The organism is Alkaliphilus transvaalensis ATCC 700919 (assembly GCF_000621485.1).
Classification (GTDB): domain Bacteria; phylum Bacillota; class Clostridia; order Peptostreptococcales; family Natronincolaceae; genus Alkaliphilus; species Alkaliphilus transvaalensis.
This window is the reverse complement of sequence record NZ_JHYF01000001.1, coordinates 403,701-461,371: the sequence shown is the minus strand read 5'-3', so window position 1 is coordinate 461,371 and position 57,671 is coordinate 403,701. Positions and strand designations below refer to the sequence as shown.

Here is a 57,671-nt window from a genome sequence, read left to right as displayed (position 1 = left end):
AGCAGTATATCTTGTAATCCCTTTATCCATTGCTTCAATAGCAGCCTGTTTAATATTATCAGGTGTATTAAAGTCTGGTTCTCCAACTCCAAAACTAATTACATTAATTCCATCCGCTTGCATTTGTTTTGCCTTAGAATCGATAGCTAACGTTACTGATGGTGCAATTTTTTGATTCTTCTCTGAGAGTTTAATATTCATTTCTTTCCCTCCATGGACGTAGTTAATTAAATGTAGTTTATGTATTTCAAATTCACTCTTATTTTAACAAATATTTCTGGTTATTTCTACAGTTAATTCCCATTACTTTGGTTTTTATCATATTATTTATAAATTATTTTATAAATCCCTTCTCCTTTAACATAACTTCTATATAAGAGGTGGGGACACGAACGCTTCCTAAATCTCCATGATGACGATCTTTTGCTGGTGGAGTATGGAAATCTGAGCCTCCTGTAATGAATAGTCCATTTTTTTCAACAAGATCTAAATAATAATCATATTTGAGTTCACTATTATCGGGATGAAAAACCTCTATACCATCTATCCCAGCCTTAACAATATGTTTTAATATTTCATTAGATTTAATTAAACCAGGGTGGGCTACGACAGCATAACCACCTATTCTTTTAATCTCTTTGATGGCTTCCAGAGGTGTAATTTTGTAGCGGGGCACATAGGCAGGGCAACCTTTATTCAAATATTTTTCAAATGCTTCTTTTGTATTTGAAAGGTAACCTTTAGTGATTAAAACCTTAGCAATATGGGGCCTGCCAATATTTCCATCCCCCGTTAACCCTTCAACTTCAGAGAAGGTAATTTTAAAACCTAGTTCATTAAGCTTTTCAATTATTTTATGCGCTCTATTTTTACGTTCATTTTGTAATAAGTCTAATAACTTCAAAAACTTCTCGTCTTGATAGTCGATCATATAGCCTAGAATATGAATTTCTTCTCCAAGGTCCTCTGTACTTAGTTCGATACCTGGAATCAACAGAAAGTCATTCTTTGTCTTACAGTAGGCCATCGCCTCTTCTATTCCTCCAACAGTATCATGATCTGTAATAGCAACCCCATTAAGTTCTTTTTCTATTGCATAGTCGATTAGTTCCTTCGGGGTCAAAGTGCCATCGGAGGCTGTCGTGTGGGTATGCATATCAATATATTTCATGTTCTTCTCCTTTAGCTCTTTTACTTGAAGAAATTGCATAATACCATAACTATGAATTTATATATAGTATATGGTAATATAAAAGCTGAGTCGCCCATTGTGAAATAAACACTAATCGGCGATGTTTTCATTTTGCATTAATATGAATTTCAAAATTAATGATGCAATTTCCTCACTTAAGTTTTTTATATTATATCCTAAGAAAGTTATTACTATCAATTTAGATTTTAATAAATAAGATTTTTATAATCTACTTTTCTTATCTTAATATGTCATTAGTTTATAATCAAGTCTTCCTTCGGAAGATCTAAAGAACATTATTGCTGAAGACACTAAGAGATTAACATAAACTAATCAAATACTGTGGTTATCTCCTTATGTTGAAACTTATTTACGTAAAGTTCTCTTATAAGTTCTCTTATTTTAAAAATAATAAAGTAAAACTTTCCTATTCGTTATAAAAAAAGCCTGCTTTCTAGCAGACTTTTCTATATCATCATATATTATCTTGGCTCTACAATCAGTTTAATGGCAGTTCTTTCCTCGCCATCTATTTGAATATCAGTGAAAGCAGGGATACAAATTAAGTCTAAACCACTTGGAGCTACGAATCCTCGTGCGATTGCCACTGCTTTGACTGCTTGATTTAGAGCGCCAGCCCCAATAGCTTGGATTTCGGCTGCGCCACGTTCTCTAAGAACGCCGGCTAATGCTCCTGCAACTGAATTTGGATTTGATTTTGCTGATACTTTTAATACTTCCATAAATGTGATGCCCCCTTTTTGATATCTATTTAGTAGAATTTGGATACAATGTATATATTCTACCTAATTTCTTAAATACCTTTAATTTTTGAAAAATTCTTTCTAAAAATATAACACGTCTTCCATCAGCGGGTTTAATAGATAGTCCCTTTTACTCTCTATACATTAGTCCCACTAGTTTCATCACCTGATCTACTATTTAATAGTCTACCAATGATTTCAGAACATACTTCTTCGGGGGTTTTATCATCAGTGTTAATAACAAGATCAGCAGCACTTTTATATAAAGAATCTCTTTTTTCTAGTAGTTCCTTAATACTATTTAAAGGATTATTTATTTTTAATAAAGGTCTCGTTTCATCATCTTTAAGTCTGTGATAGATGGTCTCCTCGCTGGCCCAGAGCAATATTAACTTTCCATTTGTTCTTAAGTTATCAATGTTTTCATCCTGTAAAACAACACCGCCACCACAGGAAATTATCGTGTTGGAGTGACTACTAACCTCTTTAACTAATTCTTTTTCTAATTGGCGAAAAGCTGGCTCTCCCTTCAACTGAAAATATTCAGATATCGACAGTCCTAAACGCTCTTCTATGATAGAATCCATATCTAACAAATTCATATCTAACATACTGGCCAACTGATTGCCAACAGTTGTTTTTCCTGTACCCATAAATCCAATTAAAACAAGATTATAGGGAAACAACAACCTTGACTGCATTTTTCTACTGATTTTAATAATAGATTCAATTAATTCCCTTACTTCTTCATGATATAGGGGATTATCTGTATTTTTTATAGCCCGCTCAACCACTTCTGCCTCTCGCCCAATATCATATATAGCCAGACCGCTTTTGCGTTTATAATTAAGGATATCTCTAACAGCCTTCATTCGTTCTTCAAAGGCTGAAATGATTCTTTGATCACACTCATCAATTTTTCTTCTAATGCCCTTTATTTCTTCCAAATTTACGCCACCTTTTGTTATATAATTATTAGTCTCCAACCATCATAGCCGAAAGAACAGATGAAATTATACTCTTCTTAATACTATTTTCGAGCCAAATTTCCTGTGCCTTAACTGCCTGATAAAATAGCATTGAAAAACCATCCTCAGTCCTACAATTATATCTCTCAGCCATTTTCAACAGTTTAGTAGGACTAGGGTTATAAATTAAATCATATACCAACTCTGCTTTATTCAAAACATGTTCACCAACAGGCATTCGATCTGCCATTGCAGACATCCCTACAGGTGTTGTATTAACAATAAAGTCATATTTATCCTGAACATCTGATAGTGATATAACATTAATTTCTATTCCTGTGGCCCTTTCAATATCTCCTTTTATACACAGGGCTTTTCCTTCACTTCGGTTAGCTATGGTAACTATACACCCCTTAAGAACTAATTCGTAAGCAATAACTCTGGCTGCCCCACCAGCGCCTAAAACTAGAGCTTTTTTGTTATGATATTTTAAGTCTAAGGAATCTAAACTCTTGATAAATCCATAGCCATCTGTGTTATACCCCTTCAGTCTTCCCTTTTCAATTTTTACTGTATTTACGGCCCCATAAATTTTTGCCCGTTCATCCAACTCATCTAATAGGGGAATAATCGCTTCTTTATGGGGAATTGTTACATTAAACCCATGAAAGTTATTTCTTAGTAGCTCTACTGAAGATTTTAATTCTTCTGAAGGTATTCTTAAAGAGACATACATTCTGTCGGTCTTTAATTCTGCAAATAGTCGATTATGTATTTGTGGTGATAAACTATGGGAAATCGGATCACCTATCACTGCATACAGTTTTGTTTTACCAGTTACTATTTTACCCACTTTTATTCCCCCTCATTAGTTAATAAGACAACAGTTCCCTTGCTTCTTTGGAAGATAGTAATATTTCTTCAACAGACCCTCTACCATTTGGTAATATAAAAGAAATTCTGTTATCCCGATTCTTTTTATCTCCCTTCATGGCTCCTATTAAATCTTCTAGCTCAGTTACTTCTAAGGACGTGTTAAATCCCTTCATCAAGTCTGCTATTTCCATAAAATATTCTTCATCTATTAATGATAACCTTAAAGCCATTTTCGCTTCATGGTACATACCAATTAAAACAGCTTCTCCGTGGGTATAGGTTTTGTATTTCGTGGTTACTTCTAAAGCATGTCCTATTGTATGTCCAAAGTTTAAAATTTTTCTTAACCCTTTTTCCTTCTCATCTTTAGAGACAATTCTTCCTTTAATTTCGCAACATTTCTTAATGGTATACTTTAAAACTTTTGTATCTAACTGGATTAAGGCTTTCAAATTCTCTTTAAGATAAAGAAAAAAGTCATAATCTTCAATAAAGCCATATTTTATAACTTCGCCAATACCGCTCATAACTTCTTTTTCTGGTAGTGAGTTTAATACACCTGTATCAATCACAACCTCTTTAGGTTGATAAAAACTGCCAACAAGGTTTTTGCCTTGGGGCATATTTATCCCAGTTTTTCCTCCTACGCTACTATCTACTTGAGCTAATAAGGTTGTTGGAACCTGAATATAATCAACCCCTCGCATATAGATTGAGGAACAAAACCCAGCTATGTCTCCTACAACGCCTCCCCCAAATGCAATTACTGTGCAATTTCGACTGAGGTTATGATCCAACATATAATTTAGTATATTTGTCACTGTTTCTAGGTTTTTGCTTGTCTCTCCAGCTGAAATAACGTATTTAAAAATTTTAAAATTTCTACTAAGTTCTGTATACATTTCCTTGGCATAAAGTTCATCTACATGTTCATCTGTTATGATTAGTCCTTCTGGGGTGCTTTTAAGGGTATCTTTCAACCGATATCTTAATCCATCTTCTATATTGATGGTATAGCTTTCTTTACCTAAATTGATTTGTAGTCTTTCCATCGTTTAATAATCTCCTCTAAAGAATCTCCTCCAAATTTCCTTAGGAATTCTTCTCCTATAATTGTTATCGCCACCATCTCTGCCACAATAGAAGCTGCAGGTACTGCACAAGTATCACTTCTTTCTACAGAAGCCAGTTCTGTCTCTTTTGTAATAATGTTGACAGTTTTGAGGGGCTTGTATAATGTAGGTATGGGCTTCATGCCACATCTCAGAACCACTGTCTCACCATTAGACATACCACCTTCTATGCCACCTGCAAAATTTGTTCTTCTATAGTAACCCCTGTTGGGATCATAGAATATTTCATCATGTATTTGTGAACCCGCTTTTATAGCGTTTTCAAAACCGATTCCAACTTCAACAGCCTTAATTCCTTGTATACTCATTAACCCATAAGACAACTTTGCATCTAGTTTTCTATCCCAATGAACATAACTTCCTAAGCCAACGGGAACTCCTGTAATATGAATCTCAAAAACACCCCCAAGGGAATCCCCTTCTTTTTTAGCTAGATCTATGGCCTCCATCATGGCTTCTTCTGTTTCTTGATCCACACAACGTACCGGTGACTCATCAGCCTTGCTAATTAAAGTGATATCTTTCACTTCTTGATTAATAGCCACCGTACCGATAGATACTACATGACTTAATACTTCAATGCCAAAGTTCTTTAGAAACTGTTTTATTATGCTTCCAGCAGCTGTTCTAACAGCCGTTTCTCTAGCACTACTTCTTTCAAGTACATTTCTTATATCTTCAAATTGATATTTTAGATGACCAGATAAATCTGCATGCCCAGGCCTTGGTCTAGTTACTTGCCTATCTTTATCGTTTTCTCCAAAGGGGGCCATATGCTCATCCCAATTTGCATAATCACGATTATTGATTACAAAGGCTATGGGGCTACCTAAGGTTTTACCTCCCCTAATCCCTGACATTACTTGAATTTCATCTTTTTCGATTTTCATTCTGCCACCACGACCATATCCCAGCTGTCTTCTTGCTAGGTCTTTATTGATCTCATCAAGATCTATTTCTATATTTGAAGGTAGCCCTTCTATTATTCCTACTAATCCCTTTCCGTGGGATTCACCAGCTGTTAATACCCTCAGCATTAAATTTGTCTCCCTTCTACTACAGAACTATTTTTTTCAGGGTTTCTTCAAAGTCTGGAAAAGATACAGCAATACATTCACTATTTTGTACCTCAACGGGCTCTTCAGAAAATAAACCTGCTATTGCCAATGCCATAGCAATCCTATGGTCTCCATAGCTTTCTACTCGACCACCTTTTATTTTAGCTGGTCCATTTATTACCATCCCATCGGGTAGCTCTTTTATTTCTACCCCTAACTTATTTAATTCCTCAACAACTGCTAATATTCTATCCGATTCCTTATGTTTTAGTTCTTCTGCCCCAGTGATGATGGTTTTACCTTCTGCTAAGGCTGCTGCTACGGCTATTACGGGTATTTCGTCTATTAAACGAGGAATCATATCCTGTTCTATGGTCGTTCCTGTAAGCTTCTTACCTCTTACGATAAGATCTCCAACTTCCTCTCCACCACTGATTCTCTCATTTTCTATTTTAATGTCTGCCCCCATGCTCCTCAACACATCAATAATACCAGTACGGGTAGGATTTAACCCCACCTTTTCAATGACTAAATGACTATTCTCCATAGCTGAAGCTGCCACTAGAAAAAAGGCTGCCGATGAAATATCTCCCGGCACTTCTACCCTTTGACCATATAATTCTCCTGTTTCAATCGTAATTTTCTTCCCTTCCTTTTTCAACTTTCCTCCGAAGGCCTGTACCATTTTTTCTGTATGATCTCTTGACTCAACCGATTCTATTACAGTAGTGGTTCCATCAGCGTATAAACCAGCCAATAAAACAGCAGATTTAACTTGGGCACTAGGTACTGGCAGGGTATAGCTTATTCCTTGTAGTTTCCCGCCACGAACTGTTAAGGGTGCTAGTTCTCCATTTCGTCTGCCATCTATTTGGGCTCCCATTTCCCGTAAAGGATTAGCAATACGAGCCATTGGTCTACTTCTTAAGGAGGCATCTCCCGTTATAATAGATAGAAAATTTTGTCCTACCAATATCCCCGATAGTAACCTCATGGTAGTTCCAGAATTACCGGCATTTAAAATATCCTTAGGTTCTTGAAGCCCATACAGTCCCTTTCCTTCAACTATTATTTCTTCTCCCTCATCAAAGATTTCGATTCCTAAGCCTCTAAAGCAATCTATTGTACTTAAGCAGTCTTCTCCCCTTAAAAAGCCTGTTATAGAACTCTTTCCTTTACTAATACTTGCCAACATAATGGCTCTATGGGAAATGGATTTATCCCCTGGTATCGTTATTCTTCCTTTTATCTTGTTGGCCTTATATATGATCAAAATAAAAACTCCTTCCCCTTATGTAAAATTAATCTATTTTTTCTAATTATCTTCATATGTAATACCTCTAGTTACAATCTATTATAACTTTAGGTCTGTCAGTTTTACAAGAAAGTTCCTCTCTTTATTCTAGTTTTTTCTATTTTAGTCAATTCAACTCCTTTATTTTCCCTCGTTTATCTATTCAAAAAATAATAAAAAACTGCTTCCGCAGTTTTTTATTATTTAGCATATTCTATAGCTCTTGTTTCTCTTATTACATTTACTTTAATCTGACCAGGATACTCTAGTTCAGACTCTATTTTCTTTGTTATATTTCTAGCTAGTAATACAATTTCATCGTCACTGTAATTTTCAGGTTTAACAAGTATACGAATTTCTCTACCAGCCTGAATAGCAAAGGATTTTTCTACGCCATCAAAATCGTTGGCAATTTCTTCAAGTTTTTCGAGACGTTTGATATATGATTCTAGTGTCTCTCTTCTTGCTCCTGGCCTTGCAGCTGAAATTGCATCAGCAGCTGTAACCAGAACTGCTTCGATTGTTTGAGGCTCATAATCACCGTGATGAGTTGACATTGCATGAATTACTTCTTTAGACTCTTTGTACTTTCTAAGTAGTTCCATACCAATTTCAACATGGGTTCCCTCAACTTCGTGGTCCACGGCTTTCCCTAAATCATGAAGTAAACCTGCTCTCTTAGCGATTTTAACATCAGAACCAAGTTCTGCTGCCATAATTCCCGCTAAGTGGGATACTTCAATGGAGTGTTTTAATACATTTTGTCCGTAGCTTGTACGATATTTTAATCGTCCGAGCAGTTTTATTATTTCTGGATGTAAACCATGTACTCCAGCATCGAAGGTAGCTTGTTCCCCTTCTTCTTTTATGATATTTTCCACTTCACGTTTTGCTTTTTCAACCATTTCTTCAATTCTAGCAGGGTGGATTCTTCCATCTAAAATTAACTTTTCTAAAGCAATTCTAGCAATTTCTCTACGAATAGGATCAAATCCTGATAATATGACTGCCTCAGGTGTATCATCAATAATCAAGTCAATTCCTGTTAAGGTTTCTAGGGTTCGTATATTTCTTCCCTCTCTACCTATAATTCTACCTTTCATTTCATCATTGGGCAGTGAAACTACTGTTACTGTTGTTTCAGCGACGTGGTCAGCAGCACACTTTTGAATAGAATAAGAAATGATTTCTCTCGCCCTTTTTTCAGCTTCATCTTTAGCTTTAGATTCAACGTCTTTAATTAACATTGCGGCTTCATACTTGACTTCCTTTTCAATGTCATTTAATAGTAATTGTCTAGCTTCATCTGATGTTAAACCAGATAATTCTTCAAGTTTTTGAAGTTCTTGATCATAAAGCCCTTGAATTTCTTGTTGCTTATCTTCTACGGCTCTAATTTTCGCATTTAACTTCTCATCCTTTTGTTCTAAACTATCAGACTTTTTATCTAAAACTTCTTCTTTTTGTATTAATCGTCTTTCAATTCTCTGTAGCTCGTTACGCCTTTCTCTGCTTTCTCGTTCTAATTCATTGCGGAGTTTATGAACTTCTTCTTTAGCTTCCAATAAAACTTCCTTTTTACTAGTTTCAGCATCGCGTTCTGCGTCTTCAACTATTTTTTTTGCAAGTTCTTCGGCACCGCCAATCTTTTTTTCCGCAATATTTTTGCGAATCAAATAGCCGATAAGGCATCCTACTGCAGTTGTAACTAAAATGAGTAAAATGAGTAATATGATCTGAATAGTATTAATACGTGGACACCTCCCTTATTAAGTTTTTAGTAAAACCGATTACCATTACATACAAAGGTAGAAAAGTATGTAAACATAGTAATAATCATAATAAATTCTAATGGTTAATAATTTAAGACACACCATGATTTATTTAATTGTATATCTTTTTTTATACTGTGTCAAGTTTAATAGACAACCATCAAAAGGCTTAAAACCTATTCTAATTCTTGACATATATAGATAGATTATACCTTTATTTAATTTCTAATGATTCCCACTTATTTGAGGAAATTATATAATTAATTTTAATTTATATTCATGCAAACCTAAAAAAAATTATCAATTTATTCTTCCATTAGTTTATCTTATAATATCAAATAAGTTACTCACTTAACATTGGCGACTCAACTTTCTTGTTTGCATAAATCGTATATAAATTCATAATTATGGTATTATTAAATTCTCTCATTTAAGTAAACTATCATCTTTATCATGATCTTTAATTTTTCAATTGTAGAAATGATATACTTATTGGTCCCTTTTACTAAATAAGCCCCTAGGCCCTTCATCATTTTTTCTGACTATATAACTAGAAATCTAGACAAAAAGGAAAAAAGCTACTATAAAATAATATAGTAACTTCTTTAATATAGTCATTTCATTAATATAGTAGTAAATAGAGTAACTTTTTGAATAGAATCATGTTTTGAAATTCTATTCTTCAGAATCAGCTGCAATCTCAGTTACTACTGAAGCATTCCCTTTTACAGGGGCTAATCCATAATGTTCTCTAATTTTGTTTTCAACCTCTAAATAAAGGTCTGGATTTTCTTTAAAGAATTGTTTTGCATTCTCTCTACCTTGACCTAGTCGGTTATCACCATAACTATACCATGCACCTGATTTTTTAACAATGTCTAAATTTGCTGCCACATCCAATACGTCCCCTGTCTTAGAGATCCCTTCTCCGTACATAATATCAAATTCAGCTTGCTTAAAAGGTGGCGCAACTTTATTTTTAACGACTTTAACCCTCGTTCTATTTCCAATAACATCATTACCTTGTTTAATCATATCAATCTTTCTAACATCTAAACGAACAGATGCGTAGAACTTTAAAGCCTTACCCCCAGTAGTTACTTCTGGATTACCGAACATAATTCCAACCTTTTCTCTTAACTGGTTAATAAAAATAGCTGTCGTGTTAGATTTACTTACCGCCCCCGCTAATTTTCTTAAGGCTTGAGACATCAATCTTGCTTGAAGACCAACGTGGGAATCTCCCATTTCACCTTCAATCTCTGCCTTTGGGACCAATGCAGCAACGGAGTCAACTACAATAACATCTATGGCACCACTTCGTACAAGGGCTTCTGCAATCTCAAGGGCCTGTTCTCCAGTATCTGGCTGCGAAACGATTAAATCTTCAATATTAACCCCTAATTTCTGGGCATAGGCTGGATCTAGAGCATGCTCTGCATCTATAAATGCAGCAGTACCACCATTACGCTGTGCTTCAGCAATAATATGTAGGGTAACTGTTGTCTTACCAGAAGATTCAGGACCATAGATTTCAACAATTCTTCCCCTTGGTACGCCTCCAATTCCTAATGCAATATCTAAGTCGATAGAGCCTGTTGAAATTGATTCTAAATTTAATTTAGAATCTGCCCCAAGCTTCATTATTGAACCTTTACCAAATTGTTTTTCGATTTGGCCTAAAGCCATATCCAATGCTTTTTTCTTTTCCATCATCTCTTCCCACCAGACCTAGTCTGGTTTCACCTACCTTTCCTCGTCTCACGAACAAGTGTTCTATAAATATTATAACCTACATTTTCATGTAGGTCAAATAATAATTAAAAAAATTATTTAATTTATCTCATATCCTTTTTAATTCATCTTCTAACCTTTGCCTTAAAAGATTAAAAGCAGTTAAAACAGCCATATTTTGCACCCTTTCCCGACTCCCTCTAAAATTATACTGGTAAACTTGATAATCATCTAAGACATTTATCCCTATATATACCAGCCCCACAGGTTTATTTGGGGTGTCACCAGTAGGACCTGCTATACCAGTAATGGAAATACCACAGTGACTCTTTGTTTTATTCTTTATACCCATAATCATTGCTAAGGCCGTCTCTTCACTGACAGCCCCATAAACTTGAAGGGTCCTTTGGGGTACTCCTAAATCCTCAATTTTGGACTGATTACTATAGGTCACATATCCTCTATCAAAAAAGGCAGAAATACCAGGTAGCGAAGTTAATCTAGCCGCCACTTGTCCTCCGGTACAGGATTCAGCTACAGAAAGGGTTAATCCTAGCTTCGAAAGAAGGCCCTTGACAATGATCTCCAGTGACTCACCATCTTCACCATAAATATGTTCTCCAACCTTCTGCTTGACCTTCTCGCCATATTCCTTTAACAGACTACTGCATTCATCTTCTGTCTCGCCCCTAGCAGTAATTGTTACTGAGAGCTTCCCATTAGATGAATAGGTACCAAGGATTGGATTTTTCACATCTGTAAATATCTCCTCTAAAGCTTCATCCAAAGCTGATTCTCCAATTCCAAATAGTTCGAAGGCTTTCTTCCGATAAATGGTAGGGCTAAGTTCTTTAATTAACGGCACTACTTGTTCTTGGAACATGAGCTTCATTTCCCTTGGAGGACCTGGAAGGGCAATAATGTACTTTCCATTAAAAATAGTCATGAATCCTGGTGCAGTTCCATAGTCATTATTTAATAGTATAGAACCTTTTGGGCGATAGGCTTGTCGATAATTGTTAACAGGACAGTCTCTCCCTTGGCTGGTGATGATTTTTACAACAGTCTCTTTAACTGCTTCGTCAAGTTCTAACGGTAAGTTAACTAACTTAGCAATTGCTTCCCTCGTCATATCATCAAGGGTAGGCCCTAGCCCTCCAGTGACAAAAATGAGATCAGAAGTTTTTAAGGCCACCTCCATTAAAGAAACCATTGTTTCTAATTCATCTTCCACAATTAGTTTCTGATGGGTATACACCCCGTACTGTTTAAGTTCCTCTACAAGAAAATAAGAATTTGACTCGATTGTTTTTCCTGTTACAAGTTCTGTTCCAACACATAAAATTGATGCCTTCATGGTGATCTCCTTTTACTATAGGCTAATGCTTTAGAATATGTTGATTGATTCTAATATAGTCAACACCTGATAAAACAGTTATAATGACAGCTATATACATCATGATGCTTGCAAAGGGAAAACCGATATAACTAAAGGGAAAATTGTCTATAAGAATAAAAATGATAGCAACAATTTGAGTAATTGTCTTTGCCTTGCCCCACCAACTGGCAGCGATGACAACTCCTTCTGCAGCGGCAACTGCCCTAAGTATACTAATAGTAAATTCTCTAGCAATAATAATCATCACTACCCATGCCGATAATTTCCCCATTTGAACCAAAGAAATTAATGCAGCAGAAACCAAAAGCTTATCTGCTAATGGGTCCATAAACTTCCCAAAGTTAGTTATTTGATTTTTCTTTCTAGCAATATATCCATCTAAAGTATCGGTTATTGCTGCAAAAGTAAATATTACAGCTGCAATCGTTACCCCATAGGGAATCTTATTTAGAAGAAAAATCATAAAAATAGGTACCAGCATAATTCTTAAAATCGTTAACTTATTTGCTAAATTCATCTACCTTCTCCCCCATCAAATCATATTCTAAGGCTCCAGTAATCTTTACTGTGATCAAGTCGCCTTCTTTAAGTGGTACGTTTGATTGGACATAGACTAATCCATCTATCTCAGGGGCATCCCCTTGAGTTCTACCCATATATTCTGAATCCTTATCCAGTGATTCTTCAATCAATACTTTAACTATATTCCCTACTTTATTTTGATTTTTAGCTAAAGAAATCTTCTGCTGAAGTTCCATAATTTCATTTCTTCTCACTTCTTTAATGGACTGGTCAATTTGGTCTGGTAATTTAGCAGCAGGAGTTCCTTCCTCTATAGAATACTCAAATACACCTAGCTTATCAAATTCCATTTCCTCAACAAAGTTCTTCAGTTCTCTAAAATTCTCTTCCGTTTCTCCAGGAAAACCCACAATTAGAGAGGTTCGTAATACAATATCAGGCATATTTAACCTTAGCTTGCTAATTAATGCTACCAATGCTTCCTTCGTAGTCCTTCTATTCATTCTTTTTAAAACATCATTGCTACAGTGTTGAATTGGCATATCTAAATAATTACAGACTTTATCTAAAGAAGCCATTGTTTTAATTAGTTCATCAGAAATCATTTCTGGATAAGCATACAATAATCTAATCCACTGGATCCCTTCTATTTGATTTAACTCTTGTAATAAATGGGGTAATTTATAGTCATCATATAAATCGATTCCATAACGGGCTGTATCTTGGGCAATTAATATAACTTCCTTAACGCCTTTAGCCGCCAATTCCTTTACTTCTTTTACTATACTTTCTATTCTTCTACTTCTATATTTACCTCTAAGCTTCGGAATAATACAATAGGTACAGAAATTATCACACCCATCAGAAATTTTAACATAAGTACTATAGGAAGGGGTCGTTTGGTATCTTGGAAGATCTTCATCAAACATCTTGTCAATATTGCCAATTTGAACAATACGATTTCCCTTTAGAGACTCTTGAATAACCTCTAATATAGCATCGTAGCCGCCAGTACCAACAACTGCGTCAACTTCTGGAAGCTCAGAGATCAATTCTTGATGATATCGCTCTCCTAAACACCCAGAAACAATTAAAAGCTTTAATCTGTCTTGTTTAAGTAGGCCTAGCTCAATGATTCTATTGATCGATTCTTCCTTAGCCGACTCAATAAACCCACATGTATTAACAATAATAACGTCAGCATTTTTCTTTTGAGTAGTAAGCTTATATCCATATTTATTTAAAATTCCTAGCATTATTTCTGCGTCTATTAGGTTTTTTGAACACCCCAATGATTCTACGTAAACTGTTAAATTCATTAATTAAACTTCCCTTCTATTTGGTGATAATTTAATGCGATCTGATTTACTGCCTCTTCAATTTTATCATAATTTACCTCTAAGTCATAATTATATTTTTGTATTGATGGTTTATATAGAGGGTCATAATAGTTTAATATTAGTTCTTTAGCTACAGATGAAAAATCTTCCTCAGTTATCTTTTGAAGATAGTAATCTACCTTTTCTTTACCAATACGTTTTTTTAGCAACTGAATCCCTCGAACTAAAATCTCCTTATGATTAGGAGTGTTGTTAACATAATCTTCTACCAGTCTACCAACCCTGACTTCTATAGAAGTACTGATTAAAATATGCCTTCCTTTTTTCATCAATTCATGAACTTGTTTTGGGATAATCACTTGACCTAGTCGTTGACCCTCACTTTCAACAATGATATATTTTTCTTTAGTAAGCAACAGGGTTTGTAAAAGACAATTTTCAAAGTTCTTTTGTGTTAAGGGGTTTTCTTGAACTATTTCTCCAAAAACAGACCCTTTATTGCAGGCTAACCCTTCTAAGTCGATAACCGCAACATGTTTTTCTTTCAGTTTTTCCAATATCTCCGTTTTGCCTACACCTGTAAAACCATGTAATACAATAAAATGATGATGGCGATGAAGGTCTTCTAAATAGTTTAACAAGTAGTTTCGATAGGCTTTAAAGCCCCCTTCTAGCTGCAAAATATTTAAACCCATTCCTTTAAAGAAATGGACAAAGGTGGCGCTTCTTAAGCCACCTCTAGCACAGAATACAATCATTTCTTGATTTCCTCTATTTAGTTCCAACAACCTTTGATAATATTGGGGTAACTTAGGAGATACAATTTCTAATCCCCTTATTTTAGCCAGTTCTTGACCATCTTTTTTATAAATTTTACCGATTTCGATTCTTTCTTCATTATCTAGTAAAGGGAGATTTATTGCCCCTGGTATTGTACCTTCCATAAATTCGAAGGGAGAACGAACATCTATAAAAATACAATTGGTATACTTAAGGGCTGCATTAATTTCTACTTTTCCTACCATCTTTTCACCTTCGTTTATTTTCTAATTTCCCTCATTTTGTTCTGCAATGTCTGATTCTTTAATTAATACTTGCCTTGGTTTACTTCCTTCGTGGGGACCGATAATACCTTTGGCTTCCATCTCATCTATCAGTCTAGCAGCTCGGTTATAACCTATTCGTAATCTTCTCTGTAACATAGATATGGAGGCCTGCTGACTTTCTACAATTAGTTCAACTGCTTTATTAAATAAATCATCAGAGCCACTATTAAGATCTAGTACTTCTCCACTATCAATTTTATTAATAATGTCAGATTCATATGTAGGATTTTGAACTTGATTTTTAATAAAGGTAACAACCCTTTCAACTTCCTTTTCAGATACAAAGGCTCCCTGTACTCTAACAGGTTTATTGGCACCAATAGGATAAAAGAGCATATCTCCCTTCCCTAATAGTTTTTCTGCCCCACCCATGTCTATAATCGTTCTAGAATCGGTTTGGGAAGCCACAGAAAAGGCGATTCTTGATGGTATATTGGCTTTAATAACTCCTGTTATAACATCTACCGATGGCCTTTGGGTGGCAATAATTAAGTGTAACCCTGCTGCCCTTGCCATTTGGGCTAATCGACAAATGGCATCTTCCACATCATTGGCAGCCACCAGCATTAGGTCCGCCAATTCATCAATGATAATCACTATGAAGGGAAGCTTATCCTCGGGGAACTTGTCATTATAGGTTCCAATATCCTTTACACTATTTTCAGCAAAAAGCTGATATCTTCTGGTCATTTCTTGTACTGCCCAATTTAAAGCACCAGTCGCTTTTTTAGGGTCAGTAACAACAGGAATTAACAAATGGGGTATTCCGTTATATTGGTTTAACTCCACCACTTTAGGGTCAATCATTAATAGTTTTACGTTTTCTGGGGTAGAACTATACAAAATACTCAATATTAAAGTATTAATGCAGACACTTTTCCCAGACCCTGTTGCCCCAGCCACTAATAAATGCGGCATTTTACTGATATCAGTAATTATTGGGTTTCCTGAAATATCCTTCCCTAGGGCAAATGGAATTCTTCCTTCACTGGACTGATAATGGGTACTATCAATGACTTCCCTCAATGTAACCATTGAAACATCTTCGTTTGGTATTTCAATACCAATAGCAGCTTTTCCTGGGATAGGAGCTTCAATACGGATAGCTGGTGCCGCCATGTTTAGGGCAATATCATCACTTAAGTTAACGATTTTACTAACTTTTACCCCTACACTAGGTTGTAATTCATATCGAGTAATAACCGGTCCTTTGCTAACTTGTACAACTTTAGCTTCAACGCCAAAGTTCTTCAAAGTCTCCTCTAACACTTTAGCTTTCTTTAAAATCTTCTTTTTATCTTCTTTATTTGGCATGCTATCTACTTGGCTCAGTAGATCTATATCTGGAATCTGGTATTCAAAGTCGGGGTCTGTATTAAAACCACTAATATTGATTTCGCCAGTTTCTTCATCATTTTTAACTGTTTTATTTATATCTACGCCATTAGTCTCCGCTTTTGTTTTCTTAATTAATCCCGAGCTAGCTTCACCTTCTACCGCTTCCATTGATGATCGTGGATCTTCTTCTGAATCATCTTCATTGGTGAAATCTAAAATTTTAATTTTTTCCTCTTGTTCTACTAGATTTTCAACAGTAGTTGCAACTGAAGCTTCAAATAAATCTAATTGTTTTTCTACTGCCTTTTTATTTTTCTTTTCTTTAATAGCCTTCTCTACAGATCCTGAATCCTTAAAGGATAAGTAAATTCTTGTTAATACCTTTTTAAAGTATAATAATAAAGATAATAGGGAAACATTTGTATAGATCATAGTAGAAATAATAAATAAACAAATAACAATTATATAAGTTCCAACAGTACCAAATAAGCTTACGAATAAATAAGTAATACTGTTTCCAACTAGACCTCCTCCTTCGTTCCCTTGTCCTTGGGAGAACCCGTTACTTATGGTTTCTAAAAAGGTAGCACTTTGGATACCCTCCACATTGTTTAAAGAAAATAAGAATAAAATACATAAGAATATAACGGAAAAATAAACATAACTACTACGATTTTTCCAAAAAGAAGTATTGGTAAATATTAGTACACCGCATGCGATTGTGATATAAGGCAATATGTAGGCTGCGCCTGAAAATAAACCCATCAATAGGGCCCGTACAAGCTCTCCAACCTTTCCAGCTCCTAATGAGTGCATAGCTATTAATAGAATTAATCCTATAGCTATAAAAAATATTCCCTTAATTTCATGATTAAACTCCTTTGTTAATGATATGCTATTATCTTTTTTTGTCCTACTGTTCTTTCTCATCTCTTCACCCCAAACTTGATCTTCCTAAATAAATGTTTCTAAATAGCAGATAACTAAAATTATTTATGCAATTTCTTAATATATTTTTCCTATAAACCCTGATGAAAAAATACCCTAACCTAAAAGATAAAAACTGCTCTATAATTTATAAAAGTACATAATTTCCTATGTACTAGAAGAAAGCGCAGTATACCTGCGCTCTTAATTATACCTGCTTATTAACATTGTACACCAAATCTTGCAATTCTACAAATACTTTACTAGACTAGTTTAGAATTATTATTTGTTTAATTTGTTAATTGTTCTTCCTCTGTTTGACGAGATAATTTAATCAAATCTTTTAACTTCCTCATTGCCCGATCCAATCCCCCAACTTCATTAATTAAGCCACTATCTACAGCCTCTTTTCCTATTAATATTGTGCCAATGTCGTTGGCTAGCTCGTCTGTTGAGTTCATGAGTCTTAAGAAATGATCCTTCTGAATTGTTGAACTCCTTATCACAAATTCTACAATTCTGTCTTGCATTTTCTTAAAGTAGTTAAAAGTTTGAGGAACACCTATTACCAAACCATTCATTCTAATTGGATGAATGGTCATTGTAGCAGTTGGAGCAATAAAAGAATAGTCACCTGCTGTCGCCAATGGTACCCCTATACTATGTCCCCCGCCAAGAACTAATGTAACCTTTGGTTTTGATAGACTCTGTATTAACTCAGAAATAGCTAAGCCAGCCTCGACGTCTCCCCCAACAGTATTTAAGATAACCAGCAAGCCTTCTATATTATCATTATCTTCAATGGCTGCTAATTGGGGAATGATATGTTCATATTTTGTAGATTTATTTTGCGGAGGTGCTACCATATGGCCTTCTATGTGTCCTATAATTGTTAAAATATGAATATTTTCTCCTTTTTTAGGAACATTATTTGTCCCTAGTGCTTGTATATTTGATAAAGAATTCTCCATATTAATTGAAGGTTGCGGCATTTGATTTGGCTCATCTCTTTTCATATTTTCACCTCTATTAATTTTGATATAGTAATATTCTTACCTTTTCCCAATCATATATTCTTACCTAATGAAAAGATTACTTGCGCTACAAAAATAAAAGAAAAACCACCAGTTAAAATCTAGTGGTGGCAATCTACACTATAAAGAATATTTTCTTTTATCATTATCTTCTAATTCAATGATGATCATATCGTTACCGATTTTTTTTATGGCATTCCAAGGAATTTCTAAAATAGAATTAGTAGATAAAAAATTGAAAACATTTTTCTGATCAGGAATCAATAAAGCAACTATTTTTCCTGTTTTTTCATCAACTAACAAATCCGAATCACCAATAATCCCCAAACGACTACCATCACAAAGATTTACTATTTCTTTACCGCTCATCGAACTAAATCTCATCAGCTTTCTCCTCCTATCCTTTGTGTCAATTTTTATTAATATACTTGAGGACACTTAATAATATATATTAAATTAGGATAAGAATATGTCCAAAAGTTAAAATTAAAAAGCCAACGATTTACGTGTAGAAAAAACGTAGCATGTTGGCCTAAACTTTTTAATACAATAATTTATTTTTTTATCTTAATCCTTTGGTTAGCATCTTTTCTAGTTGGTCCTTATGACCTTGTTTACTAACGACTGCAGCAGCAAAATCATTTGATCCAAATAAACTACTAATTATTTTATCAATTTCTTCCATATTAATATCGTCTATCATTTGAATCGTCTCTTTAGGGCTATGGATCTTTCCTAAAAGAAGCTCTGACTTACCAATTGATGTCATGCGACTACTGGTACTTTCTAAACCTAGTATATAATTTCCCTTTAATTGCTCTTTAGCCTTGTTTAATTCAGCCATTGTTAAACCACGTTTAACTAAATTTTCTATTTCTTGATTAATTAAATAGGATACTTCATCTAACTGCATTGGATTTAAGCCAGCATAAATGGTAAACATACCTCCATCCTTATAGATGGAGGGGTAAGAATATACAGAATAGGCTAGACCACGATCTTCACGAATGGTTTGGAAGAGTCTAGAACTCATACTTCCTCCCAGAATGTTATTAACTACAAGTAATGGGTATACTTCTCTTTTCCCCATCTTTACGCCTTTAAAGCCAAGACATAAATGGGTTTGTTCTATATCTTTAATCTTTTCAATAATCTTGTAATTAAAATCTAATTGGCTCTCCAGTTTAGGTAAAGCTTCCTTCCCCTTCCAACCCTCAAACTTTTCCTTTATTTCTTCTAATAATGTATCTTCATTGAAGTTTCCTGCAACAGAGATAACTGCATTTGTTGGAGTATAATATTCATTCATATAAGACAATAAAGATTCTCGATCCATTGAAAGCAAAGTTTCTCTAGTCCCCAATATAGGATAGCCTAAAGCATGATCCTCAAAAATTGTTTGGGAAAGAAGGTCATGGGCCACATCTTCTGGTGAATCTTCATACATGCTTATTTCTTCTAATATTACGCTTCTTTCTTTATCTATCTCATTAGGATCAAACTTAGAATTAAATATCATATCTGCTAAAATATCAATTGCTAATTGATAGTGGGAATCTAGCACTTTTAAGTAATAACAAGTACATTCTTTAGCCGTAAAGGCATTAATTTGACCACCAATACCGTCTACAGTATCTGCTATATCCTTTGCAGATCTATTTGTTGTTCCCTTAAACAGCATATGCTCAATGAAATGAGAAACACCATTATTCATCAAATTTTCGTTTTTTGAACCTGTTTCAATCCATACCCCTATTGATAAGGATTTTACATATGGTATGTGTTCTGTAACAATTCTTAATCCATTATTCAAAGTATATTTTTTATACATTTTATCCTCCCGAGTATGTAGCTTTTCTAGACTAATCGTATAAGAACTTTATACTTTACCATTATAATTGAGTTTTAAAATATATGCAACTTTTCTATAGGGAGCTAACTAAAGCACATCGCTTACTCGCCCAATTTCTAATCCTTTAGCTCTAAGGGCATCTATTAGTTCAGGTAGGGCTTTGGCGGTTTCAGCCATTGGATGCATTAGAACAATACCACCCTTATGTTCTTCTTTATCTAATATTCTTTTAAGAATAATATCCTTAGTACTTCCAGTTCTCCAATCAATTGTGTCCATCGTCCATAAAATGGTTTGATATCCCAACTGATCTGCTGCGGTTAAGGTATATTCATTATAGGCGCCTGATGGTGGCGCAAAATATTTTGGCTTTACTTTAGTATACTCCATTATCACGTTTTCTGCTCGTTGAATTTCATCTAAGTTTTGTTGTAGGTTCATTGTACTATAATTCAAATGTTGATAACCATGGCTTCCTATTTCATGGCCTTCGTCTATAATTGTTTGAAAAATTTCTGGAAAAGTTTTTGCCCATCTACCTGTTACAAAAAAAGTTATTTTTACTTCCTTTTCCCTTAACACTTCTAACATTTCTGGTATTACTTCATTCCCCCAGTCCACATTACAAGTAAAAGCTATGTAGTTATTATCAGTATTCCCTCTGTCAATAGGTTTTACCACTTGTTCGTAAGACATTACTTGAGCAGTCCCACTAGAACGCCCAAATACAAAAGCAGTTATTGCTAATATCACCACCAATATCACTGAAATAGCTAGGACAATGGTTTTTCTATTGGTAACTATTATCATATTATTCCCCCCTTTTTTTGATATAAGGCTTCATAATATAATATTCTGCAATAATTTAATTATGCGGGTTTGGATACAAATTTTAATGTCTATAAGCTTACATAAAAATTTAATTCCTCCATCTAAAAATGGAAGAATTAACATTTAAGATAATTGTATAATTATTATTAGTTTATATTAATAAAAAATATAACTTTGCTGCTTAATCTTCAATGGGCGACTTAGCTATCTTATTCCCCTACTACATCAACCTATATGTTGTTTAAGGAGATCTTCTATTTCTTCACGATAGGCTAAATTAACTTCAATCCCCTTAGTCATTTCCCAAAAGGCAAATAATTTATTAATAGGAAAATAAATAATCTCTAATTTTCCCCCTTCTATCCATCTATATTTTATAATCTGCTTCCAATGAATCATCCCATCCCTTGAAGCAATTCCCTTTTGCCGAATTTCTCCATTACGAAACAAACGTATTATACAGGCAATAGAAAGTAAGATCATTAATATAGGTGTAAAGCTATAAAAATAAGGTCTATCGTAATACCCCTTTAGTCCATGTCCATCAAACATCAAATACACCCAAAAACCACCAAGTAAAACCCAGTAGATCAGTAATCCTTTAGTGCCAGTCCCTCGATAAGGGCTAATCAGTCTTTTACCAAAGAAATGTCTTCTAAAAATCTCTTTAACTAGTAAATACAAAGAAACTAAACTGGTTATAAGGACTAGCATATCTACAAATCTTAAATTCTCTATGTATTTCATCTGTTACCTCCAATAGCTCTAAGCTTCTCTTTTAAGCCTCTATTAAAAACCATCCTGTTCATTAACAATAAAAACCTTCATTCTATCAGTTTGATGCTGCCCCTCAATAATTACTAAATTATTGCATACTCGATCCTCCGAACGACAGTTAATACAATGATTTACCTGTACACAGGGTGGGTTTAAGCCAGCCCTTTTAGCATTCTTAGGAGAAGCTATATTTCTTACTCTATTAATGGCTTGATCTAATGTTTTTGTGATTTTATTGATTCCAACCACAATCACTACATGGTCAGGTCCGTAAAGCATCGCAGCTACCCTATTTCCACTGTGATCCATATTAACAATATGCCCTTCCATAGAAATAGCATTTGACCCAGTGATATACCAATCTGTTATTAGTGCTTTTCTTTTAAGAATTTTAGCTTCTTCCTTCGTTTTAGCATTGGTTTTGTCGTATATAGTATTCCCTCTATCTTCTAATTCCTTTGATATATTCATATTCTTTAGAGTTATAGAATTGCCTACCCCTATTGTAGCCTCTATCGGGATCATCTTTAATAATGCGCCCTTTGCTTCACTAAAACTATCAAAATAATGACCTGTTATGTTGCGTTTCTCTAAATTTTCTAGTAATAACGCTATTTTATTTTTTTCCATAAACTTCCCCCGTCTTATACTTTCAAATAACTTCATTAAATATTATTTTAGAAAAACTATACTAAAATTTCCCTTCTCAAATTCTGCTCTACCCTTCGATAATCTGACTCTGAAGATTTTAATGACTTTGATTTTTTATCTAATTCTGTTGTAATTTTTAATAAGCTCTTACGAATATCAGTACAGGCGTTATTTATTATCTGGGTTTGTTGCCTTACATAATGCTCTCTATAGTTTCTTTCTACATCATTTTTAATTTGATTTACTTCATTATGTATTCTATTTACATGATCTCCTAAGTTCTTTTCTAGTTGCTTTAATTTATTATGAAGGTCTGCTAAACGATTTAAATCAACCTGTAACTGTCTAGATGTGGATGTTCCCGTCCCTATCCCCATAAATACTTTTTTCGTAAAGTTTTGTACCTGTGTTTTCTTATCTCCTATTTTATTCAGTCCTACATTTACGTATGACTTTATATTATTTACTTTACTTCTGTACTTTTCCATTATATTTTCTGCTTGCTTTTGGGAAGTAGCAACTATATTTTTAGATATCTGATTGCCTTTGTTTAGTGCATTATTCCATAAGTTACTAATGCCTTTTCTAATGGCTCCATCTTTTTCAAACAATGCTAAAAACTTTTTAGTACCTGTTACAATGCCTTCTATACAAGCTCTAACAGTATTAGCTACTTTATTAATAAAGTTATTCATTAATGCTACTGCTTCTGTTCCTGCTGATTTAAACCCGTTACTAATATTAGTGAAGGTATCACTCATAAATGTCCCTAATTTATACCATGTATCTTTAATCTGCTCACTAAATCTTACTATCCCAGTTGCAATACTACCGCCTATATTTATAATAGCATCTTTAAAATTATCTAATCCCTTAATTACAGCGCCTACAACACTTTTAAATAGCTCTATTCCTTTAACAATTATATTTTTTACTGGTGTTATCATTAATCGCATAACTTCAGAAATGAATAAATGAGGTGCTAAAACGAAAAGTCCCATTGTAGCAACAATTTCTATTACGGGGCCAAACTCTGTCCTAATCTCTTTTAATAAATCTCGTTTTATTTCATTAATAAAATCTGGGTTGCTTTTCATGTATAGGCTAAGCATAGGAATTAGGGATAAACCAGCTGATACTCTATGAATCAAGCTTTCTTTTTTAAAGCCCTCCAATTCAGAATCTTCTTTCTTCAAGAAACCTATTACTCCATGAAATACAAAAGCTTTAAAAGGCGTTGGTACATGCTTGCCATCTAAAAACATGGAGAAGCCATTAATTAATTCTGAAATTTTACTCTGTTCCGTTTCTTCTCTCAAATATGCTCTGCCCTCTTCGTCGAAGCCAAGTACCACATAGGGAGCATGATATCTTAGGAAATTATCTTGTTTTTCTGTATCAACATAAATGATTGTTCCTGCAATAGGTTCTAACAAGCAGTTAACAAAATCTCTACCAGCAGAAATAGAAACAATCTTATGCCGATTAGCCAGTATTAGATCCCCATATTGAGCTATAAATTCTTTTGAGTAGCCTTGCCCATCAACGGAAAGGGCATAATCAACTAAGTGTCCTGCTAGCACTGTCACATATTGGGTTTTATTTCCACCCTTTGAATGACCACTTACATTTACAAAATCATATATTTTATTTCCATTTTCATCTGCTACGACACTCTTTAGATAGTCAAGTGCCTCCTCCTGTTGTTCTGTATCTGCACTGTAGCCACCAACAGCATTGTCATTCCATTCAAAGTCATTACCAGTTCCCCTAAAGACCACTGTAGCCATGTTAGTATCCGCTTCAATAAAGGTGGCGGCCCTCATCCCCTTCTCACGGGTGACTGCCTCTGTAATGGTCAAATTCATCAATCGTGAGTCCTGTTCAATTGCCTTTAATATTTGTATCCATTCCTCTTTTGTCATTTCTGCGGGGTAGTGACCTGGATTGTCTGGGTCTTCACTTAGGGATAAACCATCTTCGTATAATAATTCGTTAACAAACTCCGAAATCGGTTCCTGATCATATTCTTCCATTGTATTTAAATAAATTAGATTGTCTAATAAAATTAATTGATCATCAGTTAAATTTGACATATTTATCTCTCCCCATATAACTCAAGTTTACTGTTTATTGACAACTTCCGCTCTTCTTTAACATATTTCGGAAATTCTGTATGGTGTAATTTCAAGAAATCTAAGCTTGCTTCAGGAAATTTATCTTCATATACTATGTAGAACTTTATTCTTGCAGGCAATCTATCCTCTATCAACCTATTGGCTACTGCCCTTAATATTTCTGATGCTTCTACCTCTTGAGTTACATCTTCTTTAACAAAGATATCTATCGCTGGTCGATAATTAGGATCTATATCATATACCTCGCTTAATTTAGTGGACTTGTTTAGTCTATCATCATATACCCCAGAACCGGATATACGTGTGAATATCTTAATATCATCATAATACTCCGATACATATTCTCTTATCTGGGCTTCATAGGCATCTTTTATAATATACTTAAAATACCCATCCCTCATTCGATAGGTTCCATCATCTCTTCTACTGCCTGTAACTTCAAAAAAATCTTCTCTGTTGCCATTTTTAGGGTATACCCTTAAGGAGTCATATTTATATGCCCAGTTTTCCATTGTTAGCGAAATTGGTACAAATTCTTCATCATATTTTTCCTCTAAATAAGCCAACATCATTTCTTTTATTCCCTCTGGGGTATATCTGTTTTTCTTTTTCATACAGCCACTCACTCCTATTACTATTAATATTGTTAATCCTACTAATATAATTCTTTTAGTATAATCCATTGTGTTCCCCCTCTAGCTAATATATTTTTATAATATATAATCTCTATAATTTATTATCATCTATCTTTGGTTAAGGATCTATTTCTTTATCTATTTAACAAAATCTTCCTTCGAAAGATACAAAGGATGCCTTTAGGTAAAGAAATTAAAGGACTTACACAATTTAATTCATTAAATTGGTTATCTGCTTATGTTGAAACTTATTGCGTAAAGTTCTTTTATAATAATTAGATTAAAAGTAGAACTGTCCTCTATTGGTTATAAAGTTCTATGGAAAAGGTTGGATTCCTCTTTTTAACTTAAGAAATCTCATGATATATAGTCTCAACCCTCATCCCCTTCTCACGGGTGACTGCTTCTGTAATGGTCAAATTCATCAATCGTGGGTCCTGTTCAATTGCCTTTAATATTTGTATCCATTCCCCTTTTATCATTTCAGCTGGGTAGTGACTTAGATTGTCTGGGTCTTCACTTAGGGCTAAACCTTCTTCGTATAATAATTCGTTAACAAACTCCGAAATCGGTTCCAGATCATATTCTTCCATCGTATTTAAATAAATTAAACTGTCGAGTAAGATTAATTGATCATCAGTTAAATTTGACATATTTATCTCTCCTCAAATATCTCTAATTTTCTACCAATTGTTAACATCCTCTCTTCTATAACGTATTTCGGAAATTCTGTGTGGTGTAATTTTAAGAAACTTAAGTCTGCTTCTGGAAATTTATCTTCGTACACTATATATAAAACTAGCATTGCAGGTAACTTATCCTCTATCAACCTATTGCCTACGTCCCTTAATATTTCTGACGCTTCTATTTCTTGAGTTGTATCTTCTTTAACAAAGATATCTATCGCTGGTAGATAACTAGGGTCTATATCATATACCTCACTTAATTTAGTGGACTTATTTAGTCTATCATCATATACCCCAGAACCAGAAATACGGGTAAATATCTTAATATCATCATAATACTCTGATACATATTCTCTTATCTGTACTTCATAGGCATCTTTTATAATATACTTAAAATAGCCATCCATCATTTCATAAGTCCCATCATCCATTCTAAAACCTTGTACTTCAAAAAAATCTTCCCTATTCCCATTTTTAGGGTAAACCCTTAAGGAGTCATATTTATATGCCCAGTTTTCCATTGTTAGTGAAATTGGTACAAATTCTTCATCATATTTTTCTTCTAAATAAGCCAACATCATTTCTTTTATTCCCTCTGGGGTATATCTGTTTTTCTTTTTCGTACAGCCACTCACCCCTATTAGTATCACTAGGGTTAATCCGATTAAAATCATTCTCTTGGTGTAGTTCATTTTGTCTCTCCTCTAATTTCATAATCTCATTATTGATTAAATAATTCAGCCTCAAATTTAATTTCTGAAATTCCCAGATAAATATCCAGCAGTCTATTTTGTTCTTCTTCAATTTTTTCAGATATTTTACTACTTTCTACATCCATTAACGCTTCTATCTTCTTTGAGAGTCTAATCATAAAATCATCCAATATAGGATAGACTTCTGAAGCTACTAAGAGATGAGTCCCAACTAAAATCGTCTCAACACTATTATAAATTTCTTCTATTATTTGATGAACACCACAACTTAAAGTCTCTGCCAGTTGAGTTACTTCTCCTTCAATATCTACCTCTTCGATGGTGTTTATGCTTTCTATTTTTATTGTTGTTTGTTTTCTATTTTGTTCTAATCTTGAATTTATCAAAACAGTTAATTTTTCTAATGTAGTTTCCATTTCTTCTTCTATAGAACCTTCATCAGCAAGAAATATGAAATTTTCTTCAAAAGAAGTTACCTCTGCATTAGACTTTAAAAAACATATGAATAACGCTTGATCAATTTCTTCTGATTTATCATAAAAGTTATTTATTAATTTAGATAATTCTTCATCCTCTAAGAAAAAACTTTGATTATTATTATTCAATTCTAAATTTTCGAAGGATGATTCTTTCACTTCTATTTCTTCCATATCTATTTCTCTTTTTAGACTGTTTGCCGATGTATCTTTCTCTTTATCTTTATCCGTATTCATATGTATCCCCCTACCAGTTTAATAATTATAATAGACATTGTATATTCATTATTCAGAAACCCTTATAATTTTTATCATCTAATAATATTATTTTACCATTAATCACTTATTTTCCCAATCAAGATTTATATATTAATTTTCCTTTCTAACTTTTAGTACTTTTGACCTATGTCAAAACAAAGGGTATGGTTCTGGTATTCTGCCATTATTCTAGTTTATACAGCTCTATTACAGTTAATCACTGTCTTAACAATCTTATATGATAGCATACCTCAATTACTACTGATATCATAAAAATACAAAATCCCATATACCTAACAAAGGAATGGGATTTTGTATAATTACTTAATAGTGTCAGTTTATAAATTTTTCCTATGACATAACTATGAGATAACTATGACATAAAATAGTAAAAAACAAGTAAACTCAAGCCTAAAATGCCAACCTGGATACTCTCCTTTGTCGACACTTTTCTGCCATCTAGTTCAGTAAGTATAGGCAAGAGTTCTTCTCTAACCTTCATGATTCCCTTTATACTTAACTTAGAAGTAATGGTCACTGTGGCATTCTTTTTTCCTGAAAGGCTGACCTTAGCCCCCTCTGGAAGTATATATTCTTTTTTGTATTTACCAATCTTTATATCAGCATTTTTAAAAAAATCTTGGCTACTTAAAGCTTCATCTACTTTATCAGCTTCAACAGCTAAACCAATTGATAACCCAGCAATCAAATATAGCAATAATACAAATAAGTTAGTTATAATTATTGCAGCAATGAATGTCGACAGATCAATATAGTAAATAGAAGATATGATATTGATATTACCGAATAATACAATAAAGAGAGGAAAATAAAGGGTCTCTATCTTGTACTTGCCTTTGTAGAGGCAGTACCCGACAACTGAGTTAATGATTAAAGCAATACTTGCATATAATAGTTGATTCATATGTCCTCCTTAACTTTAAATTTGATTTAACACTACAAATCTCATTATATCAATATACATATTTTAACAAATATTTTGCTATTAACCAATAGGTTATCACTAAAAAATAAAAAAATAAAAAACATAAACCTTTTTTGGTTTATGCTTTTTCAGAATTGTTGTTATTAGTTGTTGGCTCTGGTTTTGGTAAAACCGCTTTACGAGATAAATTAATTTTTCCTTGTTGGTCTATTTCCATTAGCTTAACTTCAATAATGTCACCTTGAGAAACAACATCTTCTACCTTGTTTACTCTTTCATGGGCTAAATTAGAAATATGAACTAACCCTTCTTTACCAGGTAAAATCTCAACAAAAGCACCAAAATTCATGATTTTCACTACTTTACCTTGATACACTTGTCCAATTTCAGGTTCACGCACAATGTTTTCAATCATTTCAATTGCTTTTTTACCTGACTCTTGGTCTGGAGCAGCAATGAATATTGTACCATCATTTTCGATGTCAATTTTTACACCAGTTTCATCAATAATCTTGTTTATTACCTTACCACCTGTTCCAATAACATCTCTAATTTTATCTGGATTAATTGTCATTTTTACTATTTTAGGTGCATATGGTGATAACTCAGGTCTTGGCTCAGTAATAGCTTCTCTCATCTTACCAAGAATATGAAGTCTTCCTAACCTAGCTTGTTCTAAAGCTGTTTGTAGAATCTCTCGATCGATACCACCGATTTTTATATCCATTTGAATAGCTGTTATTCCGTCATCTGTACCAGCTACTTTAAAGTCCATATCACCTAAGAAGTCTTCCATCCCCTGAATGTCTGATAAAACAGCTACTTTATCTTCTTCTTTAACAAGACCCATAGCAATACCTGCTACCATTTTCTTTAAAGGTACTCCAGCATCTAATAAGGATAAAGTACTACCACATACACTACCCATCGAACTTGAACCGTTGGAGCTTAGAACCTCCGAAACAAGACGAATAGCATAGGGGAAATCTTCTTTAGTTGGGATCATCGGCTCTAAGGCCCTCTCTGCTAAAGAACCATGTCCAATTTCTCTTCTTCCTGGTCCCCTTAAAAATCTAGTCTCACCTGTACTGTAGGGAGGGAAGTTATAGTGATGCATATATCTTTTCTCTTCTTCTTCACCAAGACCATCAAGAATTTGAACATCACCTAGGGCGCCTAAAGTAGCTACAGTTAATACTTGAGTTTGTCCTCTAGTAAATAATCCAGACCCGTGGGTTCTTGGCAATAAACCAACTTCACAATTAATTGGTCGAATCTCGTTTAACTTACGATCATCTGGACGAATGCCTTCATTTACAATCATGCTACGGATTTCTTCTTTAATAATTTTGCTTAAAACTTCGCTAACTTCTTTTAAGTTATCTTCATATTTTTCAGCAAAATATTCAAGGGTCTCTTCCTTAACCTTATCCATATTTTCAATTCTTTCTTGTTTGTCAAAGGTTTTAATGGCATTAATCATTTTCTCAGTAGCATAAGCCCTTACCTCTTGAGTAAGTTCTTCATTGGTCACCTTAGGCACAATTTCTTCCTTTGGTTTCCCAATTTCAGCTTGAATTTCTTCAATAAAAGCAACAATCTTCTTAATTTCATCATGTCCATACATAATTGCATCTGTAATTTGCTCTTCTGATAATTCATTAGCACCTGCTTCAATCATCATGATAGCATCTTTTGTACCAGAAACGATTAAGTTAAGATCATTATTTTCCCTTTGTTCTGTTGTGGGGTTAATAATAAACTGTCCGTTTTGCATTCCTACACAAACAGAGCCAGTTGGCCCTTGGAATGGGATATGAGAAATTGATAGGGCAACGGAAGATCCGATCATAGCAGTAATATCTGGTGTACAATTTTGATCAACTGATAGTACAGTAGCAATAACTTGTACATCATTATAGTAACCCTTAGGGAAAAGTGGTCTTATTGGTCTATCTATTAGTCTTGAAGTCAAAACTGCCTTTTCACTTGGCCTACCTTCTCTTTTAATAAATCCTCCTGGGATTTTACCTACTGCATAGGATTTTTCTTCATAATCACAACTTAATGGGAAGAAATCAATCCCTTCCCTTGGAGCTTTAGATGCGGTTGCTGAAACAAGTACAACCGTTTCTCCATATTTAATTAGACAAGCTCCGTGGGATTGCTCTGCTACTTTACCCACTTCTACCACTAATGGTCTGCCAGCTAATTCCATTTGAAACGTCTTTACCATAGAATAAATCCTCCTTTCATGTTATAGATATAATTCTATGTAATCACTATTATTTCCTTTATTTATAGATTAAATTCCTCTACAAAATCGAAAAAAGTCAATGGTAAAAAACTACCATCCAACATTTACCACAAAAAGGCTAAATAATAGAGCGGGTTATACCCGCTCTTCATTATTTTCTTAAGCCTAATTTTTCGATGATCTCTCTGTAACGATTGATATCTTTGTTCTTTACGTAGTTAAGAAGATTTCTTCTTTGACCAACCATCTTTAATAGACCTCTTCTTGAATGATAATCCTTCTTGTGGGTCTTTAAGTGGTCATTTAAATGATTGATTCTGCTAGTTAAAAGGGCGATTTGCACCTCTGGAGAACCAGTATCATTTTCATGAGTCTTATGTGCTTCGATTACGTCTTTTTTGTTCATTGGTTTCACCTCCTCAATTTATATCCCCATACTCTAAGTAACCGTCGGTGACTCAAATTACTGAGAATAGGTTCATTCAACCTATTTATCTTATCATATTATGGAAAGGTTGTAAATATGTTTTTGCTATTTCTACATCCTTCATCATTTGATCTATTAAGGCATCTATTCCATCAAATCGAATATTATCCCTTAATCTTTTCATAAACTGTACCTCTATAAACTGATCATATAAACTTCCTTCATAATCTAGTATGAAGGTTTCAACAGAAATACTTTTACCGTCAAAGGTTGGGTTTGTTCCTATACAAGTAGCCCCCATATAGCTTTCATTGTTAATCGTTACTAAAGTAGCGTAAACACCATCCAATGGAATTAACTGATGGGATTCTACAAGGATATTAGCAGTAGGATATCCTAAATGCTTCCCTCTACCCATTCCATGGATTACTTTGCTAGTGATGGAGAAGGGTCTACCTAAAAATGCTTTAGCCTTTTCCATATTACCCTCGCTAATATACTTTCGTACATTGGTACTACTTACCTTTTCATCATCCAAAGTGACTGGATCAATCACAGCAACAGAAAAACCATATTTCTTACCAAACTCTACTAAAGCCACAGCATCCCCCTGAGCTTTTTTACCAAAACGATAATCAAATCCAACAACAGCAAATTTACAATTTAACGAATCTACTAGGATATTTTTGACAAATTCTTCAGGACTTAAACCCATAATTGCTTCATTAAATTCTGCTAAAACTAACGAATCGATTTCAAGGGCTTTAAATAGCTCAATCTTTACATTTTGATGGGTAATTTGTGGCGGCAGTTCACGATGCTTAATGAGACTATTGGTATGATTTTTAAAGGTATAGACACATGATTCCAGTTCTAGTTCCTTTGATTTATTTAAGAGCATGTGAATAAGTTCTTGATGTCCAATATGAAGCCCATCAAAATTACCTAGAGCAACGCCTCTAGGAACCTTTATATCTAATTGTTTCACTTCATTTACTATTATCATATAGACTCCCCTTTTAAACAAAAAGCCTTAAAAATTTTAGATATCTAAAATGGCCTTCTACTTTTATTAAGGCTAAACCGATAAATCGATCCTCTACATAAACCCTTACCTGCATCGCTTCCTCTAGTTGAAGACCTTCCTTCCAGTCCTTCGAATATACTCGATTGCCGTTTAAGGCTGCCTTCGCACCAGTTGACTTAACCACTACCTTCGGGATTTCATCTAAGGGATAGTCAACAGGATATAGGGCTTCTTCAAGACGATCATGGTCCTTTAATTCATCTATTGTAATAGCTGTAGATAAATGAAAATTGCCTGTTGCAGTCCTTAAAAGAAAGGACATCATTCCTCCACAGCCCAATTGATCTCCAATATCTTTACAAAGGGTTCTTATATAAGTTCCCTTCGAACAAGTCACATCAAAAAGTACCTTATTTCCCTCAATCTTTAAAATATTTATATCATGTATTTTAATTCTTCGTGGTTCTCTTTCTATTTCAATGCCTTCTCTGGCAAGTTCATAAAGTTTCTTACCATCCCGTTTAAGGGCAGAATACATTGGAGGAATTTGATCATACTCTCCAACAAAGCCCATAATGACTTGTGCTATTTCTTCCCTAGAGCTACTCACTGCTTTCTCACAAAGAATTGTCCCATAACGATCCTGTGTGTCAGTTTCTATCCCTAAAGTTAGTTCTGCACGATATTTCTTATTACTATCAAGTAAAAATTGTGACACTTTTGTTCCTTGGCCTAAGCATATTGGTAACACCCCAGCAGCGTTGGGATCTAACGTACCGGTATGACCTACCTTTTTCATGTTTGCTTTTCTTCTCACCAGTGAAACCACATCATGGGAGGTCATTCCTGGTGGTTTTAAGATGTTAATAATACCATTCAAGTTATCACCGTCTTATATCATCTTTTCTAGCTTATTTAATAGTGATTCTTTCACATCAGTTAGTGTTCCTTTTGTCGTTGCTCCAGAAGCCCTTTTATGACCGCCGCCGCCGAACCCTTTAGCTAGTTCATTTACATCATAATTCTTTTTAGATCTAAAGCTAATTTTAATTTCTCCATCAGTGGTGGCTTCCTTAATGATCACTGCTACTTCCACACCTTCAATATCTCTAGCATAGTTGATAATACCCTCTACTTCTTCGTACTTAACGTCAAATTCCTTAAGTAAGTCTTGATCAATTGTAATGATGGCAACCTTACCATTGAAATAAATCTCCATTTGATTTAATACATGTCCAAGAAATTTAGTGCTATTTAAACTGTTATTTTGATAAAGATTAAAAGTTATTTCTTGAATATTCACACCGAAATCTAATAATTCCGCTACAACTTTATGGGTATAGGAAGTTGTACTTTCGTATCTAAAGTTTCCTGTATCCGTAACAATTCCTGTATATAGACATGTGGCTATCTTTTCATCTAATTGAATTTCTAATTCTTCTGTAATGATTGAATATACAATTTCACATGTTGAAGAAGCATCAGTTCTAACAAAGTTAATATCTCCAAACCCGTTATTACTAACATGATGGTCTATATTAATGACCTCTTTACTTTTGACTAAAAGATCTATATCACCAAAGCGACGATCATCCCCACAGTCCAAAACAAAGCAAAGGTCAAAATCATCAAATTCATTAGATTGATATTTTTTAAGTAGATGAACCTCCGGTAGAAAAGAATATCTACCTGGAAGTTCATCATTTAAGAATATATTAACCTGATTTGATCTTTTCATTAAAGCTAGACCTAAAGCCATTATGGAACCTAAACTATCTCCGTCTGGATTAACATGGGCGATAATGGCAATTCTAGTATCAGAATTAATAGATGGGATCAATTTATTCATTGTCTTCTTCCTCTGATTTAGCTTCTGGGTTAGCAGTAGGTTCTGTAACCTTGGCAATTGTTTTATGCATTTCAATTCCTCTTTCAATGGAATTATCCAGCTTAAAAATGATCTCTGGTGTTACTCTTGCTTTAATTCTTCTACCAATTTCTCTTCTTACATAGCCTTTAGAACTAACTAAAGCTTCAAGGGTAGCTTGTTTTTCTTCTTCTGTTCCTAAGACACTAATGTAAACTGTTGCATAACTTAAGTCCCTTGTCACATCTACTTCTATTATGCTTGTCATTGGTGCAATACGAGGGTCCCGTAAATCATTTCTAATAATATCGCTGATTTCTTTTCTTATTTCTTCATTTAATCGACTAACTCTAGGATATGCCAACGACCTCATCCTTTCTAATCTCTATTCTTATCTATCATTTGATCTATCATTTAAATATTTACATAGAAACCTACTAATCTCTTGAAATTTCCTCCATTACGTAGGCTTCAATAACATCCCCTTCTCTTACGTCTTGGAAGTTATCAATACCTATACCACATTCATATCCAGTTGCTACTTCTTTTACATCATCTTTAAAACGTCTTAAAGATCCAATAGCACCTTCATGAATAACAATACCATCTCTAACTAATCTCATTTGAGCATTACGTTTCATTTTACCTTCTGTTACATAACAACCAGCAATTAAACCAAGGTTAGGAATCTTAATCGTTTGTCGAATTTGAGCCTTTCCAAGTTCTACTTCCTTAAACTCTGGGTCTAACATTCCCTTCATGGCAGCTTCAATATCTTCAATTGCCTTATAGATGATTCTGTAGCTACGAAGATCAACATTTTCCTTCTTAGCTTCGGCTGTAGCACCAGAAGTTGGTCTTACGTTAAATCCGATAATAATAGCATTAGATGCAGATGCTAACATAACATCGGATTCTGTAATGGCTCCTACGCCACCATGTATAGGCTTTATAACAACTTTATCATTAGAAAGTTTAGATAGTGATTGTTTAACAGCCTCTACAGAACCTTGTACATCGGCCTTAACAATAATATTTAGTTCTTTAATTTCTCCCGTTTGCATTTGACTAAATAAAGCATCAAGAGAAACTTTTTGAGAAGTTCTTAATTGCTGTTCTTTAATTTTATTAATTCTTTTCTCTACGATTGATCTTGCAATCTTATCATCTGCCACAGCAATTAATTGATCCCCAGCAGCTGGAACATCATTTAAACCAGTAATTTCAACAGCTGTAGAAGGAGTCGCTTGTTTAACCCTTTTACCTGTATCATTAACCATAGCTCTAACACGACCATAGGATGTACCAATTACAATTGAGTCGCCTACCCTTAAGGTTCCATTTTGTACTAAAACAGTAGCAACTGGACCTCTACCCTTGTCTAACTGTGCTTCTACTACTGTACCTACAGCTTCACGGTTAGGGTTAGCCTTTAATTCTTCAACCTCTGCAACTAGCAGTACCATTTCTAATAGGTCGTCAATATTTGTTCCTTGAAGGGCCGATACCTCTACTGAAATGACTTCCCCGCCCCACTCTTCAATAATAACACCATGTTCAGAGAGTTCTTGTTTAACTCGGTCTGAGTTTGCACCAGGTTTATCAATTTTATTGATAGCTACAATAATTGGTACATTGGCAGCTTTAGCATGGTTAATTGCTTCTATTGTTTGAGGCATAACCCCATCGTCAGCAGCTACAACTAGTATTGCTATATCTGTTACCTTTGCACCCCTTGCCCTCATAGAAGTGAAGGCCTCATGACCAGGTGTATCTAAGAATACAATTTTCTTACCATTTACTTGTACTTCCGAAGCTCCAATATGCTGTGTAATACCGCCTGCTTCCCTCTCTGTAACCTTAGTTTTCCTAATTGTATCTAATAGAGAAGTTTTACCATGGTCTACGTGTCCCATTACGGTAACAACCGGTGGTCTAGGCTTTAAATCTTTTTCATTATCAGCTATAATTTCATAGTCTACGTCTTCTTCTTCAGCTTTTACTGCCTTTTCAACTACTTCCACATCAAATTCTTCGGCAATTTTAGCAGCTGTTTCAAAATCAATTTCTTGATTCATTGCTGCCATAACCCCAGCTTGAATTAATTTACCGATAATTTCACTTACCTTACGATTTAAAAGTTCAGCTAAATCTTTAACCACAATCTTTTGATCAATTTCAATTATTCTCATATCGTTATTATTCGTCTCTTTTAGTTCCATATTCTCGTCCAGTTTCGTTTCCCTACCTTTTTTATTTTTTTTGTTCTTATTTTTATTATTTGTCTTTGGAATTGTACTAGTTTTGTTTAAAGGCACTTTATTAATAATTTCTTGTTCTTCATCTATATCAGTATCTTGAACAGCACCTTTAATTGCTGGTTCTTCTTCAGCTGTTCCAGATTCTGATAATAATTCCTTTACCAACTTAGCCTCTTCATCTTCTAAAGTACTCATGTGATTACTTACCTCTACTGCCAAATCCTTTAACTTTTCAATCAATTCTTTACTACTTATATTTAGTTCCTTTGCCAACTGATACACTCTTAACTTTGACAAGCTAATCACCCCCTAAATATTTGCTATCTTCAACGTTATCAATGTGTTCAATAAGTTTTTCAGCAAAGCTCTTATCCTTTATACCGATTACAGCTCTGGGTGCTTTTCCTATAATATGTCCTAGTGTTTCTTTCTTTTCAAAGAATCTAAGTGGTATACTTCTATAGCTGGTTTTGTCGGTGAATAATTTCTTCGTATTATCGGTAGCATCCTCTGCAACGATAATTAAAAAAACATTATTTTTCTTTATTTCAATTTTACAGCCGTCTTCTCCTGAAACAAGTTTTCCCGCCTTCATGGCAAAGCCTATTAAATTCTTAATTTTATCCTTCACACTCATCAATCTCCTGAATCAGTTTTTCATATATTTCGTCCTCTACATTACACTGAAAGGCTCGATTGAAGGCTTTAGTTTTTTTAGCTTTTTGAAAGCATTCCTTGTCCAAGCATATGTAGGCACCCCTGCCATTGGCTTTCCCTGTCAGGTCAACTTTAATTTCACCCTCTTGGTTTTTCACCACTCGAATTAACTCTTTTTTCCCCTTCATCTCGTTACAACCCAAGCATTTCCTAAGAGGTATTTTCTTTTGTTTCATGTTAATCACCCCTACTCTTGATTCGCTTGACTCTCACTCTTAATATCTATTTTCCAACCTGTTAATTTTGCAGCTAACCTTGCATTTTGTCCTTCTTTACCAATGGCCAAAGAAAGTTGATAGTCTGGAACAATTACTTTAGCTGTCTTTTCTTGAAGATTAACTTCTGTAGACACTACCTTTGCAGGACTTAGGGCACTTGTAATAAATTCAACTGGATCTTTACTGTATTTAATAATATCAATTTTCTCACCCTTAAGTTCATCTACTATTGATTGTACCCTATTTCCCTTTGGTCCAACACATGCTCCTACTGGATCTACATTTTCATCAGTGGATTCTACTGCAATTTTTGTTCTTGAACCAGCTTCTCTAGAGATACTTTTAATACTAACTGTTCCGTCATGTATTTCTGGAACTTCTAATTCAAATAAACGCTTAATTAATCCTGGATGGGTTCTAGATACGGTTATTTGAGGCCCTTTAGTTGTTTTCTTAACTTCGACAATATAGGTTTTAATCCTGTCTCCATGATTATACTCTTCTGTAGGCATTTGTTCATTTGGTCCTAAGACAGCCTCGATTTTTCCTAGATTAACATAAACAATCCCTTTAGCTACCCTAGCAACAGTACCTGTAATAATATCCGTCTCTCTATTAATATACTCATCGAAAACAATACCTCTTTCTGCCTCTCTAATCCTTTGCACTACCACTTGTTTTGCCGTTTGAGCTGCAATTCGACCAAAGTTTCTTGGGGTTACTTCCCTTTCAACAATATCTTCCACTTCAAAGTTTGGATCAATTTCCTTTGCATCCTGAAGTTGAATTTCTAATGTTTCATCCTCCACTACCTCTACAACTCTCTTTTGAGAATAAACGTGTACATCACCACTATCTCGATCAATTTCTACCCTTACGTTTTGGGCTGTACCGAAATTTCTTTTGTAGCTGGAGATTAATGCAGCTTCAATGGCATCAATTAAAACTTCCTTTGCAATCCCCTTATCCTTTTGGATCTGTTGTAGTGCTTCAATAAACTCTACATTCATTTCTTCAAACCCTCCTTAAAATTTAATCGCCAATCTAGTCATAGCGGTTTTCTCTCTTGGTATTTCAATTAAACCAGCGTTTTTTACTTCTAATTGTATTTTGTCATCTACTAGACCAATTAGTTCACCTTCTATGACTTTTTGTCCCATGAGGGGTTCGTATAATTTAACCTCTACCACTTCCCCCTTAAACTTTTCAAAATCCGAATCCTTTTTTAATGGTCTGTCTAAACCAGGGGATGATACCTCTAGAAAGTAATTTTCTTCGATTGGATCTAATTCATCCAAGATCTCACTAAAATCTTCACTTACTTTTTGACAGTCGTCAAGACTCACGCCACCAACTTTGTCAATGAAAACCCTTAAGTAACGATGGGGTCCTTCTTTCTTAAATTCTGTGTCTACTAACTCTAAATTATATTTTTCAACAATTGGTAACACTAGTTCTTCTGTTAGTTTTTCTACTCTATTTTGCCCCATATTAAACCCTCCCTTATTCAATTTTCCCTTTAATATATGTATTTTCAGCCATTTATACTTTATTTATGCGGGATTTCACTTTACTTTAGTAACATAATAGCAAAGAGTGGGAAGTCCCCACTCTTCGTTATAGTTCTATGCCATTAAAACTAGTATACCACAATTCACCAATAGGTGCAAGCTAAAATAGGCTTAGTTGATTGGTTTGTGGTAAATCACTTATACAACCATGATTAACTAATGTCTCAATAACAGTTTTAGTTACTTTCGTTCGCTGCCTTAGATCTTCAAGGGATATGAATTCTCCCTCTTTTCTTGCTTCAACAATATTCTTAGCAGCATTTTGTCCTACTCCCTGCAGGGATTTTAGGGGTGGCAGTAGCTTATCATCTACAATCATAAAACGGTCAGAATCTGACTGATAAATGTCTACTGGTAAGATTTCAATTCCCCTTAAGAACATTTCTAGAACAACTTCCAATACAGTTAAAAGGTTCTTCTCCTTAGCAGTCACATCATTCCCCATAGATTCTATCTCACTTATTTTCCCCTTAACCATTTCCTTACCCTTAACAACTAGGTCTGCATCAAAATCTTCCGCTTTTGTTGTGAAGTAGGTGGCATAGAAGGCCCTAGGATGATGAACTTTAAAGTAAGCGATTCTAAAGGACATCATAACATAGGCAGCAGCATGGGCTTTAGGGAACATATATTTAATTGTATTACAGGAGTCTATATACCACTGAGGTACATTATTCTGTTGCATTTCCTCCACATGCTCGGGGGTTAATCCCTTTCCTTTACGGACATTCTCCATAATCTTAAAGGAGGTTTTAGCTGGAAGCCCCTTTAAGATTAAGTAGTTCATAATGTCATCACGGGTTGATATTACATCTTTTAGTTCAGCAATTCCATTTCTAACTAAGTCTTGAGCATTGTTCAGCCAAACATCTGTCCCGTGGGAAAGTCCACTGATCCGAACTAGTTCTGCAAAGGTGGTTGGTTGAGTATCAATTAGCATCTGCCTTACAAACTTTGTTCCAAACTCTGGTATCCCTAACGTACCTACCTCACTACCTAACTCTTTTGGGTCGATGCCCAACACTTTAGTACTGGTAAAAATGCTGACAGTTTCTTGATCATCTAAAGGAATTAACGTAGCATTAACTCCTGTTAAATCCTCCAGCATCTTGATGATGGTAGGAACGTCGTGACCAAGGATATCTAATTTTAATAAACGTCCACTGATGGAATGATAATCGAAGTGGGTGGTGATAACCCCAGAACTTCCATCATTGGCTGGATATTGTATTGGACAAAATTCATGAATATCTTTATTGGCTGGGACGATCATAACTCCCCCTGGATGCTGTCCAGAGGTTCTCTTTACCCCAGTACAACCCATCGTTAAACGGTTGATCTCAGCTGAGGTGTAGGGGGTTCCCTTCTCTTCAAGATATTTCTTTACAAAACCATAGGCTGTTTTGTCGGCTATCGTACCAATTGTCCCTGCACGGTAAACCTTCCCTTTACCAAAGAGTTCTTCAGTATACTTATGGGCTTCACTTTGATATTCCCCAGCAAAGTTTAAGTCTATATCCGGTTCTTTGTCTCCTTCAAATCCTAAGAAAACCTCAAAAGGAATATCATGGCCGTCTTTAGTCAATTGATGGTCACATTTTGGACATTTTTTATCGGGTAGGTCTGCCCCAGAACCGTAGGACCCATCGGTGATAAATTCAGAGTGCTTGCACTTTTCGCAGACATAATGGGGTGGTAATGGATTTACCTCGGTAATATCACTCATGGTTGCCGCAAAGGAAGACCCGACAGACCCCCTCGAACCAACCAAATATCCATCCTCCATTGACTTCGTCACTAGTTTTTGAGCGATAATATACATTACCGCATATCCATTACTTATAATGGAATTTAATTCTTTATCCAGTCTATATTTAACTAGTTCAGGTAGTGGCGAACCATAGATTCTTTCAGCCTTTTCATTACAGGTTCGCCTTAATTCCTCCTCAGAGCCTTCGATTTCTGGCGGGAAGGTTCCATCGGGTATAGGAATAATATCATCCACTAGATCATTAATCATATTGGGATTATGAATTACTACTTCTTCTGCCTTTTCCTTTCCTAAGTAAAGGAATTCTTTAATCATCTCATCGGTGGTTTTTAAGTATAGTGGCGGTTGATGATCGGCATCACCGAAACCTTGCCCCGCCATTAAAATCCTTCTAAATACCTCATCTCTGCGATCTAAGAAATGAACATCTCCTGTTGCAACAACAGGCTTATTAAATTGATCTCCTAAATCAGTAATTCGCTTATTAATTTTTTGAAGATCTTCAACCCCACCAACAAAGCCCTTATCTATTAAGAATTGGTTGTTTTTCACAGGTTGAATTTCTAGAACATCATAGTATTTAACAATTGCCTCGATTTCTTCTTCTGTCTTATTTTGCATAATCCCTTGGAATAACTCTCCTGCTTCACAGGCAGTTCCTATAATTAAGCCTTCACGATATTGACTTAAAAGGCTTTTAGGTAGTCTTGGCTTTTTATAGAAATAATTAATATGGGATTCTGAAACCATTTTATAGAGGTTTTTTAATCCCGTATAATTTTTTACTAAGATTAAAACATGGTAGGTATCCAGCTTTTTAAAGTCAGCTTTTTTAGTTAACTGCTGATTGATATCCTTAAAACTTAGGATTTCCTTTTCCTTCATCATCTTAATAAATTCCATCCATATTTCTGCTGTTGCTGTAGCATCGTCTACGGCCCTGTGATGGGAAAGTAGGGTAATATTTAATTCCTTTGCAATAACATTCAACTTGTGTCTTTTAAGTTGGGGTAATAAAACCCTAGCTAATTTTAAGGTATCGACCACAGCATTTTTAACTGTTAGTCCTTGATGTTTTGCATTTTCACGAATAAAACCTACATCAAAAGAAGCATTATGGGCAACTAAAGGGGTATCCCCTACGAAAGCTAAGAATTCTGGAAGCACCTTTTCAATACCAGGAGAATCCTTAACCATGTCATTGGTAATCCCCGTCAGTTCAACAATTTTTGGTGGGATTGGCATTTGGGGGTTAATTAATGAAGAAAATTGATCAATCACCTTACCATCTTTAACCTTTACAGCACCAATTTCTGTAATTCGATCTACTTTATTAGATAAACCTGTTGTCTCGATATCAAATACAACAAATTCATCTTCTAAAAGATAGGTATCTTCTCCTTCAACTAATTTAGCTTCATCATTAACTAAATAGCCCTCCATACCATATAAAATCTTAATGCCATGCTTTTTACCTGCCTCCATTGCCTCGGGAAAGGCCTGTACTATCCCATGGTCTGTAATGGCTATTGCCTTGTGGCCCCATTCTGCTGCTCTTTTTATAAGGCTAGAAGTGCTGCTTACACCATCCATAGAAGACATCTGGGTATGAAGATGAAGTTCTACCCGTTTGGTATGATACTGATCCGTTATCTTTTCTTTACTGATCAGCATCAAATCAGAAGCCATTATAACATACTCTCGTGCATACTTATCATATACCACATCACCACGAACTCGAATCCACTGTCCTTTTTTGATGGCTTCTTCAAAGTCTACTGTGGTATTTTTTCTTTCGAAGATTTTTATAGCCAGAGAACTGGTATAGTCAGTAAATTGTACAGTATATAGTTTTTTTCCACTATTTAACTCCCGTGTTTCAACAGCAATTGTTTCACCTTCACAAACAATTTTAACTAGCTCCCCCGTTAGCTCTTTAAGGGGCATAACCTCACCTGCCACAGATTTTCCTAAGAGAAGTGGTGAGTTTGAATTTGCTTCTTTGGATTGGGATTCCTTTTTACTTGCTGGTTTTACCTCACTATTAGAATTGGATGTAGCCAGTTGTACATTTTTCATGATCTCTTCTATGTACTGATTACTTTCCTTTTCTTTAATGACTTCATAGTCTGCTAAATCAAAGGTACCTCCATTGATCCCTTCTATTATGCAAGATAACCGTACTCCAAAGTGGGTCAAAAAGAAATCTTCAATTACAATATTTAGATTTCTTTCTTTAGCCTTTTCACCTAAAAAGTTTTCTGGAATAAGAATTTTAATACGATCTTCCTCTAGCTCCCAAGTTATTTTAGATAGTATACCTCTGGAAGATGGTAATGCCTTTTGAATAAAAAACAAAATATTATTCCAGTTTTTTTCAAGTAAGTCCTCTATGGATTCGATTTTAAAGTCGTAGGAAAACTTAACAGCAACCTCTTGCAATTTCAAAAATCCCTTTAATTTTTCAATAACAGAATCTATTTCTCTCCATACTGATATATGATTCGAGGAAAGGTTCATCTCAAGTTTTCTTTTTTCTTTATAAAACTTTACTTGCTTTAAATGATAGGATTCAAAGCTAGGATAACCTTTTATTCCCAATTCCCCAAGGAAATCACTAAAACATTTTAACTGCATATGATCCCACCTTTAATTTAACCAATGTTTAATAATCTCACCATACATTTTCATTCTATAGAGGGCTCCCTTATAAAGCCCTAGTTTTTCTTCTTTAATAACATGACTAATGTTCTTCAATATTACCTTCTTCGTACTTATATTTTTATTCTTAATTAACTTTGTTAGGGCCATTTCTATACTATAGCCCTTGGTGTCTAAACTTAAAATATCTGCAACAAGAGACCCTTTAAAAGCCCTCTGTCCCGAAAGATTAGGTGCTACTTTTTGAGCAGTATCTGTTAAAAATCTTCCACCTTCAAAAATACCAATGGTCATTTCGATATTTTCTTCTTTAATAGGAGCAATTAGGTCTCTTAAATGTATTGTTGTTAAACCTACTAAATCTGCATCAATCATTAGTATAATATCTTCTTGACAATAGCTTAAGCCCACCTTTACAGCTTCAGCTTTTCCTTTGTTTTTGGGAAGACGTATTAGTTCTACAGGGTATTTGCTAACTACTTTTGCTGTTAGATCTATCGAGCCATCGTCTATCACTATTATACGATTTATAAGGGGAGAATCCAATAACGGTTTAATAACATTTTCTATACGCTCTTCTTCATTAAAGGCTGGTATTATTGCAGATACCTTCATAGAAACCCTCCTGAACTACATTTTTTCAATTTCTTCCAACAGAACCTTTGTAATTTCACCTTCAGGTATTTTCTTTATTATTTCACCCTTTTTGAATAGCAATGCACCATCAATACCACCGGCAATGCCAATATCTGCTTCTCTTGCCTCACCAGGTCCATTAACTGCACAGCCCATAATTGCCAGCTTAATGGGTTTTCTTAGTTTTCCTATTTTTTCTTCAACTTCATTTGCTAGGTTTATTAGGTCTATTTGGCAACGGCCACAAGTAGGACAGGATATTATCGTTATTTCATTTTGAATGATTCCAAGGGATTTTAGAATCTGTCTACCAACTTTAATCTCTTCCACAGGGTCTCCTGTTAGGGAAACTCTGATGGTATCACCTATTCCCATTAACAAAAGAGCTCCGATACCTATAGAAGATTTAACAGTACCTGCCCAAACAGTACCTGCCTCTGTTATTCCTAGATGGAGAGGGTAATCACATGCCTGAGAGATTTTTTGATAGGCCTCTACTGTTAACGCCACATCACTGGCTTTAAGGGAGATAACAATATCTGTGAAGTCTAATTCTTCTAAAATGGCTACATGTTCTAATGCACTTTCTACCATAGCATCGGCTGTAGGATGTCCATATTTTTCTAGCAGATGTTTTTCTAAGGAACCCGCATTAACACCAATTCTAATTGGAATATTTTTCTCCTTTGCTGCCTTTACCACTTCTCTAACTCGTTTTTTATCTCCTATGTTTCCTGGATTAATTCGTAGGGCGTCTATCCCTTGTTTAATAGATTCTAATGCAATACGGTAATCAAAGTGGATATCAGCCACTATGGGTATGTTGGTTTGAGCTTTTATTTCTCCAATGTGGTAAGCTGATTGTAGGGAAGGAACTGCAATTCTAACAATATCACAACCCGCTTCTTCTAATTTAAGGATTTGTTCTACACTTGCCTCAACATTTTTAGGATCTATAGTAGTCATAGATTGGACGGTAATAGGATGATCTCCCCCTACAAAAATATTACCTACTTTTATAGCCTTTGTCTTTTTCCTCATAACAAACACCTTCCGTTTACATAATTTTATTATGTTAATTATACTTTCTTTACCTTTATAAGTCAGCTGGATACCTTTAGTCATAATAGTCAGTTATATATAAAGTCATAAAAGTAAAATATTTTACCTCAGTATGCCCTTCATTGATGATGGATACTCCAGTAATTTAATTATATGTATATATAAGTATAGACCATAAGGAAAGTAGATCAGCTACCTGATCTACTTATAATTCCTGATGAACTTAATTACTGTCAACAATGAAGTTATTATTATCAACAAAAAACTTAATTGTATTAATATTATTCTATCATTAGTTAGTAAATTGCATATACCATAAATCTGAATTTATTTCTCAGTTTAGGAATTTCTCTACTTAATCAGTGTTAATGAAGCTTAATTAAAGATTCTCACAATATCTTGATAGGTTACAAATATCATTAAACCAATTAAAACAGTAAAGCCTACCATGTGGATCATACCTTCTTTATCTGGATCAACCGGTTTACCTCTAAAAACTTCTGCTATTAGAAATAATAGGCGGCTACCGTCCAAAGCAGGGATAGGTAAAAGATTCATTAAACCTAGATTAATGTTAATTAATCCTGCTAAAAATAGAACATTTAACCACCCAGCTCTAGTAGCCTCACCTACTAAGTGGATGATACCCACAGGACCGGCAACTTCGTCTGTTGTTGCTTCCCGTACCACTACCCTTCTTAGGAAGGACATGATTTCTCTAATAATCATCCTAAAATTGTTAAAGCTATTTCTTATGGCGCCTCCTAAGTTCCTCTCATAACTTGGTACAATTCCGATCATAATTCTTCCAGATTCTGCATCTACCATAGGTTCTATGATCTTACTAATTTCTTCACCATTTCTTCTAAGAAGAATCTCTAATTGACCGCCAGTGGACCCACCAATGGCCGATTCTAAATCTCCCCAACTATCGGTTTTCTGCCCGTTTACTGATAATATGCTGTCTCCTGGCTGAATATCCATTACCTCAGCCGGTGAACCAGAAATAACCTGTTGTATCGTTGTCGTAGGTACGCCAACTGTGTAAAAAAGCATGGTAAATAGAAGTAAGCCCAGTAAGAAGTTCATAATTGGTCCTGCAAAAATAACCCCTATCCTTGCCAATGCAGGCTTTTTATTAAAACTTCTTTCGTCCTCTGATGCTTCATCTTCACCTTCCATTTTAACATATCCACCAATTGGTAATGCCCTTAGGGTATATGCTGTTTCACCACTGGTGAATTGAATTAATTTTGGCCCCATACCTAGAGCAAATTCATGAACCTTAATCCCCACTAGCTTTGCTACCCCGAAATGTCCCAACTCGTGAATAAATATGGCTATACCGAATACAATGATTGCTGCTAAAGCTGTTTGCATTACATTACACCACCTATCTTAATTGACTAAGGATCCAATCACGAACCCATCGATCTACTTCAAGGATCTCATCTATATTTTTATATTGAAATACTTCATGTTTATTCATGGCTTTCTCGATATATTTAGGTATATCGTAGAATCCAATTTTATCTTGAAGGTAATAATCAACCAAAACTTCATTTGCACCATTAACAATACAAGGCATCGTACCTCCTATCCTGAGGGCTTCATAAGCTAAGGCTAAACAAGGAAATTTATCAAGATCGGCTTCATAAAAGCTTAATTGGCCAATTTCCTTTAAATTAAGCTTAGGAATATTCCCCTTTAAACGTTTAGGGTAAGTAAAAGCATACTGTATTGGTAGCTTCATGTCTGGCAGCCCTAACTGGGCCATTACCGATGAATCTTCCATCTCTACCATTGAGTGAATGATACTTTGGGGATGCACTACTACATCTATTTTATCCACATTTACATCAAATAACCACTTTGCTTCAATGACTTCTAACCCTTTGTTCATCAAGGTAGCTGAATCTATTGAGATTTTTCTCCCCATGCTCCAATTAGGATGTTTTAATGCTTCATGAAACTTAACATCTATTAAATCCCGCTTTTCACGCTCTCGAAAAGGCCCACCCGAAGCTGTTAAAATAACTTTAGATATTGTATTTGATGCTTCTCCCTGAAGACACTGGAAAATTGCCGAATGTTCACTATCTACAGGAATAATTTTTACCCCATACTTTTTAGCCTCTTCCATAATTAAGGCACCTGCAACAACAAGGGTTTCTTTGTTGGCTAAGGCAATGTTCTTCCTAGATCTTATAGCTGAAAGTGTTGGTAATACGCCAATACTACCTACCACAGAATTCAGTACAAGATCAGCCTCATCCAGGGTAGCTGTTTCTATTAACCCCTCCATCCCCGACACAATCCTAGTTCTTGACCCTTTTATTCTTTCCTTTAATTCAAGAGCCTTTTTCTCATCATAAACAGCTACAAGTTTAGGTTGAAACTGTTTTATTTGTAACTCTAAATCATCAATACTACTCATGGCAGCCAATCCGATAATTTCAAATTCATGTGGCTGTTCTGATACGACTTCCAATGCCTGCTTACCAATAGAGCCTGTTGACCCTAATATGGTTATCCGTTTTGTCATTCCTTCACCCCACTCTTAGCTAAATCTAATTAATAATCCTGTATCTGCAAAAGGATAAAAATACAAAAGGGAAATCATGCCTTAAGGTTTAAAGACCACAATTTCCTAGTATTTGAAAATAAGCATGCTGAAAGCCTGCTTATTTAATGAACATTATTAATCATAAAAATTAGAAAATAATACACGACTGGTGCTGTAAACAAAATACTATCAAAACGATCAAGGGCCCCACCGTGGCCAGGCATTAGGTTGCCAAAATCTTTAATTCCTACGTATCTTTTGATACTAGATGCACACAGGTCTCCAATTTGAGCTAAAATGCTGGCAGTAAAACCCATAATAATTATAACTAATAAATGTTCTCTCAAAAATAGATACCCAAAAACACCAGAAGCTAACACCGCACCTAGGGTTCCTCCGATGGAACCTTCTATTGTTTTTTTAGGGCTTATATTAGGACATAATTTATGCTTCCCAAAGAAGTTGCCCGCAAAATATGCAAAGGTATCTGTACCCCATGCTGTTATAAATATTAACCAGATAGCTATATTGTTTTCTTGTCTACTTATTAATATAACATGACCTAATAAAATAGAAACATAAATAATTCCATAGATTGTTGTACTGATATCTATAATATTATATTTCTGTTGGGTTAATGGTATGATACTTAGCACTAAGGTTGCAACTACTAAAATAAACAGCAGTAAAGATTGGTTAAAGGAAAAATAAAACTGACTCAAGATTCCAATCGTTGCTATAAACCCAACCCATGAAATAGGATTTACATCTTTATGCTTTACTGCATTATAAAATTCGTGAAGTCCTATTAACGAAACAATCATAACAGATAGATACAAAACTACTCCACCATAATGTACGATCGCCAATAGAAAAGGTATTCCAACAATAGCACTTATTATACGTTTTAACATGGAGTTCCCCCTCTAAACCTTACCAAATCTTCTTTCTCGATTCTGGTAATCTTGTATAGCTTCAACTAAATCTTTACCTTTAAAGTCTGGCCAATAACAATCTGTAAACCAAAACTCTGTATAGCTTAATTGCCATATCATAAAGTTACTCAATCGACACTCTCCGCTGGTTCTAATTAATAATTCAGGTTCTGGGATTTCGGCTGTGTCTAAATAATTAGCTATTAATTCTTCATTGATTTCGTCGGTTGTTCTATTCCCTGCTACAATTTCACTGGATATCTTTTTAAATGCTCTAACTAATTCATCACGTCCACCGTAATTTAAAGCGATATTAACCCTTAGTCCAGTGTTATCCTTCGTTAATTCCTTTACCTTTTCAACTTCCTGTTGCAGGTCTCTTGGTAAGCGACTTAAATCTCCAATGGTAATAATTTTAACGTTATTCTTATGGAGTTCTTTGGCTTCTTTTTTTAGATATTCTACTAGGAGTTGCATAATTGAAGAAACCTCGTCTTGTGGTCGACTCCAATTCTCGGTTGAAAAAGCATATATTGTTAAGTATTTAAGGCCAATAACTGCCGCCGTTTCAATTACGTCTCTCAAAGCTTCACCACCTGCTCTATGACCAAGGGATCTAGGTAGTTGCCGCTTCTTTGCCCATCTACCATTGCCATCCATTATAATGGCAATATGTTGGGGTATATTTTCTGAGTCTAAGGAATAATCTACCTCTTTACTCTTTCCAAACAACTTCATTATGTCCATTCTCGTCTTTCACCTCAATCATTTTAAACCCCCAAATAAGGGGGCTTAAAAAAATGATATTATCAATTCAATTTCATTAGCTGTAAGGATTTTTTGGCGAACTACCCTTACATCCTCTGTTTTTTCGAAACTTTTTCCATAGGATTCTACTACGTTTATTTTCACATTCAGATCCTTTAGAATTGAAACAGCCTCTTCAACTGGATAAGCTACTAAATCTGGAATATGGTTCAAGACTATACCTCCAAGAGTTCTTTTTCTTTCTTTACTACTAACTCATCAATTTGTTGGATATACTTATCAGTCATTTTTTGAATTTCATCTTGCGCTTTTTTCAATTCATCTTCTGTTAACTCTCCATCTTTTTGCATCTTTTTAAGTAAATCGTTGCCTTCTCTTCTCTCATTACGGATGGCAACTTTACCATCTTCGGCAGTTTTCTTAACTAGTTTAGTCAAATCTCTTCTTCTTTCTTCCGTTAATTGAGGAATGTTAAGTCTTATTACCTTACCATCATTAGAAGGGTTAAGACCTAAATCAGACATTTGAATTGCCTTCTCTATACTTTGCATACTTGAACGATCATAGGGTTGAATTAAAAGTAATCTAGGCTCAGGAGCAGTTACAGAAGCTAATTGCTTAACAGGTGTAACGGTTCCATAATAGTCAACGGTTAACTTATCAAGCATAGCTGGATTCGCTCTCCCTGCCCTAATTGAACCTAAATCATCTTTAATAACACTAATTGTCTTTTGCATTTTTTCTTCTATTACTTGATGAATCTCTAAATACATATAATCTCCTCCTTTTATCATTAACTAATATATGTACCTATTTTTTCTCCTAGGGCAACCTTTTTAATGTTACCTGGCTCATCGATTCCAAAAACTTGGATAGGTATCTTATTATCCATACAAAGGGATGTAGCAGTTGAATCCATAACTTTTAAGCCTAATTTTAAAACGTCTATATAAGACAATTCATTAAACCTCTTAGCTGTAGGAACAATATTAGGGTCTGCATCGTAAACCCCATCTACTTTTTTTGCTAGTAAAATTACCTCAGCTTCAATTTCTGCAGCCCGTAAAGCAGCGGTAGTATCAGTTGAAAAATATGGGTTACCTGTTCCAGCAGCAAAAATAACTACTCGGTTTTTTTCAAGATGACGAACTGCTCTTCTTCTAATGTAGGGCTCTGCAATTTGTCTCATTTCTATAGCAGTTTGCACTCTAGTTAATACATTTATATTTTCTAAAGCGTCTTGTAATGCCAAGCCATTAATAACTGTTGCCATCATTCCCATGTAATCGGCAGTAGTTCGATCCATACCTTCCCCACTACGTCCTCGCCAGAAGTTGCCACCTCCAACAACGATGGCTATCTCTACGCCCATTTCCGATAATTCTTTAACTTCATTAGCAATCCGATTGATGGTGTCTGTATCTAATCCAAACCCTTGTGGCCCTGCTAATGATTCTCCGCTAATTTTTAATAAAACTCTTTTATATAGAGGTTTTATCATCTTCAAATCCTCCATTCTATTTATTTCTACAGCTAGACTAAAAATCCTTTTTTTTCTATTTTTATTATAAACAATATTACAGCTCCCATACTATAGGACTGATACAATATGAAAGCTATTTTAATATATGATAGAAGTCGTTTTTAATATATGATAATATAAATTTTATTATTATCTCCAGAAGCTTATGTTATAAAGGAGAACACATTGTGTTCTCCTTTGATTAATTATTGTTGGCCAAGTTGCTTTGCAACTTCTTCAGCAAAGTTTTCTTCTTTCTTTTCTAATCCTTCTCCTACCTCGAATCTAGCGAATCTTCTAATGCTTAAGTTTTCACCAATCTTAGCAACTTTTTCAGTTAATAATTCTCCGATAGTTACATCAGGGTTCTTTACAAAGGTTTGCTCTAATAAACAAACTTCTTTATAGTATTTTTCAATTCTTCCTTCAACCATCTTATCTACAATCTTTTCTGGCTTGCCTTCATTTAAAGCTTGTTTTCTTAAAATTTCTTTTTCTTTTTCAATTTCAGCTTGTGGAACTTCTTCTTTACTTACGAACTGAGGATTTGCAGCAGCGATTTGCATAGCAACATCCTTAACAAAATCTCTAAATTCTTGGTTCTTAGCTACGAAGTCAGTTTCTGAGTTAACTTCAACTAAAACACCAATTCTACCACCATGTATGTATGATTCAACTAAACCTTCCGCTGCAACTCTACCAGCTTTTTTTGCAACAGCTGCTAAACCTTTTTCTCTTAAAATTTCAACAGCTTTATTCATATCACCGTTAGCATCTGTTAATGCTTTTTTACAATCCATCATTCCTGCACCAGTTTTTTCTCTTAGTTCTTTTACCATTCCTGCAGTTATACTCATTTGTATGCCTCCTCATATAATATTATTAAAGGTAAGGGAGAAAGGGAAATTCCCTTAAACCCTTACCTCCTTTAAAGTCTACTCTTCAGTTTGAGCACCTTGCTTACCTTCAATAACAGCATTAGCCATTGTAGCAGTAAGTAACTTTACAGCTCGAATTGCATCATCATTACCAGGGATTACGTAATCAGCTTCTTCTGGATCACAATTAGTATCTACAATTGCGATTACTGGTATACCTAATTTGTGAGCTTCTTTGATGGCAATTCTTTCTTTTCTTGGATCTACCACAAAAATAGCTTCTGGAAGTTCTGTCATATCTTTAATTCCGCCTAAGAACTTTTCAAGTTTTTCCATTTCATGCTTAAGTTGGATTACTTCTTTCTTAGGAAGTACATCGAAAGTACCGTCTTCTTCCATTCTTTCTAACTCATGTAAACGATCAATTCTGTTTTTGATAGTGTTATAGTTTGTTAACATACCACCTAACCATCTTTGGTTTACATAGTACATACCGCATCTTTTAGCTTCTTCTTCGATAGCTTCTTGAGCTTGCTTTTTAGTACCAACGAAAAGAATCGTTTTACCTTCAGCAGCGATTTCCTTCATAATTTGGTAGGCTTCTTCTACCTTCTTAACGGTTTTTTGTAAGTCGATGATGTATATTCCGTTTCTTTCTGTGAAGATGTATTCTGCCATTTTAGGGTTCCATCTTCTTGTTTGATGTCCAAAGTGAACACCAGCTTCTAATAATTGTTTCATTGAAATAACTGACATTTCTTCTACCTCCTTAGTTTATCCTCCACCCTAATCATATTTACCTAGAACCTCTCTTTGAGGCACTTCTAGATAAATCATAGGATGTGTGTTTTCTCACCTTAAGTATTTTAACACACTGTTGCCTTTGAAGCAACAAAAATTTAAAAATATTTTTGAATTGCGTTATTTACTTGATGATTAGTATTTCTAGAATCTCATCAATCGTACTTCCTATTGGTATAAGTTTTCTTCCAGCAATAAACTTTCTAGTATAATTTTTTTCATGGGCTAATTGAATAAAATCGTCGGGGTCACTAATTAACCCTTCTGCCCATAAAAGATTAGCAATACTATTGGTATTCATACCCGATGAGATAATGATTCTAGCCATTGACTCTTCATCATTGATATCGTCATCATCATTGATGTCATCATCTCTATTCTCAACAAAATTCTCTTCTTCAATACCATCATCTTCATTTTTTTTACCATCATTTAAATTATTCTTTAAATCCTCAATTGATTGTTCTAAACCACTACTAGCGATTACTTCATGGTTTGGCGTTAAAGATGCTGCATTTTTTGCATCCCAGAGGAAGTTAAACGAAGCTGTGATAATCATACCGATGCCAATCCCCATTATTAAGCTTTGGATACAAAATTTCTTCAAGCCCTTCACCTCATTTAATCATTTTAATAACCATTTCTACTTCTCTAACACTCTTATTTAAACTTCGAGCAATCTCTTCCTTCGATTTACCTTTTTGATACAAACTAATAATATCTTTATTTTTTTGCATAAATAAATTGTAATTAAGAGAGTGTTCAAAATTCTCCCATTGGTGATTTGGGTCTATTGACTCTTCTACCCTATGGGGGAGTTGTCTTAATCTGCTTAGTTCATCTTTAATGGAAACGATTTCCTGATTTAATGCATTGATTCCTTTGATCATCTTTTCTTGATTGATAGAATCCTGCGGGTTATAATTGTTGTTCTGATTCCCTAATCCTACAATCAATTGAGATTCAAAGTCTTCATCTTCTTTGCTGTTATTCTTAAAAACAAGAATTAATGATATGATAACTATGATACAACCTAGTAAAACTATTGCTATATTATAATCCATAGTGCACTCCTTTTAAATCATAATATCAATTTTTAAACCTCTATGGTCACAATTTTTAGGAGAAGATTCACTGTCACAATTACTTTGCTTTTCTTGATGATGGTTAGCTTCTGAACTCTCCCCATCAGAACCTCCCTGTTGCTTTTTATCTCGGTTATTGATGGTTTTCCCCTTAGATTCTTCAGAATGAGTTATACGTTTTTGGTTACGTTTCACTTCCACCTGCTGTTGGTGCTGAACACTATGATTAAAATCCTTCAATTTATTTAAATCACTTTGTTTTGTCTTAGATTCATTTACAGTATTAGCATAAGTTAAGTGAAAGTCTATAGGTTTAATGGACATTTAAATTCCCCCTATTTTTCAAATGGTCCAATATAAATTTCTCCATCCTTTTTAGATAAGGTACAACATGTTGACTCATCATAAAAGTATCTTAAAGCATTTGAAATGATGACTTTAACTCCTGGATAAATTCTATCCTCAACGTGAACTTTACCCATAGAAAGATTTTGAATTCGTTCCTCCATCAATTGTAGTTCTTCATGTAATAGATCATACTTCTTTTTTAAATATTCGTAGGTCTTAATTGATTTAATTAAAATCTCTTCTTTACTTTGGGGTAATGGCGTAATCTTAGCTTGTCGATTTAGAAGATCAATTGTCTTTTTAAGATTTTCACAATTCTTCTGTAGTTCTAATGCCTCGCCTTTAAGCTCTTCATACTTATTTCTAATTTCTGGGTCTACACCTACCTCCAGTTTTGTTAGGGTCCCCATATGGGAGCCAACAACCCTAGCTCTAATCTCTTCAGATGCCCTAATTTCTCCACCCACTACAAGGGATTTTTTCCCTGCTAGGATAATTTTCCCCTTTGCCACTACATCGCTATGGAGTATAAAGTCGGCAGTGATATCTCCGTCACACTTAATTTTGGAATTTTCTATATATTTTGCCACTAAATTGCCCTCACATTCTAAATAGGCTGCATTGTTTCCTTGAATCCCTCTATTTAGTATGATATTACCTTTTGAAATTAATGTAGCACCTTCCACAACCCCATTAACTTCAATATTACCTTCAGCAGAAATTTTAAAGCCAGACCTTACATTACCATTAACAATTACCGTACCATTAAAATTAATATTGCCTGTAGAGTTATCAACATTGCCCTGTATTTGATATACCTCACTTACAGTTACTTTACCATCATCAATACGAACCTGTCCATCTATGGCTGCATACAGTTTTAAACCATCGTCACTTTCAGTTGTATTCTTTCCTTTTTTAAACTTTCCTTCTTTGCCTTTTTTAGCTGGCACCTCGACTCCCATTACATTAATTCCTGGAACGCCATCACTTGGGGGAAGCACTTCTACTAAAAGGTCCCCTTGTTTAACATTTTTAATAATATCTAAATGTTTAAAGTCTACTGAACCATCTTCTAAAACAACTGGTTTATGCTCTTTAGATGGGTTAAAGTGATAAATTACTTTCCCATCAATTCCATCAATAGGGGCTCTTCCTTTGGCAATAGGTACATAATGATCTGTATGTTTTAATTTTACTAATCTACTTAGCTGTTCTTCATCTACACCATAATTAATATTGTTATCGATAAGTTCTTGCTTTAAAGTTTCTAAGGTAAAATGATTCCCCCCCAAGGCTTTTGTAATATATATGCTAACCTCCATTTTATCCTTAGAGAATTGGGTTTTTAACGTGCTATCTACCAACACTTCCTGTTGATTTGGAGCTATTCTATATTCCCTTCCCTTCTCATGAACGGCTAGGGTTGCTTGTACTAAATCATAATCTTTTACCTGCTTATCCTTTAAATATTCTAAAATATTTTGAGTTAGGTCTTGGTCCTTTACCTTAGGGTCTTTTATAACACTTAAATACAAACCATCCTCTCGGTAGGTTAGAATAAAGTCTTCCTTCTCTTGATGGATATTTGGGTCTAACTCAATGTTGTCAACTAATATTGGCTCAATCTCTTCTAAAAAAGCTTCAGCAGGTTCTTCCTTAACTTTTTTTACAGTTGGTATAATTTTTAGTTTTGTGCTTCCCCTTCTAAACATAAAAGATTTCTTTTCCTTTAGTACCTCTACAGCCACTTCATCTTTAGTCAACGAAAGCTCTTGCAAGGCTTTATTCAACGCATCATCGTAGCTATCACCTTCGAAAATATAGAACTCCTTTAACATGATAATCCCCCCTTTTGTATAAGTCAACCTTGATCATTTAAAGCAAAAACTTTGACTTCAGCCTAGAGATGGCCTTTGTATGAAGCTGTGATACCCGTGATTCTGAAATACTTAATACAGCACCAATCTCCTTATAGGTTAATTCTTCATAGTAATAAAGCGTAATGACTTGTTTTTCTCTTTCTGGTAACTTATCAATACTTTCATGCAAGGTTTCATAGGATTCTTTGTTGCATATAATACTTTCTGGGATTAAATCCTCTTCACTATGGATATTATTAATATTATTTTCCATAAGCTTTTCTTCTAATGATATAATTTGCAAATTATTAACTTGCTGTAGGATGGATTGAAATTCTCCCAAGGAAAGACCCATCTCCCTTGCAACTTCTTCATCAGTAGCACTTCTACCTAAAATCCCCTCAAGTTTTTGATAGGCTCTATCCACAGCTTTAGATTTTTGCCTAATAGACCTTGGTACCCAATCTAGGTTACGTAGTTGATCGATTATTGCACCTCTGATACGGATCTGGGCATAAGTTTCAAATTTAACGCTCTTTTCTAATTCAAATTTATCTATAGCGTCAATTAGTCCAAAAATACCATAGCTAACAAGATCATCATATTCAATATTTGACCCATAGGTGGTATATAGCCTACCAGCCACTATTTTAACAAGTTCGATATATCCTTCTATGAGGGCTGTCTTAGCTTCAATATCTTTATTTAGCTTATATTTTTGCCATAGGGATAGATATTTCATAGTGACCTCCTGGGCTTTAAAAATTGTGTAGTAATTAGATTAGATAATTTTAATTCCATGACCAATGGTTTTTACTTGTAAGTCTCCATTAACTGAATAAAATTCAATTGTTCTACCATGATTCCCACCTGTATCTTCTGCGAGTATAGGGATATTCAGCTTACCAAGGATCTCTTTGGTTGCTACAGTATTTCTATATCCTATTTTCATTAGGTCACTACTGCCATTTCCAAAGCTGAACATTTGTGACCCCCCAGTAATTTTAGCTGTCATCCTTGACATACTGGCTCCCTGTTTAATCATTTCATCAATCATTATTTCAATAGCTGTATCAGCAAATTTTGCTTTGTTAGCATTGTTTTTAATCAATGTGCTATCAGGCAACATAATGTGGGCAAGTCCTGCTATTTTCTTTAAGTTATCATATATGGCTATCCCTACACAAGATCCCAGTCCCAATGTCGTTAGTGCATCTGGTTCTTTTACAACTTTTAAATCAGCCATTCCTACCTTAATCATATTTTGCATCTATCTATACACTCCCAAACTAGAAAGTAATTTCTCAAAGGAATCTGTATCAGGCATTAAGAAGAAATTTCCTTTCACTAGAGTATCTCCCTCTGTTAGTACAGTTTCAATTAAAAGTACTTTATCAAAGGTTTGAGAAAACTGTATAGCAGGAACACTTAATATAGCGCCAGCCATATCTATGCACAAGGAAGGAACAGAAAGTTTAATGTTAAGTCCAGTTAAAGCAGATAAAGAACAAATATAAGAGCCTGATAATATATTTCCTATTTCTTGAAGGGCAGAACGATCCATCTCATCTAATTCACCAGTATGTTCACTTCTTCCCATTAACATACTAGTTAAAATTTTAGAAGAGGAAATATCTAAGAGAAACATGATATTTCCGTCAATATCTCCTTCTACTTGAAAATAGATGCCTGCCACTACCATTTCTTCTCCACCTAATACACCACTAACGTCATCAAAGGAGAGCAATCTCACGTTAGGTACATCCATATCAATTCTCTTTTGAATCATTTTAGCTAATGCCGATGCAGCGTTCCCTGATCCTATGTTCCCAATTTCCTTAAGAACATCAATATACATATTATTCATATCTTCTAACGTAAAGCCCATCCTCTCCACCACCTTTTAATTATTTTCTAATTCTACTCCTAATATTTTGTAGATATCTAAAATGATAATCATGCGCTCATTAATTTTACCAATACCGTTAATGTAGTCATCTTCGAAAGTATT

At 34.6% G+C, this 57,671-nt stretch carries 58 protein-coding genes (2 of these 58 cut by a window edge); all 58 read right to left on the bottom strand.

Features of this window, described 5'->3' with window-relative positions; translation table 11 throughout:
- Window positions 1–201: the start of a pyridoxal phosphate-dependent aminotransferase gene (locus T335_RS0102110; RefSeq protein ID WP_330371163.1), read on the bottom strand. The gene continues 993 nt to the left of window position 1, outside the view; only the first 201 of its 1,194 coding nucleotides appear in the window; the start codon lies at window positions 199–201; the stop codon falls past the left edge of the window.
- Window positions 202–334: 133 nt separating this feature from the next.
- Window positions 335–1,171 carry a PHP domain-containing protein gene (locus T335_RS19640; protein ID WP_034327424.1) on the bottom strand — a complete coding sequence of 279 codons (837 nt, stop codon included), beginning with the start codon at window positions 1,169–1,171 and terminating at the stop codon, window positions 335–337.
- A 503-nt stretch (window positions 1,172–1,674) separates the two neighbouring features.
- Window positions 1,675–1,935 (bottom strand): stage V sporulation protein SpoVS, encoded by a 261-nt coding sequence (gene spoVS, locus T335_RS0102100; protein ID WP_026476077.1) that lies wholly within the window; start codon window positions 1,933–1,935, stop codon window positions 1,675–1,677.
- Window positions 1,936–2,093: 158 nt separating this feature from the next.
- On the bottom strand, window positions 2,094–2,903 hold the full coding sequence (locus tag T335_RS19635; RefSeq protein ID WP_051569086.1) for a shikimate kinase: 810 nt from the start codon (window positions 2,901–2,903) through the stop codon (window positions 2,094–2,096).
- A 28-nt stretch (window positions 2,904–2,931) separates the two neighbouring features.
- Complete coding sequence (gene aroE, locus T335_RS0102090) at window positions 2,932–3,777, bottom strand: shikimate dehydrogenase (protein ID WP_051569085.1); 846 nt, start codon at window positions 3,775–3,777, stop codon at window positions 2,932–2,934.
- Window positions 3,778–3,796: 19 nt separating this feature from the next.
- On the bottom strand, window positions 3,797–4,852 hold the full coding sequence (gene aroB / locus T335_RS0102085; protein WP_026476075.1) for a 3-dehydroquinate synthase: 1,056 nt from the start codon (window positions 4,850–4,852) through the stop codon (window positions 3,797–3,799).
- Entirely contained in the window at window positions 4,828–5,970 is a 1,143-nt protein-coding gene (gene aroC, locus T335_RS0102080; RefSeq protein ID WP_207640638.1) for a chorismate synthase, read from the bottom strand. The genes aroB and aroC overlap by 25 nt, the downstream gene beginning before the upstream one ends.
- Window positions 5,971–5,989: 19 nt before the next feature.
- Entirely contained in the window at window positions 5,990–7,264 is a 1,275-nt protein-coding gene (gene aroA, locus T335_RS0102075; RefSeq protein ID WP_330371162.1) for a 3-phosphoshikimate 1-carboxyvinyltransferase, read from the bottom strand.
- Window positions 7,265–7,485: 221 nt separating this feature from the next.
- On the bottom strand, window positions 7,486–9,027 hold the full coding sequence (gene rny, locus T335_RS0102070; RefSeq protein WP_026476072.1) for a ribonuclease Y: 1,542 nt from the start codon (window positions 9,025–9,027) through the stop codon (window positions 7,486–7,488).
- 705 nt (window positions 9,028–9,732) lie between these two features.
- Entirely contained in the window at window positions 9,733–10,770 is a 1,038-nt protein-coding gene (gene recA, locus T335_RS0102065; RefSeq protein ID WP_330371161.1) for a recombinase RecA, read from the bottom strand.
- A 130-nt stretch (window positions 10,771–10,900) separates the two neighbouring features.
- Window positions 10,901–12,148, bottom strand: a complete 1,248-nt coding sequence (locus T335_RS0102060) for a competence/damage-inducible protein A (protein WP_026476070.1) — start codon at window positions 12,146–12,148, stop codon at window positions 10,901–10,903.
- Between the two features lie 22 nt (window positions 12,149–12,170).
- Window positions 12,171–12,707: a CDP-diacylglycerol--glycerol-3-phosphate 3-phosphatidyltransferase gene (gene pgsA / locus T335_RS0102055; RefSeq protein WP_026476069.1), complete on the bottom strand. Its 537-nt coding sequence runs from the start codon at window positions 12,705–12,707 to the stop codon at window positions 12,171–12,173.
- Window positions 12,691–14,031, bottom strand: a complete 1,341-nt coding sequence (rimO, locus tag T335_RS0102050) for a 30S ribosomal protein S12 methylthiotransferase RimO (protein WP_026476068.1) — start codon at window positions 14,029–14,031, stop codon at window positions 12,691–12,693. Before rimO ends, pgsA begins: the two co-directional genes overlap by 17 nt.
- A complete protein-coding gene (gene mnmH, locus T335_RS0102045; protein WP_026476067.1) occupies window positions 14,031–15,077 on the bottom strand; it encodes a tRNA 2-selenouridine(34) synthase MnmH in 1,047 nt (348 codons plus the stop codon). The genes rimO and mnmH overlap by 1 nt, the downstream gene beginning before the upstream one ends.
- A gap of 21 nt (window positions 15,078–15,098) precedes the next feature.
- Window positions 15,099–17,426, bottom strand: coding sequence for an FtsK/SpoIIIE family DNA translocase (locus T335_RS0102040; protein WP_026476066.1), 2,328 nt, complete (start codon window positions 17,424–17,426; stop codon window positions 15,099–15,101).
- A gap of 287 nt (window positions 17,427–17,713) precedes the next feature.
- A complete protein-coding gene (locus tag T335_RS0102035) occupies window positions 17,714–18,439 on the bottom strand; it encodes a ClpP family protease (RefSeq protein WP_026476065.1) in 726 nt (241 codons plus the stop codon).
- Window positions 18,440–18,577: 138 nt separating this feature from the next.
- Window positions 18,578–18,841 (bottom strand): YlmC/YmxH family sporulation protein, encoded by a 264-nt coding sequence (locus T335_RS0102030; protein ID WP_026476064.1) that lies wholly within the window; start codon window positions 18,839–18,841, stop codon window positions 18,578–18,580.
- Between the two features lie 178 nt (window positions 18,842–19,019).
- Window positions 19,020–20,288, bottom strand: a complete 1,269-nt coding sequence (locus T335_RS0102025) for a M16 family metallopeptidase (protein ID WP_026476063.1) — start codon at window positions 20,286–20,288, stop codon at window positions 19,020–19,022.
- Between the two features lie 108 nt (window positions 20,289–20,396).
- Window positions 20,397–21,119 (bottom strand): polysaccharide deacetylase family protein, encoded by a 723-nt coding sequence (locus T335_RS0102020; protein ID WP_026476062.1) that lies wholly within the window; start codon window positions 21,117–21,119, stop codon window positions 20,397–20,399.
- A gap of 246 nt (window positions 21,120–21,365) precedes the next feature.
- Window positions 21,366–21,887, bottom strand: a complete 522-nt coding sequence (locus tag T335_RS0102015) for a hypothetical protein (RefSeq protein WP_026476061.1) — start codon at window positions 21,885–21,887, stop codon at window positions 21,366–21,368.
- Window positions 21,888–21,929: 42 nt separating this feature from the next.
- Window positions 21,930–22,547, bottom strand: coding sequence for a lactate utilization protein (locus T335_RS0102010; RefSeq protein WP_026476060.1), 618 nt, complete (start codon window positions 22,545–22,547; stop codon window positions 21,930–21,932).
- 56 nt (window positions 22,548–22,603) lie between these two features.
- Window positions 22,604–24,664 (bottom strand): Mbeg1-like protein, encoded by a 2,061-nt coding sequence (locus T335_RS21455; RefSeq protein WP_051569084.1) that lies wholly within the window; start codon window positions 24,662–24,664, stop codon window positions 22,604–22,606.
- A gap of 2 nt (window positions 24,665–24,666) precedes the next feature.
- Window positions 24,667–25,389 (bottom strand): hypothetical protein, encoded by a 723-nt coding sequence (locus T335_RS0102000; protein ID WP_026476059.1) that lies wholly within the window; start codon window positions 25,387–25,389, stop codon window positions 24,667–24,669.
- 299 nt (window positions 25,390–25,688) lie between these two features.
- Window positions 25,689–25,994 (bottom strand): hypothetical protein, encoded by a 306-nt coding sequence (locus T335_RS0101995; protein WP_026476058.1) that lies wholly within the window; start codon window positions 25,992–25,994, stop codon window positions 25,689–25,691.
- Window positions 25,995–25,996: 2 nt separating this feature from the next.
- Complete coding sequence (locus tag T335_RS0101990; RefSeq protein WP_026476057.1) at window positions 25,997–26,719, bottom strand: hypothetical protein; 723 nt, start codon at window positions 26,717–26,719, stop codon at window positions 25,997–25,999.
- 29 nt (window positions 26,720–26,748) lie between these two features.
- On the bottom strand, window positions 26,749–27,453 hold the full coding sequence (locus tag T335_RS0101985; RefSeq protein WP_026476056.1) for a hypothetical protein: 705 nt from the start codon (window positions 27,451–27,453) through the stop codon (window positions 26,749–26,751).
- Window positions 27,454–27,847: 394 nt separating this feature from the next.
- Entirely contained in the window at window positions 27,848–28,399 is a 552-nt protein-coding gene (locus T335_RS0101980; protein ID WP_026476055.1) for a hypothetical protein, read from the bottom strand.
- A gap of 139 nt (window positions 28,400–28,538) precedes the next feature.
- Complete coding sequence (locus T335_RS0101975; protein WP_026476054.1) at window positions 28,539–30,656, bottom strand: polyribonucleotide nucleotidyltransferase; 2,118 nt, start codon at window positions 30,654–30,656, stop codon at window positions 28,539–28,541.
- Between the two features lie 172 nt (window positions 30,657–30,828).
- Entirely contained in the window at window positions 30,829–31,083 is a 255-nt protein-coding gene (rpsO, locus tag T335_RS0101970; RefSeq protein ID WP_034327419.1) for a 30S ribosomal protein S15, read from the bottom strand.
- Between the two features lie 85 nt (window positions 31,084–31,168).
- Complete coding sequence (locus T335_RS0101965) at window positions 31,169–32,110, bottom strand: bifunctional riboflavin kinase/FAD synthetase (protein ID WP_026476052.1); 942 nt, start codon at window positions 32,108–32,110, stop codon at window positions 31,169–31,171.
- 13 nt (window positions 32,111–32,123) lie between these two features.
- Complete coding sequence (gene truB / locus T335_RS0101960) at window positions 32,124–33,011, bottom strand: tRNA pseudouridine(55) synthase TruB (protein WP_026476051.1); 888 nt, start codon at window positions 33,009–33,011, stop codon at window positions 32,124–32,126.
- 12 nt (window positions 33,012–33,023) lie between these two features.
- Window positions 33,024–33,980 (bottom strand): DHH family phosphoesterase, encoded by a 957-nt coding sequence (locus tag T335_RS0101955; RefSeq protein WP_026476050.1) that lies wholly within the window; start codon window positions 33,978–33,980, stop codon window positions 33,024–33,026.
- Window positions 33,973–34,371, bottom strand: coding sequence for a 30S ribosome-binding factor RbfA (gene rbfA, locus T335_RS0101950; protein WP_084280856.1), 399 nt, complete (start codon window positions 34,369–34,371; stop codon window positions 33,973–33,975). Before rbfA ends, T335_RS0101955 begins: the two co-directional genes overlap by 8 nt.
- 64 nt (window positions 34,372–34,435) lie before the next feature.
- Window positions 34,436–36,556, bottom strand: coding sequence for a translation initiation factor IF-2 (gene infB, locus T335_RS0101945; protein ID WP_026476048.1), 2,121 nt, complete (start codon window positions 36,554–36,556; stop codon window positions 34,436–34,438).
- Between the two features lies 1 nt (window position 36,557).
- Complete coding sequence (locus tag T335_RS0101940) at window positions 36,558–36,896, bottom strand: L7Ae/L30e/S12e/Gadd45 family ribosomal protein (protein ID WP_334291161.1); 339 nt, start codon at window positions 36,894–36,896, stop codon at window positions 36,558–36,560.
- Window positions 36,880–37,152, bottom strand: coding sequence for an RNase P modulator RnpM (gene rnpM, locus T335_RS0101935; RefSeq protein WP_026476046.1), 273 nt, complete (start codon window positions 37,150–37,152; stop codon window positions 36,880–36,882). Before rnpM ends, T335_RS0101940 begins: the two co-directional genes overlap by 17 nt.
- Window positions 37,153–37,163: 11 nt before the next feature.
- Window positions 37,164–38,204, bottom strand: a complete 1,041-nt coding sequence (gene nusA / locus T335_RS0101930; protein WP_026476045.1) for a transcription termination factor NusA — start codon at window positions 38,202–38,204, stop codon at window positions 37,164–37,166.
- A gap of 15 nt (window positions 38,205–38,219) precedes the next feature.
- Window positions 38,220–38,684, bottom strand: a complete 465-nt coding sequence (rimP, locus tag T335_RS0101925; RefSeq protein WP_026476044.1) for a ribosome maturation factor RimP — start codon at window positions 38,682–38,684, stop codon at window positions 38,220–38,222.
- A 181-nt stretch (window positions 38,685–38,865) separates the two neighbouring features.
- Window positions 38,866–43,173 carry a PolC-type DNA polymerase III gene (locus tag T335_RS0101920; RefSeq protein WP_051569083.1) on the bottom strand — a complete coding sequence of 1,436 codons (4,308 nt, stop codon included), beginning with the start codon at window positions 43,171–43,173 and terminating at the stop codon, window positions 38,866–38,868.
- Window positions 43,174–43,185: 12 nt separating this feature from the next.
- A complete protein-coding gene (locus tag T335_RS0101915; protein WP_026476042.1) occupies window positions 43,186–43,812 on the bottom strand; it encodes a glycosyltransferase family 2 protein in 627 nt (208 codons plus the stop codon).
- A gap of 15 nt (window positions 43,813–43,827) precedes the next feature.
- Complete coding sequence (gene ispG, locus T335_RS0101910; RefSeq protein WP_026476041.1) at window positions 43,828–44,874, bottom strand: flavodoxin-dependent (E)-4-hydroxy-3-methylbut-2-enyl-diphosphate synthase; 1,047 nt, start codon at window positions 44,872–44,874, stop codon at window positions 43,828–43,830.
- Between the two features lie 396 nt (window positions 44,875–45,270).
- The gene (gene rseP, locus T335_RS0101905; RefSeq protein ID WP_026476040.1) at window positions 45,271–46,275 is read right to left on the bottom strand and encodes an RIP metalloprotease RseP; all 1,005 of its coding nucleotides are present in this window, start codon (window positions 46,273–46,275) and stop codon (window positions 45,271–45,273) included.
- A gap of 13 nt (window positions 46,276–46,288) precedes the next feature.
- Window positions 46,289–47,440 carry a 1-deoxy-D-xylulose-5-phosphate reductoisomerase gene (locus T335_RS0101900; RefSeq protein WP_026476039.1) on the bottom strand — a complete coding sequence of 384 codons (1,152 nt, stop codon included), beginning with the start codon at window positions 47,438–47,440 and terminating at the stop codon, window positions 46,289–46,291.
- A gap of 143 nt (window positions 47,441–47,583) precedes the next feature.
- Entirely contained in the window at window positions 47,584–48,375 is a 792-nt protein-coding gene (locus T335_RS0101895; protein ID WP_026476038.1) for a phosphatidate cytidylyltransferase, read from the bottom strand.
- Between the two features lie 12 nt (window positions 48,376–48,387).
- Window positions 48,388–49,143, bottom strand: coding sequence for an isoprenyl transferase (locus T335_RS0101890; protein ID WP_330371159.1), 756 nt, complete (start codon window positions 49,141–49,143; stop codon window positions 48,388–48,390).
- A 45-nt stretch (window positions 49,144–49,188) separates the two neighbouring features.
- Complete coding sequence (locus T335_RS0101885; protein WP_026476036.1) at window positions 49,189–49,377, bottom strand: PASTA domain-containing protein; 189 nt, start codon at window positions 49,375–49,377, stop codon at window positions 49,189–49,191.
- Window positions 49,378–49,379: 2 nt separating this feature from the next.
- The gene (gene frr / locus T335_RS0101880; RefSeq protein ID WP_026476035.1) at window positions 49,380–49,937 is read right to left on the bottom strand and encodes a ribosome recycling factor; all 558 of its coding nucleotides are present in this window, start codon (window positions 49,935–49,937) and stop codon (window positions 49,380–49,382) included.
- A 20-nt stretch (window positions 49,938–49,957) separates the two neighbouring features.
- The gene (gene pyrH / locus T335_RS0101875; protein ID WP_026476034.1) at window positions 49,958–50,665 is read right to left on the bottom strand and encodes a UMP kinase; all 708 of its coding nucleotides are present in this window, start codon (window positions 50,663–50,665) and stop codon (window positions 49,958–49,960) included.
- Between the two features lie 227 nt (window positions 50,666–50,892).
- Window positions 50,893–51,543 carry a translation elongation factor Ts gene (gene tsf, locus T335_RS0101870; RefSeq protein WP_026476033.1) on the bottom strand — a complete coding sequence of 217 codons (651 nt, stop codon included), beginning with the start codon at window positions 51,541–51,543 and terminating at the stop codon, window positions 50,893–50,895.
- Between the two features lie 78 nt (window positions 51,544–51,621).
- The gene (gene rpsB / locus T335_RS0101865; protein WP_026476032.1) at window positions 51,622–52,320 is read right to left on the bottom strand and encodes a 30S ribosomal protein S2; all 699 of its coding nucleotides are present in this window, start codon (window positions 52,318–52,320) and stop codon (window positions 51,622–51,624) included.
- A gap of 169 nt (window positions 52,321–52,489) precedes the next feature.
- On the bottom strand, window positions 52,490–52,972 hold the full coding sequence (locus T335_RS0101860) for a hypothetical protein (protein WP_026476031.1): 483 nt from the start codon (window positions 52,970–52,972) through the stop codon (window positions 52,490–52,492).
- 10 nt (window positions 52,973–52,982) lie between these two features.
- On the bottom strand, window positions 52,983–53,429 hold the full coding sequence (locus T335_RS0101855; protein WP_026476030.1) for a DUF6115 domain-containing protein: 447 nt from the start codon (window positions 53,427–53,429) through the stop codon (window positions 52,983–52,985).
- Between the two features lie 12 nt (window positions 53,430–53,441).
- Entirely contained in the window at window positions 53,442–53,774 is a 333-nt protein-coding gene (locus T335_RS0101850) for a hypothetical protein (RefSeq protein ID WP_026476029.1), read from the bottom strand.
- A gap of 11 nt (window positions 53,775–53,785) precedes the next feature.
- Window positions 53,786–55,639: a FapA family protein gene (locus tag T335_RS0101845; RefSeq protein WP_051569082.1), complete on the bottom strand. Its 1,854-nt coding sequence runs from the start codon at window positions 55,637–55,639 to the stop codon at window positions 53,786–53,788.
- A gap of 37 nt (window positions 55,640–55,676) precedes the next feature.
- Window positions 55,677–56,402 (bottom strand): FliA/WhiG family RNA polymerase sigma factor, encoded by a 726-nt coding sequence (locus T335_RS0101840; RefSeq protein ID WP_026476027.1) that lies wholly within the window; start codon window positions 56,400–56,402, stop codon window positions 55,677–55,679.
- Between the two features lie 39 nt (window positions 56,403–56,441).
- The gene (locus tag T335_RS0101835) at window positions 56,442–56,930 is read right to left on the bottom strand and encodes a chemotaxis protein CheD (RefSeq protein ID WP_026476026.1); all 489 of its coding nucleotides are present in this window, start codon (window positions 56,928–56,930) and stop codon (window positions 56,442–56,444) included.
- Window positions 56,931–57,548, bottom strand: a complete 618-nt coding sequence (locus T335_RS0101830; RefSeq protein ID WP_026476025.1) for a chemotaxis protein CheC — start codon at window positions 57,546–57,548, stop codon at window positions 56,931–56,933.
- A 15-nt stretch (window positions 57,549–57,563) separates the two neighbouring features.
- A protein-coding gene (locus T335_RS0101825; RefSeq protein WP_026476024.1) for a chemotaxis protein CheW crosses the window boundary here: on the bottom strand, window positions 57,564–57,671 show its 3' end. It continues 339 nt past the right edge of the window; 108 of the gene's 447 nt are visible here — the last part of the coding sequence; its start codon lies off the right edge, out of view — the gene reads right to left on this strand; it ends in the stop codon at window positions 57,564–57,566.

What these genes read in the sequence shown, in the direction of transcription:
- T335_RS19640 (WP_034327424.1), bottom strand. Translation starts at nt 1,171, where the DNA reads ATGAAATATATTGATATGCATACCCACACGACAGCCTCCGATGGCACT.
- spoVS (WP_026476077.1), bottom strand. Translation starts at nt 1,935, where the DNA reads ATGGAAGTATTAAAAGTATCAGCAAAATCAAATCCAAATTCAGTTGCA.
- aroB (WP_026476075.1), bottom strand. Translation starts at nt 4,852, where the DNA reads ATGGAAAGACTACAAATCAATTTAGGTAAAGAAAGCTATACCATCAAT.
- aroC (WP_207640638.1), bottom strand. Translation starts at nt 5,970, where the DNA reads ATGCTGAGGGTATTAACAGCTGGTGAATCCCACGGAAAGGGATTAGTA.
- recA (WP_330371161.1), bottom strand. Translation starts at nt 10,770, where the DNA reads ATGGAAAAGAAAAAAGCATTGGATATGGCTTTAGGCCAAATCGAAAAA.
- T335_RS0102060 (WP_026476070.1), bottom strand. Translation starts at nt 12,148, where the DNA reads ATGAAGGCATCAATTTTATGTGTTGGAACAGAACTTGTAACAGGAAAA.
- pgsA (WP_026476069.1), bottom strand. Translation starts at nt 12,707, where the DNA reads ATGAATTTAGCAAATAAGTTAACGATTTTAAGAATTATGCTGGTACCT.
- rimO (WP_026476068.1), bottom strand. Translation starts at nt 14,031, where the DNA reads ATGAATTTAACAGTTTACGTAGAATCATTGGGGTGTTCAAAAAACCTA.
- mnmH (WP_026476067.1), bottom strand. Translation starts at nt 15,077, where the DNA reads ATGGTAGGAAAAGTAGAAATTAATGCAGCCCTTAAGTATACCAATTGT.
- T335_RS0102040 (WP_026476066.1), bottom strand. Translation starts at nt 17,426, where the DNA reads ATGAGAAAGAACAGTAGGACAAAAAAAGATAATAGCATATCATTAACA.
- T335_RS0102035 (WP_026476065.1), bottom strand. Translation starts at nt 18,439, where the DNA reads ATGAAAAGAGATGAGCCAAATCAAATGCCGCAACCTTCAATTAATATG.
- T335_RS0102030 (WP_026476064.1), bottom strand. Translation starts at nt 18,841, where the DNA reads ATGAGATTTAGTTCGATGAGCGGTAAAGAAATAGTAAATCTTTGTGAT.
- T335_RS0102025 (WP_026476063.1), bottom strand. Translation starts at nt 20,288, where the DNA reads ATGTATAAAAAATATACTTTGAATAATGGATTAAGAATTGTTACAGAA.
- T335_RS0102020 (WP_026476062.1), bottom strand. Translation starts at nt 21,119, where the DNA reads ATGATAATAGTTACCAATAGAAAAACCATTGTCCTAGCTATTTCAGTG.
- T335_RS0102015 (WP_026476061.1), bottom strand. Translation starts at nt 21,887, where the DNA reads ATGAAATACATAGAGAATTTAAGATTTGTAGATATGCTAGTCCTTATA.
- T335_RS0102010 (WP_026476060.1), bottom strand. Translation starts at nt 22,547, where the DNA reads ATGGAAAAAAATAAAATAGCGTTATTACTAGAAAATTTAGAGAAACGC.
- T335_RS21455 (WP_051569084.1), bottom strand. Translation starts at nt 24,664, where the DNA reads ATGTCAAATTTAACTGATGATCAATTAATTTTATTAGACAATCTAATT.
- T335_RS0102000 (WP_026476059.1), bottom strand. Translation starts at nt 25,389, where the DNA reads ATGGATTATACTAAAAGAATTATATTAGTAGGATTAACAATATTAATA.
- T335_RS0101995 (WP_026476058.1), bottom strand. Translation starts at nt 25,994, where the DNA reads ATGTCAAATTTAACTGATGATCAATTAATCTTACTCGACAGTTTAATT.
- T335_RS0101990 (WP_026476057.1), bottom strand. Translation starts at nt 26,719, where the DNA reads ATGAACTACACCAAGAGAATGATTTTAATCGGATTAACCCTAGTGATA.
- T335_RS0101985 (WP_026476056.1), bottom strand. Translation starts at nt 27,453, where the DNA reads ATGAATACGGATAAAGATAAAGAGAAAGATACATCGGCAAACAGTCTA.
- T335_RS0101980 (WP_026476055.1), bottom strand. Translation starts at nt 28,399, where the DNA reads ATGAATCAACTATTATATGCAAGTATTGCTTTAATCATTAACTCAGTT.
- T335_RS0101975 (WP_026476054.1), bottom strand. Translation starts at nt 30,656, where the DNA reads ATGGTAAAGACGTTTCAAATGGAATTAGCTGGCAGACCATTAGTGGTA.
- rpsO (WP_034327419.1), bottom strand. Translation starts at nt 31,083, where the DNA reads ATGAACAAAAAAGACGTAATCGAAGCACATAAGACTCATGAAAATGAT.
- T335_RS0101965 (WP_026476052.1), bottom strand. Translation starts at nt 32,110, where the DNA reads ATGATAATAGTAAATGAAGTGAAACAATTAGATATAAAGGTTCCTAGA.
- T335_RS0101955 (WP_026476050.1), bottom strand. Translation starts at nt 33,980, where the DNA reads ATGAATAAATTGATCCCATCTATTAATTCTGATACTAGAATTGCCATT.
- rbfA (WP_084280856.1), bottom strand. Translation starts at nt 34,371, where the DNA reads ATGAGGTCGTTGGCATATCCTAGAGTTAGTCGATTAAATGAAGAAATA.
- T335_RS0101940 (WP_334291161.1), bottom strand. Translation starts at nt 36,896, where the DNA reads ATGAGTGTGAAGGATAAAATTAAGAATTTAATAGGCTTTGCCATGAAG.
- rnpM (WP_026476046.1), bottom strand. Translation starts at nt 37,152, where the DNA reads ATGAAACAAAAGAAAATACCTCTTAGGAAATGCTTGGGTTGTAACGAG.
- nusA (WP_026476045.1), bottom strand. Translation starts at nt 38,204, where the DNA reads ATGAATGTAGAGTTTATTGAAGCACTACAACAGATCCAAAAGGATAAG.
- rimP (WP_026476044.1), bottom strand. Translation starts at nt 38,684, where the DNA reads ATGGGGCAAAATAGAGTAGAAAAACTAACAGAAGAACTAGTGTTACCA.
- T335_RS0101920 (WP_051569083.1), bottom strand. Translation starts at nt 43,173, where the DNA reads ATGCAGTTAAAATGTTTTAGTGATTTCCTTGGGGAATTGGGAATAAAA.
- T335_RS0101915 (WP_026476042.1), bottom strand. Translation starts at nt 43,812, where the DNA reads ATGAAGGTATCTGCAATAATACCAGCCTTTAATGAAGAAGAGCGTATA.
- ispG (WP_026476041.1), bottom strand. Translation starts at nt 44,874, where the DNA reads ATGAGGAAAAAGACAAAGGCTATAAAAGTAGGTAATATTTTTGTAGGG.
- rseP (WP_026476040.1), bottom strand. Translation starts at nt 46,275, where the DNA reads ATGCAAACAGCTTTAGCAGCAATCATTGTATTCGGTATAGCCATATTT.
- T335_RS0101900 (WP_026476039.1), bottom strand. Translation starts at nt 47,440, where the DNA reads ATGACAAAACGGATAACCATATTAGGGTCAACAGGCTCTATTGGTAAG.
- T335_RS0101895 (WP_026476038.1), bottom strand. Translation starts at nt 48,375, where the DNA reads ATGTTAAAACGTATAATAAGTGCTATTGTTGGAATACCTTTTCTATTG.
- T335_RS0101890 (WP_330371159.1), bottom strand. Translation starts at nt 49,143, where the DNA reads ATGGACATAATGAAGTTGTTTGGAAAGAGTAAAGAGGTAGATTATTCC.
- frr (WP_026476035.1), bottom strand. Translation starts at nt 49,937, where the DNA reads ATGTATTTAGAGATTCATCAAGTAATAGAAGAAAAAATGCAAAAGACA.
- pyrH (WP_026476034.1), bottom strand. Translation starts at nt 50,665, where the DNA reads ATGATAAAACCTCTATATAAAAGAGTTTTATTAAAAATTAGCGGAGAA.
- tsf (WP_026476033.1), bottom strand. Translation starts at nt 51,543, where the DNA reads ATGAGTATAACTGCAGGAATGGTAAAAGAACTAAGAGAAAAAACTGGT.
- rpsB (WP_026476032.1), bottom strand. Translation starts at nt 52,320, where the DNA reads ATGTCAGTTATTTCAATGAAACAATTATTAGAAGCTGGTGTTCACTTT.
- T335_RS0101855 (WP_026476030.1), bottom strand. Translation starts at nt 53,429, where the DNA reads ATGGATTATAATATAGCAATAGTTTTACTAGGTTGTATCATAGTTATC.
- T335_RS0101850 (WP_026476029.1), bottom strand. Translation starts at nt 53,774, where the DNA reads ATGTCCATTAAACCTATAGACTTTCACTTAACTTATGCTAATACTGTA.
- T335_RS0101845 (WP_051569082.1), bottom strand. Translation starts at nt 55,639, where the DNA reads ATGTTAAAGGAGTTCTATATTTTCGAAGGTGATAGCTACGATGATGCG.
- T335_RS0101840 (WP_026476027.1), bottom strand. Translation starts at nt 56,402, where the DNA reads ATGAAATATCTATCCCTATGGCAAAAATATAAGCTAAATAAAGATATT.
- T335_RS0101835 (WP_026476026.1), bottom strand. Translation starts at nt 56,930, where the DNA reads ATGCAAAATATGATTAAGGTAGGAATGGCTGATTTAAAAGTTGTAAAA.
- T335_RS0101830 (WP_026476025.1), bottom strand. Translation starts at nt 57,548, where the DNA reads ATGGGCTTTACGTTAGAAGATATGAATAATATGTATATTGATGTTCTT.